Raw genomic sequence first — 56,325 nt, 5'->3', positions numbered from 1 at the left:
CTGCCCGACGGGTACGACACCCTCGTCGGCGAGCGCGGCTACCGCTTCTCGGGCGGCGAGAAGCAGCGCCTGGCGATCGCCCGCACCATCCTGCGCGACCCGCCCGTGCTGATCCTCGACGAGGCGACCAGCGCCCTGGACACCCGTACCGAACACGCCGTACAGCAGGCCATCGACGCCCTCTCCGCAGGACGCACCACCATCACGATCGCCCACCGGCTCTCCACCGTCCGGGACGCGGACCAGATCGTGGTCCTCGAAGCCGGCCGGATCGCCGAACGCGGCACGCACGAGGAGCTCGTCGAACGGGACGGGCGGTACGCGGCCCTGGTGCGCCGCGACGCACACACGAACGTTGTTCCTCAGAACGTGTGATCGTCCTCCCAGGGGGGATGCGGCGCCGCCGCATGCGGGCTCCGAGGTTTCGCGGGCGGGCCGGGTTAGCGTGCGCCCATGACGCACCGGACCTGGCAGCCCGAACACCGTCGCCGCCGCAACCGGCTCACCCGGCGCGGCCGGTTCGCCCTGCTGATCGGCGCGGCCCTCGCCGTGGCCGCGGCGATCATCGTCCCCCTGCTGCTCCTCGGCGAGGACGAGCCCGTCCCCGAGAAGCAGCGGACCCTGCTCATCCCCGAAGGCTGGCGGGCGGGCCAGGTGTACGCGGCCGTCGACCGCTCCCTCGGCCTCGCCCCAGGCACCACCCGCAGGGCCGCGAGCGCCCCGGCCACCGCCCTCGGCCTCCCGGCCGCCGCACAGGGCAACCCCGAGGGGTACCTCTTCCCGGCGACGTACCCCGTCGTGTCCACGACGACCCCCGAGGCACTGCTGCGCTACATGGTCCAGACGGCGGGCAAGCGCTTCGGCGCCGACCACATCACCGCGGGAGCCCAGCGCAACGGGGTGAGCGTGCATCAGACGGTGATCATCGCCAGCATCGTGCAGGCCGAGGCCGACACCGGCGAGGACATGGGCAAGGTCGCCCGGGTCGTCTACAACCGCCTCGCCCGGGGCATGGCGCTCCAGATGGACTCGACCCTGAACTACGCCCTGGGACGTTCCACCGTGGACACCACCCTCGCTGACACCAGGATCGACAGCCCGTTCAACACGTACGAGCGCCCGGGCCTGCCGCCCAGCCCGATCGGGAACCCGGGGGAGCAGGCGATGACGGCGTCGATCGCACCGGCCGAGGGCGACTGGCTGTACTTCGTGACCGTGAAGCCGGGGGACACCCGCTTCACCGCCGACTACGCCGAACACCAGGCGAACGTGGCGGAGTTCAACGAGAACCGCCGCGCGGCGAAGGCCGGCTGAGCTACGGGGTGGGTACGGGCTCCCGCTCAAGAAGGCGGCGGATCTCGGTGACGGCCGCGCGCCCCGCCCGGTTGGCGCCGATCGTCGAGGCCGACGGCCCGTACCCGACGAGATGGACGCGCTCGTCCCGTACCGCCCTCGTCCCCTCCACCCGGATGCCGCCGCCCGGCTCACGCAGCCTGAGCGGGGCGAGGTGGTCGATCGCGGCGCGGAAGCCGGTCGCCCAGAGGATCACGTCGGCGTCGACGGTCCGGCCGTCGGCCCACGCCACCCCGGTCGGCGTGATGCGGTCGAACATGGGGTTGCGGTCCAGGACACCGCGCTCGCGGGCGCTGCGGATCGCGTCGGTGAGCGGCAGCCCCGTGACGGAGACGACGCTCTGCGGCGGCAGCCCCTGCCGCACCCGCTCCTCGACCATCGCGACGGCCGCCCGGCCCTCCATCTCACCGAAGGGTCCCTCGCGGTAGACGGGCTCGCGCCGGGTCACCCAGGTCGTTTCCGCCGCGACCTCGGCGATCTCCATCAGGTGCTGCGTCCCGGAGGCGCCGCCACCCACGACGATCACGCGCCGCCCCGCGAAATCCTCGGGGCCCGGGTAGTTCGCGGTGTGCAGCTGGCGGCCGCGGAAGGTCTCCTGGCCCTGGTAGCGGGGCCAGAAGGGCCGGTCCCAGGTGCCGGTCGCGTTGATCAGGGCCCGCGTGGCGTACGTCCCCTCCGAGGTCTCGACGAGCAGCCGCCCGCCCTCGCCCTCCCGGACGGCGCTCACCTCCACGGGGCGGTGTACGCGCAGGTCGAAGCGGTGCTCGTACGCCGTGAAGTACGCGCCGATCACCTCGGACGAGGGCCGCCGGTCGTCGGCGCCGGTCAGCTCCATGCCCGGGAGTGCGTGCATGCCATGCACCTTGCCGTACGTGAGCGAGGGCCAGCGGAACTGCCAGGCGCCGCCGGGGCGCGGAGCGTGGTCGAGGACGACGAAGTCGCGGTCCGGCACGAGGCCCGTACGGCGCAGATGGTAGGCGGCGGAGAGCCCCGCCTGCCCGGCACCGATGACGACGACGTCCACATCTCGTACCCCGAAATCGTTCACGATTCCACTAACCGTGGCAGACGCGGGGATCTTCCCGAGGGCACGTGAGCGTGGACGCGCGATGGTGCGCCGCGAGCGGCAGGATGGCCCCCATGTCGACCTTCACCACCCGCGTGCTCACGCTCACCACCGGCACCACGGAGACGGTCACCGACCTGACCCGTGCCTGCACGGACTTCCTCACCGAAACGGCCCCCGACCGCGACGGCCTCCTCCATCTCTTCGTCCCCCACGCCACGGCCGGCCTGGCCATTCTCGAAACGGGCGCGGGCAGCGACACCGACCTCCTGACGGCGCTCCACCACCTCCTCCCGGCCGACGACCGCTGGCAACACCGCCACGGCTCCCCGGGCCACGGCCGCGACCACGTCCTCCCGGCCCTGGTCCCGCCCCACGCGACGGTGCCGGTGCTGGGCGGGCGACTGGAACTGGGGACCTGGCAGTCGATCTGCCTCGTCGACACGAACAAAGACAACCCGGAGCGTCACGTGCGGTTGAGTTTCCTGGGCTGACCACGGGGGCCAGGATCGTCCTGCGTGTGGCCGCCGAATGTCCTTACGCTCCGGCGAAATGGGAGAAGGGAGTCGTCTGTAGCGGTGAAGGCCGCGACGTCCTTGCCGGAGCGGCAGCGCGAGGACGGGCTGACCGCCGCCGCAGCCATTGGCGGGCACATCATCGCGTGGGTGGACGACTGGGAGGTGTCCGGGGCCACCGATCCGTTGACCCGCCCCAAGCTCGCGCCGTGGCTCCGCGACGAGCGGGGCACGTACCACGGGCTCGTGGCCGCCGCCGTCGACCGGCTCGGCCGCAACGTGGTCGACTGTTTGAACACCGGCTACAAGATGCGCGACGAGGGCAAGCTCCTCGTCTCCTACGGGCCAGAGGGCGTTTGGAACCTCGACGACCCGAACGACGAGAACCGCTTCACGATGGAGGCGAGGGGCGCGCAGATGGAGCTGCGCGCCATCCAGCGACGCAACCGCGACGCCACCAAGAAGATACGCGCCGCGGGCCGCCCGAAGGGCAAGCTGTCGTACGGCTTCCAGTACGTCCGCACCGTGCCGAACGGCCGGGTCGACCGCGTCGAGCTGCACCCGCATGCGGCCGAGGTCCTTCGGACCGTCGCCAGCCGCATCCTCGCCGACCCCGAGAGCGTGTCGGTGAGCAGCGAGACCGCTCGCCTGAACCGACTTGGCGAGCGGTCGCCGACCGACCACCTTGCCGTCATGTACGGGAAGGTGGCCCGTGGGCGACGCTCGCCAACTGGCCGGCCCACAGTCAGATTGGAGACAGCGCAGTGCCTGCGGGCCACGGCGGCCGACGGCAGTTCGAGTGTTCAGATGTGCGGGGGTGTGCGGATGACAGCCCCGGCCGAACGAGGAGGCGACAGTGCGGCCGGGTCGGCACAGGGCCGCAGTCCTGTCTCGGGCACACGGAGTTGAGGGATCCGCATCCCTTCGATGGCCTCGCGTTTGTACACGACGGCCACGTCGCTGCGCACCCGGGGCACGCAGGCCCGACAGCGATACCTGTAGTCGTTCGTCGGAGAGTCAGGGATCCGAGGATCAACCTGCGTTGGTGTCGGCGCCGACACCGTCGACAGCGGGCAGTTGCCCCGTGCACGTCGCGCGGCCGAACTCGCCTATCGCGGTGGCGCGCTGGACGTGCTTGCCGCGAATGGTCAGCGTGCACGACGCCTGGCCGTCCTTGCCGTCGAGAACGATGGCGGCGGTCCGGCCTTTGCCGAGGGGGACCTGGACCGACTTCTTCCAGGGAAGGGTGACACCTTTTTCGATCGTTGCCGTGCCGGATTCGCTGCGGGCGAGGTAGGAGATCTCGACGGTGGCCGTGCGAGGGGGCCGGCCCCTGGGTGACCACCGGCCTCAAGCGCCCGCCCGGCGGCGAACTCAACCCGACCCAGCGCACCGTCAACCACGCGCTCGCCCAGGCCCGCGCGCCGATCGAACGAGGCATGGCCCGGCTGAAGTCATGGCGGATCTTCAGCAGATCACGCATCAGCCCGAACCGGATGACGTCCATTGCGCGAGCCGTCCTCACCACCCTGGAGAGGCAACGCTGAAAACGCTCACTGTGACGCCACCGCCGTACGCACCGCCCCGACGGCACCCTCGCGTACGCCCTGCTTGACGGCATCGGCTCCACCCCATCCGTACGGTGCTGTACCGGGCCGCGGCCGTGCCCCTCGCCCGCACCGCCGCCCGCCGAGGCGACGCCGAGACGGCACTGCGCGATGTGTACGCCTGGTTCGCCGCCGAGCGCGCCGAACTCGACCCGTACACCCGGGACTACATGCGGAAGGCCTCCGCCAGCGTGGCAGTCACTGCCCCCGGCAAGCCCTTGATGGTCGCATGGTGCGGAGACTCCCGCGCCTACGTTCTGGTGTGCGGCACCAGCCGGTGCTTGACCAACGACCACAACCTCCGCCGCGTGTACCCGCCGCGCGGCTGGCACGACGCTGGCAACCGCCACCGCATCACCTCCTGCCGCAGCGACCAGGACGTGATGGACCCGTGCAACCCCCGGCGGTCGAGGCCGTGACCGTCCCGGCCGGGAACTGCCGCCTGCTCGCCTCCGACGGCGCGTACGAGCCGATCGAGGACAACGCCGCCCACCTGTCGACCTACCTATTCGGCGACCCGCACGAAGCGGTCCAGGACCTCGTGGAAACCGTCGTCAGCTGGGCCGGCGACCGCCCGGACAACGCGACCGCCCTCGTCGCCGACCTGCGCCCCTGGCCCCCTGTCCCGCCCAGTGTCCGGACTTGTCCGCCCCTGTCCGTGGAGGCGTCCGTCCTCGGTCCGGACTCTCTCCCGAACCACCGGCGGACCCCTGCAACCCCCCCGTGTCCGGACCCTGTCCGCCCCTGCCATCAGCACAGGCACCCACCGTGCGGGCGCGCCCCCACGCGCGTCCGCCCCTGCCCGGACACCCGCGCGGACACGTCCGGTGGCGTGTTGCCGAAGTGCGCACAAGGCAAAGAAGGGCCCCCTCTGCCAACTCGGCAAAGGGGGCCATGCTGCTACTTCTGCGGCTGCTCCTGGCGGCGGCATTGCCACCGCTTCCAGGCGAAAGCGACGCCGGCTCCTACTGCGCCGCCGAGGATCTGCGATGGCATGTTCGTGAGGAGCCCTTCGAGGGCGAGGTTCAGCAACTCGTGCATGTCAACTTCCCCTAAACCGTGGTGACTTGCTCTGCGAGACCAGGGTGCACGAGGCTGTGACCTGCTAGGACGTATGGAGACGGACAGCTACGGATTCCCACGAACCTGAACGTAGTAGGAAGCAATCCGACGGCGGCGTACGAGGTGAGATGCTGGTGGACGGTTCTGGACGGTTCTGGACGCAGGGGGGCGTGTTATGGGGAAGCCGGGTCTGTTCAAGAGGCCGGAGTTGCCAGAGGGGCCGCTGAAGGCTCTGAACGATGCGCTGCACACGCTCCACCTCTGGGCGGGGCGGCCGTCTCTGAGTGTGATGCTCCAGGCCATGGATGCGTCGACGCGGGCCTCGCGAAGCACACTCCACGCCGCGTTCACCAGCCCGGTACTGCCGAGCCGGGACGTCTTGGACTCACTTGTCGAGGTCTTGGGTGCGCGTGCCCGCAGGACCACTCCAGAGGAGCAGATCGATCGATTCGATGCGCTGTGGCAGGCGGCGGCGGTGGACGAAATCGCCGAACTCGTCTCAGACGTGCCGTCGCTCCCGGCGGAGCTTCAGGAGTCCGTAGCGGAGGCTATGCGGGGCGGGCTTGAGTATTGGAAGTTGCCAGGGGTGTTGCCTGAGGGGCCAATGGTGCCCACACAGCCCACTGTGCGGCCTGAGCATGGGAGTACGTCGCGCGACTTCCGAGAGCACCTTTGGGCATCGAGCCCCGACACCGTCGCTGACGTTCTCGTCCTCTTGAGGGACATTCGGGCGACCGAGCAGGATGATCCGCAAAGGGAAGGGGAATTGGTGCTGGCCAAACTGATGCTGGATCAGGGCCTCTTGGAGGACTTTTCCGGGATCATGGAGAACTTCCGAGACCAGCGCGAGTCCCTCGCCACGATCCGCGTGGACCCCTCCGACGTCGGGGTTGCGGAGACCGTAGACCAAGACGAACAGGCTCTCAATGCATACCGCGTCTCGCCATGGGAGCGCGACGTCATGCCCCCGGGCCAAGCCGGCTACGGAGGACATCCGCTCGCTTGACACGCAAAGGGCCCCTCCATCGCAGATCCGGATGATGCAGTGCGTGCCGGCGGCGGTCGGGTCGTGGGCCCCGGCCCGGGAGAGCCGGTGAGACCCGCAGCACGTGCCCGCTCGGGTCGGTGACGGCCTGGACGCTCACGCCGTGCCCGCGGTGCTTGACTGAGTAGTCGGCGCGGCTGTCGCCGACGCGGTCACACTCAGCGAGGGTCCCGTCCAGCAGCACGAACTCTGGATTGTTCTCCCGCAAGACCTTCAGCAGACCCGGCGCCCGGGCGGCAAGGAGGTCGACCACCGCCGTGGTGTACGCGTGGGCGGTTCCCACCGAGATGCCGAACCCCGCCGAGATCCGTGCGAGGGTGTCGTGCGTGCGCAGGTACGCCAGGGCGACCAACGCACGCTGGTGCGGGGCCCCTAATTCCAGTCCGACCCCGGCGACGCCCTGGTCCTGGCCAACATCCTCCGCACGGACATGCACGCCCACCGGCCCCTGCCAAACGATTCCGACCTGGCCCGCGCCGTCGCCGCCCTGGCGCGAGCCCAGCAGGACGCCACCTGGAACCGGCAGCAGATGTCCAACCAGCTCCGCTCTCTGCTCCGCGAGTAATATCCCGCCGCCCTGGCCGCCGCCGCGAACTGGCAGAACGGCCTGTGCCGGCCCGAGATCCGCGAACTCCTCAGGACCGCCCCGACCCCTGCCAAAGCGGGCCGGCTGACCAGGACACAGATCACCGCCGTCCTCAAGCGGGCGGGCCGCAAGCGCGGCATCGAGGCGGACACAGAGCGGCTCCGAGAGGCCATCCGCGCCGATTGGGCCCGTCAGCCACCGCTGGTCGAAGACGCCCTCGGCAAGCAGATGCTTGCCCTTCTCCTCCAGCTGGAAGCTGCCTGCACCGCCGCCGACAGCCTCGCCCAGTCGGTCGAGGAGACCTTCTCCCAGCACGAGGACGCCGAGATCATCCTCAGCTTCCCCGGACTCGGCAGTCAGCTCGTCGCCCGGGTCCTGGCCGAGATCGGCGATGACCGCCAACGGTTCGCCGACGCCCGCGGCCTGAAGGCTTGCCGGCTCCTCGCCCATCACCCGGGCCTCCGGGAAGAAGTCCGCGATCACCCGCAGGTGGGTCAAGAACGACCGCCTCAACCACACCGGATACCTCTGGGCGTTCGCCGCTCTCACTTCCTCACCCGGCGCCAAAGCGCACTACCGCTGGCGACGTGACGACCACGGAGGCTGGCATGCCTCTGCCCTGCGCAACCTCTTCAACCGCATGATCGGCCAGCTCCACCACTGCCTCCAGCACCACAAACTGTTCGACGAGCAGGAGGCCTTCCCCATCAGGCCAGTACCCGTTGAGAACGCGGCCTGACCTGCCAGGAAGGCTGGTCCGGGCCGGGCGGGAGCCTCGATGATCAGGGGATGAGACCAGAAGTCCTCACCTTCGTCGCCGACGGCCACTGCCCGACTGGGGCGCCGAGGAGGAAGAGATCGACCGGCGTGTCACCCAGCTCGAGGCGATCAGCAAGCCGGTGACAGGAGAGGAGGCGGCTGCCCTCGCTACCTACTTCGGCCCCGACGACTGCTACGGGGTCGCCTGGACACTCCTGCACCTCATCGAGACCGGCCCCAACCCGGTCCTCAAGACCAAGCCTGCCCCGGACGCCAACGAGTGGCACCACCGGCTCTACAACCGTGCCGTGTTCGACGAGCCCACCCCAACAACTTGACGCGTTAGAGACGTGAGGTGTCTATGTCTTTGGTCAAGGTGGTGGGTCAGGATGGCGGCATGACGATCTGGTTTCGGACCTACTACGAGGACGAAGATCTATGGCTGTATTTCGAGGCCGATGACGAGGGCTGGGCAGCGCGACAGGTTGAGGTCGGGGGGAAGGACCGGCGGGCGGTGACAGCGGCCTCCTTGGAAGAGGTGCTGAACTTGCGTGATCATGCCGATCTCCCGGCGATGAGCCGCTATGAACAGCAGTACGGCGTCCTCGCCGAAGGGCCCATGGACGGCTGGCAGGACCAGCCCGAGGCAGCCGAGATCCCCGCGGAGGAGTTCGAACGGCTGTAGACTGAAGCAAGGCGGGCTCTCGGCAATTCAGCCTAAGGGTTGTCCCGTAACTGATCTTTGGCAGCACGCGAGTGGCTGGCCGGGATCGCTTCCCAAGTCTCCCCTTCTTGGGGAGGCACCGACCTCGGTTCACCCCCGCCGCACTACACAGCAGCGGATAATCGGGGCCCTCCTCCCGGCAACGTGCGAACCTTCCCACCTGGGGAGATGAGCAGGGACCCTGCTATCGTGCGCCGATGTCAACGATCAAGCAGCTCCAGGTGACCATCGACTGCGCGGAACCCACGCGCCTCGCCGCATTCTGGTGCGAAGTCCTTGGGTACGTCGTACCTCCGGTCCCGGAGGGGTTCACCACCTGGGAGGAGTACGACCGTTCGCTGCCGACGGAGGAGCAGGTCGTCTACTTCGGGTGCAGCGATCCCTCGGGTGCCGGGCCCCGCGTGCTCTTCCAGCGCGTTCCCGAGGGGAAGGTGGTCAAGAACCGCGTGCATCTCGACGTGCGGGCCGGCCTGGGACTCGTGGGGGAGGAGCGCCTGTCCACGCTCGAGGCCGAATGCGCACGGCTTGTCGCGCTCGGCGCGACACATGTGCGCACGATGCGTGCCGACGGAGAGAACGAGTCCTGCATTGTGATGCAGGACATCGAGGGCAACGAGTTCTGCCTCGACTGAATCTCCTCCGAGACTGCGGTGCGGCGAGCCCTCTCCCCTGGACCCCTCAGGTCCCGCATGCGGCGGGAGTTATCCCGCGAGAGTGAGGTTGTGTAGGCGTGCAATGCCGTGCATCGCGTGGCGCACACCGTCTCCTCTCAGGCGGCAGTCGCGCAGGATCTTCCAGGTCTTCATACGGGCGAAGGCGTGCTCGACGCGAGCGCGGACCCGTTTGTGGCTCTTGTTGTGGGCCTGCTTCCAGTCGGGCAGTTCCTCGCCCTTGCGTCGGCGGTGCGGCATGATCAGCCCGGTGCCCAGGTAGCCACCGTCCGCGATCGTTGTAGTGCCGCCGACTGCCTGCTTGGCACCGGACTCGGCCCATGCCCGGCAGTCGTTGCGGTTCCCCGGCAGAGGCCGGCCGACCACCACAACCAAGCGTGTGTCGGCGTCGATGACCACCTGGTGGTTGGTCGAGTAGCGATAGTTCTTCGACTGCTCGGCGACCTTGTGGTCGCGTGTGGGTACCAGTGTCCCGTCCACAATCAGCACCGCGTCCTTAGCGAAGCGCCTGCGCGGAGCCAGCGCGAGCTTGGGGCCGAGGTGGCCGACGACGCGATCGGCGGTGGACTTCGACACCCCGAAGAGCGGGGTGAGTTGGCGCAGGGTCAAATTAGTGTACCAGTACGCGGCCACCAGTAGCACCCGGTCCTCCAGGGACAGCTTCCACGGCCGACCCCGGCCCGGCGCGTCGCCGTCCTCGCGGCGCAGTTGCGTCATCAACTTGCCGAAGGCGCGCGGGCTCAGTGCGGCGAACGGGGCTATCCAGGACGGCTCAGACGCCGTGATCACACCAGCCACGGCCCAAGATCATCCCACAGCAAGATCACTTACGGGACAACCCTTAGCCTGGCGGGTTGGGGTTCATAGAAGGCTCCGTCATGAAGCATCGCGAAGGGGACGTCAGCCCGGCGTCGAAGAAGGACCGCTTGAGCTGCTTGTTTCCCCGCCGGGAGGGCTGTTCGCCGCGGATCGAGGAGCCCGAGCTCCGGGTCGCCGGGGCGAGATCCGAGCGGGAACGCTAGGCGGTCACCGTCCACGGGAAGTTCGGCAGGTTTGCTGTGAACCACCCGTCAGCCAGCTCCAGCACCCGGTCAATATGCGCGGCATCGAAATACTCAGAGCCCATCACCGGTCGGATGCCCTGGCCGGCCAAGCAGTCCAGGACATGCCGCTCGATATCGCGAGCTGCGCCGACGGGCAGGTCAGTTATGAACCTGCGGACTTGACCCAGACCGTGCTGGCTGCGATGGGTATCAAGCCGCCCTCGTCCGTCACCCGAGGAGATTCCGGGCTTCACCATGGCCCCGTCGGTCACCACGTAGTACACGGTTGGTTCGGGGCGAACGCCCGCTCCGCTGCATCGGGCGCACAGCAACTCGCGCTTCAACCCGGTGTTGATGCCCACCGAAGTCAGGTGCCCGGCAATGCAGCACAGGCGCACAGTCTGGGCGATGCGGTTCGACATGACGTCCAGGATCATCACGTTCTGCTCGCGGGCGCGGCGCCTGAACTCAACGAGCTTGGGCGTCTGGGAGATGCCGAGACACGTAACGCAGGGGTCGCCGGCGCCGTCGAATCCTGTTGTGAATCCGTAGTCACCCCCCGGCACGCGCCCGGGGGTACGTGGATTCATCGCGGTGATGGTGAACTCATGCCCGTGTAGGCAGCGAACCTCTTTCGCCGGATACCCGTCAGGGGATGCGGCGTTGGCCAGGATTCGGAGATCGGTCTCGATGGCGTAGGCGGCGAACGACGCACGGGCGGCTTCCTCCCACCGCTTCCGCGCGCAGTGCTGGCACTCCTGTAGTGCCATGGGGAAAGCCCCCAGGGTCGTCATTCCCGTCGCCATGAGGAACGCGCCCCCTGCGGGTGCCCGGACGATCGTGCTGCCGAGCTCGGGGTGCAGCGCGGTCACGGGGGTTACCTGAGTCGAATGTCCCGCGTCGCAGGACAGCGTCACGTGGTCCAGGATGCCGCTCAGCTTGCTCCGTACCGTCCAGCCCAGTTCGTAGGCCCGCGTGGCGAAGACCGCCATGACGGCCGCCTCGGCACGGGCAAGCAGCCGGGCAGAGCGCAGCGAGTCCTCCGGCGAAGGCGCGGCGGTCCGTGTGTCGTCACTCATGTCGTCCTCCACCTCAACGGGCGCGCCGGCTGCGCGAGCGCTTGGACGAGGTTGAGGGTCGCATGGCGCACCGACAGCGGGCGCAGGTGCTCACCCGGTTGGTGGACGCGGCCGACGTACGGACCGCGTGCAGGGGCTCACCCTGGGTCGGCAAGGGGCTGTGGTCGACCTCCTCGCCGAGGTGACGACCCTGCGGCGGGCCCTATGCGTTTTGGTCAAGGTCAAAGACCAGTAGGTTCGCGTGGTCGAGGATGGGGCCGAGCCGCAAGGGTGTGCATGAGCGATAGCCAGGTCACGAGCAAGCTCACGAGTGACGAGGCACTGGTGCTGTCGCACTGGCTGGAGAAGCTCCAGATGACGGATCTCAGTCGGGTTGTCGATGATCCGGCGGTCTGGGTGCCGATCCATTGGATCGCCGGAACGCTCGACAAGGCGCTTCCTGAGCTGTTCGCATCCGACTATGACCAGCGGCTTGAGGCGGCTCGTCAGCGGCTTCGGGCGGCTGAACTCGGGCGACGCTGAGACGAACCGGAGCGTCAAGGCACTTGATCCCTACACCACGTCGCGGGACACGACCGAAGTCAGCGAGGCGAGACCAGCCATGGCCGACTTCTGCACGCCTCGCTGGTGCTCCAGCCCCGTGGTCATCCCGGAAGGGGATGTCCACGGCATCAGGCTGGTGCCCGTCGCAATCCGGATAGGCTGGGGTTGTCCTAACGGAGGTTGGTGGACACGAACAAGGACAACCCCGAGCCAGGTGCGGCTGTCGTTCCTCGGGTAGCGGGGGTGCGGCGCTCAAGAAGCGGTTCGACGAAGCGGATGGTCGGTCGCGGTCGCGGTCCCAGTGGCTGTTGCGGTTGCGGGCGATCCTGTTCACGGTTCCTGTAGGCCGGCCGCCTATTTCATCTGCCGTACATGGAAGGACGGTTCCGTGTCGCCTACTGTCGTGGTCATGGCAGCAGGAATCCTCACTGCGCGCCGCCACGTCGACCAAAGGCACGTGGCCAGCGCCCTGTGTACGGTCGCCCCGGCGCGCTGAACGCGCCCTCCCCCCACGGGATCCCCACCTGGCGCCCCCGCCTGACTCCCGTCTCTCCCCCTTCCGCACTGCGGCCGACGGCTTGACCCCTCGTCCGTTCGTCCGCTGTGCCCCCATGTGCAGACGCACCCAGGAGGAATGGACATCATGAGCGAGAACCGACGTCCGCCGGTGAGCCGAAGAGGCTTTCTCGGCGGCGCCGCCGCAGTGGCGGCCGCGACCGCCGTACCCGCCTTCGCGCAGGTCGCCGGAGCCGGCCCCGCCGCTGCCGCCGGTCGGCCGAACATTCTGCTGATCGTCACCGACGACCAGCCCAAGCACACCGAGTGGGCCCTGCCCAAGACCGTCGCCTGGCTCGCCGACCAGGGCGTGAAGTTCACCAACGGCCACGTCACCACCCCGCTGTGCGCGCCCTCGCGCTCCAGCGTGTTCTCCGGCCGCCACGCCCACAACCACGGCGTGCGCAACAACGGCGCCTCGCACGCGCTCGACCAGAGCACCACCGTGCAGAAGTACCTCAAGCAGGCGGGCTACCGCACCGGCCTGTTCGGCAAGTACCTCAACTCCTGGGCCCTGGCGGACAACCCGCCGCACTTCGAGGAGTTCGCACTCCTCCAGCCCGGATACGTCGATGCCCAGTGGAACGTCAACGGCACCGTCCAGACGATCAACGGCTACACCACCACCATCGTCAAGAACCGCACCCTGAACTTCCTCGACAAGGCTGCCACCGACCCCCGGCCCTGGTTCGCGGACGTCACGCCCTACGCGTCCCACGGCCCCCGCACCCCCGAGGCGCAGTACGCCGGCACCCCCGTCCCGGACTGGAACGGCCGCCCCTCCGTCCCCGAGAACGACCGCAGCGACAAGCCCGCCTACATCCGAAACGCCACCGGCACCCTCGCCGACGGCCAGACCATCCGTGCCGAGCAGCTGCGCACCCTGCTGTCTGTCGACGACGCCGTCCAGGCCTTCAAGGACAAGCTCCAGGCCCTCGGTCAGCTCGACAACACCCTCGTCATCTACATCGGCGACAACGGCTTCAGCTGGGGGGATCACGGCTGGACCGCGAAGTCGGTGCCCTACCGCCTGGCGCACGAGGTGCCGTTCTACCTCTCCTGGCCCGCCGGCGGGCGCGGAGCGGGGACCGTGGACAACCGCATCGTCGCCAACATCGACATCGCGCCGACCATCCTCGACGCGGCCGGCATCACCCCGAGCGCCCCGCAGGACCTGCTCTCCTCCTACAACCGTGACCACCTGCTGGTGGAGTGGTGGAAGCAGGGCACCGGCACCGGTGGGGCGCCCACCTGGTCCTCGTACGTGGCCAAGGACAAGGCAGTACACCGAGTACTACGACCTGACGACCGACGCCAACGGCGCCGTGACCGGCACCGGCCAGGTGAAGTTCCGCGAGTACTACGACCTGGTGAACGACCCCTACCAGCTGACCAACCAGCTGTACCAAGCCATACCAGCCCAGGAACAGGCCCTCGGCATCCCCGCCCTGGCCGCCCAGCTCGCCGCCGACCGCGTGGCCTGACCCGCACTCCGTACCGCCGGCCGGCACCCGTGTCGCGAGGCACGGGTGCCAGCCACCCATCGTTCCGATACGGAGCCGTTGTGAAGAACATGTGACGGCACCCGAACCGGACCGGACGGGGAGAGAACGCGCCATACGTTGTTCACACGGAGCCGGAATTCCCGGACTGGAGCCGCCGGTTGCGGCGAACATGACTCTCGGAGTAACGCTCGGCTCGACCGCCCGACAGCTCCCCATCGACAGCACCGTGCGGCTCGCGCGCGAGGCGCGGGACGCCGGTCTGCACTCCGCGTGGTTCGGCCAGTCCTTCGCGTACGACTCGCCCTCGCTTGCCGCGATCGTCGGGCGCGAGGTGCCGGGCCTGCACGTGGGGACGGCCGCGATCCCGATCTTCGGCCGCCATCCGCTGCTCGTCTCCAGCCAGGCCCAGACGGCCCAGGCCGCCACCGGCGGCCGCTACCACCGCGGGCTCGCCCTCGGCACCCGGCACCTCACCGAGACCGGATTCGGCCTGCCGTACCGGCGGCCCATCGGACTGCTCAGGGAGTTCCTCATCGCCCTGCGGCCCCTGCTCGAAACGGGCGAAGCCGACTTCCACGGGGAGCTGCTGACCGCGACGACGCCGTACTCGGCGGCGGTTCCGGGGACGCAACCGGCGGTACCCGTGCTGGTCGCCGCCATGGGGCCGCAGGCCCTGCGGGTCAGCGGTGAACTCGCCGACGGCATCCTGCCGTTCCTGGCCGGTCCGCGTGCGCTCGCCGAGCACATCGTCCCGGCCGTGACCGCCGCCGCGGAGGCGGCGGGCCGGCCCGCGCCCCGGATCGTGGCCCTCGTGCCCGGCGCGGTCACGTCCGACGTGGAGGGCGCGCGGCGGCGCGCGACCGAGGCGCTCGCGCTCTACGAGCGGGTGCCCTCCTACCAGCGCGTCATCGAGCTCTCCGGCGTCGACCGGGCCGCCGACGTGGCCGTCCTCGGCGACGAGGAGACCGTCGCCGCCGAGGTGCGGCGCTACCGCGAGGCCGGGGCGACCGAGGTGGTGTTCACCGCGACGGACCTGAGCGGTGAGGACGACCGGCGCCGTACCTGGAAGCTGCTCGGCGAGCTGTCGCGGGGCTGAGCCGGCCGCGTCGGACCTTCCGGCGGCTTCCGCGTGCGGCCTCCGGACTCGTGTCGGCCGGGCCCCGGCGGTCTCCACGGCGGCTTCCGGGGCGGCGGTGTCGTCCGGAGGTCCGGCGGACGGGCCTCGGCGGACCGAGCCGTAGGCACGCGGGAGCGGCACCGCCCCGTCAGGACTCCAGTACCTCCACATGGTCGCCGATCGCGACCACCAGGACCCGCGACCCCGGTTCGGTGGAGCGCCAGCGGTGCCGGACGCCGCCGGACAGCAGCAGCGTGTCCCCGCGGCCCAGCCGGTGGATCCGGCCGTCGGCCTCCACCTCCACCGCGCCGTCCGCCACGTACATCAACTCGTCGTTGCGGTGCTGGAACTCGCGGTCCGCCTCGTGCTCGCCGACGAACTCCAGCGCGTGCAGCTGATGGCGGCCGCGCACCACCGGCCGGACGCGCGCCTCCCGGTCGAGGCCGCTGTCGTCGCCGGCGCGCACCACGTCGATCGTGCGCGTCTCGTCGGAGGCCGCGAGCAGCTGTACCGCCGTGGTGCCGAGGGCGTCCGCGATCCGCTGCAGTGAACGCATGCTGGGGCGCGCCCGGTCGTTCTCGATCTGGCTGAGGAACGGGGAGGAGAGCCCGCTGCGCCGCGCCACCTCGGCGAGCGTCAGGTCGAGTGCCCGCCGTCGACGGCGTACGGCAGCGCCCACCCGCGGTGTGTTCGCGGCATCCACGGATCGTCCCGTCCTTCCCCGCCCCGCGGCGCCGTTCTCCCTGGTCGACGGCGCCTGACGGCACCTTACGCGGCCCGCGCTAGGAACCCGAAGACGGTTTCGTACTCCCGACACACGCCCGTCACGCAACGCCCCTACCGTCAAAGTCGGTTGTTCTCATCAAAGAAAGTTTGACGCGAGGAGCTCCGACGTGCCCCCGATCGACCAGAACTCACGCCGCCGACGTCCCACCGGCCTCATGGCCCTCGACGAGACGGCTGCGTACGACGGCTACACCCTCTACGCACCGCTCACCGGCACCGGGGAGGTCTACCTCATCGACCTCCACGGCCGAACCGTCCACCGCTGGGACCTGCCCTACCGCCCCGGCCGCCACGCCCGCATGCTCGCCGACGGAACCCTCGCCTACAACGGCGTACTCCCGGGAGAGAAGGCCCTCTTCCCGATGTGGCACAAGTACCGGGGCGGCATCATGCTCCGGGCGGCACCCGACGGAACCGTGCTGCGGGAGCACCGCGACTCTCTCCAGCACCACGACGCCCATCACCTCGATGACGGCCGCATCCTCTACACCGCCCTGGAACCCCTGTCCGGGGCGGAGGCCGCGGCGGTACGGGGCGGAGTGCCCGGCTCCGAAGCCGCGGGCGGCGTCGTCTGGGCCGACACCATCAGGGAAGTCGGCCCGGACGGCGAACTCCTGTGGTCCTGGCGGGCGGCGGAGCACCTGGACCGCGAGGCGTTCCCGCTGCACGAGGCGTACGCCCGCGAGCACTGGCCCCTGATCAACAGCGTCACGCCCCTGCGGGACGGCAACATCCTCGCCAGTCTGCGCAGCGTCTCGGCCGTCGTCGTCATCAGCCGCGACACGGGCGAGATCCTCTGGCGCAGCCGCCCCGGCACGGTCAGCCAGCAGCACGCGCCCACCGAACTGGACGACGGCCGGCTGCTGGTCTTCGACAACGGCGTCTTCCGGCCCGGCCACGACGTCCCCTACTCCCGTGTCATCGAGATCGACCGGGCCGGCGGGGACGTCGTGTGGGAGTACCACGACCCGGCCCGCGAGTTCTTCTTCGCGCCCTTCATGGGCTCCGCGCAGCGCCTGCCGAACGGCAACACGCTTGTCACCGACTCTCCGTCCGGGCGGCTGTTCGAGGTGACGAAGGACGGCTATCTGTGCTGGGAGTACGTCGTCCCGTACTTCGCCGGCTACGGCGAGAGCGAGGTACGGGGCCTGTTCCCGTCCGAGCCCAACGCCGTCTTCCGCGCCTACCGTTACGCCGCCGCCGACATCCCGTGGCTGGAGGCGACGGCATGACCACCACCCCGGCCCCGGCTGTCCCCCGCTCTGCCGACGCCGTCGACGCACGGGTGCCGTTGCGGCGACTCGTACCGCTGTCGGCCCAGCACGTCCTGGCGATGATCGCCGCCCCGGTCTCCACCGTCTTCCTCGTCGCCGGCACCCTGACGATGCCGCCCGGTGCGACGGCCTCGCTGCTCAGCGCCGTCCTGCTGCTGTGCGGAGCGGGCGCCCTGCTCCAGTCCCTCGGCGTGTGGCGGATCGGTGGCCGGCTTCCGTTCGTCATGCTGCCCGGCGGCACCGCGACCGCGCTGTTCCTCCAGATCGCCCAGGAACACAGCGCGCCGACGGCCGCCGGCGCCGTCCTCCTCGCGGCGGCGCTGCTCCTGGCCGTACCGCCGCTGTACGCCCGTGTCGTACGGCTCTTCCCGCCCCTGGTCATGGGCGTGACCGTGCTCCTCATCGGGATCGCGATGATCAGGGTCGCGTCCCGGCTCGTCACCGGCCCGGACGGCACGGGCGAGCCGCGTGCGGTGCTCCTCGCCGCGCTCACGGTCGCGGCGACCGTCGCCGCGTACGTGCTCCTGCGTGGCGTCTGGCGCCAGACTTCGGTCCTCATCGGGATGACGGCGGGCACCGTAGTGGCGGTGACGACCGGCCTGGGGGCTTTCATCCCTGCGGCCGGGAGCGGCTTCGCGCTGCCCGCGTTCCTGCCCTTCGGGACACCGCGGTTCGACCTGGTGGCCGCCCTTCCGCTGCTCGTGTTCAGCCTCACCACACTCGCCGAGATCACCGGACAGACCGTGCTCAACAGCGAGACCGTCGGGCGAACTCCCGCTCCCGAACGGGACGTTCCGCGCGTCGCCCGCGCCGACGCCTTCGTCTCCCTGGCCGGCGGACTGTTCGGCACGTCCCTCATGGTCACCAGCGCCGAGAACATCGGCATCGGCCGCCTCACCGGAGTCCGCAGCCGCTTCGTGACCGCCGGGGCCGGAGTGCTCCTGATCGCCCTCGGCCTGGCCACGCCCGTGTCCCGGGCGCTGGCCGGCATACCCGAAGCGGTCGTGGGCGGCTCGGCCCTCGTCGTCTACGCCGTCATCGCCGTGATGGGCGTCGAGATGCTCCGCCGCGCCGACCTGTCCGGTACGGGTACGGGCAACCTGACGGCCGCGCTCGCACTCACCGCGGGACTGCTGCCGCTGCTCAGCCCGGACCTGTACGCGGGGTTCCCCGGATGGGCCCGCACGATCCTGGGCAGCGGCGTCGTCGCCGGCACCCTCACGGCGGTCCTCCTCACCGCGCTGCTCGGCCGGTTCAGGCCCGGGGAACCGTCGCGCAGAGGATGACCGCGCCGAAAGCGGCGGCGCGGGTCACCCGTGAGGTGCCGCGCCGCGCCGGTTGAAGGGAAGCCGGCCTCTCGGAGCGGGCGCCGGAGGCGCACACCAGGAGCAGCGGTCCGCTCTCGGCGACGTGCCGCAGCTCCGCCAGACTGTCCTCGACGCGTTCGAGGGGAACGTTGACGGCGCCCGGCACGTGGCCGGAGGCGAACTCGCCGGGAGTACGGACGTCGACCACGTTCAGCTCGGGCAACCGTGGCTCTGCCTCGTCGACGCTGAGTACGCTGGAAACGCTCATGAGGAAACTGCCCTTGGCTGCGACGGGGGCCCCGCACCACCAGCGGCGGGGCCGTCCACGGGATGCTGGGCGGTGTCGGGCGGCAACGCCCGCAGGCTGTCAGGGCGGTCGGGGCCGCACGTACCACTCTGTACACGAGCTGCCGGCCGTGCGGCATGTGCAACGGTGCCCTCGTGCGCTCCGGGCTCGGCCGGGTGGTCAACGCCCTCTCCATCGACCAACTCGTCGAACTCAACCCGCAGTCGGGCGACTCGCCGACCGTGGCGCAGGACGGCCCGGCCCTGTTCGACGAGGCGCGCCTCCGACGCCTCCTACGGGTCAAGCTGAGGGGGCGCTCAGGCCTTCACCAGCAGGCCGCGGCGGCGGAGCACCGCGCGCTCCAGCGGGCTGAAGATCAGCAGGTCGATGGCGACGCCGACGAGCAGGATCAGGATGATCGCGAGGAAGATCCCCGGCATGTCGAAGTTGTTCCGCCCGTTCTCCAGGAGCTGGCCGAGGCCCAGGCCGAGATCGGGCGAGGACGCGATGATCTCCGCCGCCATCAGGGAGCGCCAGGAGAACGCCCAGCCCTGCTTCAGACCAGCCAAGTAGCCGGGCAGCGCGGCCGGCATCACGATGTGCCAGGCACCCTTCAGGCCGGTGGCGCCGAGCGTGCGACCGGCCCGCAGGAAGAGCGGCGGGACCTGGTCGACGCCGGCGACCAGGCCGTTGGCGATCGAGGGGACCGCGCCCAGCAGGATCACCGCGTACATCATGCTGTCGTTGAGGCCGATCCACAGCACGGCCGGGGCGACCCAGGCCACGGACGGCAGGGACTGCAGACCTGACAGGATCGGGCCGATCGCGGTGCGCACCACGCCCACCCGGGCGACGAGCAGGCCGAGCGGGGTGCCGATCGCGAGGGCGAGCAGGAAGCCGAGCAGGGCACGGGAGACGCTGGTCCACAGGATGCCGAGGAGCGTGCCCTCCACCCACATCGTGGCAAGGCTGTCCCAGACCGCGGACGGTGCGGGCAGCTTGCCCTCGTCGGTGACCTTCAGGGTCACGAGCAGCTGCCACCCCGCCACCACAAGCACGACGGCCGTGACCGGCGGCAGCACCTTCTTCAGCAGGACCTCGCGGACGGGTGTGCGGTTCACCTGTACCGCGTCGAGCGCGTCGAGGCCCGCTTCCAGACCGGCCAGGTCGTCGGTCTTCGTCTCAGTGCTGGCCATGACGGCGGATCTCCCCACGCAGTTCTTCGGTGATCTCGACGGACAGCTCCGCCACGTCGGCGTCCTCGATACGGCGCGGCTGCGGGATGTCGATGGTCCACTCCCGCGCGATCCGCCCCGGCCGGGACGACAGCAGCACCACGCGCTCGGCAAGGCGCACGGCCTCACGCACGTTGTGGGTCACGAACAGCACCGACAGGTTCGTCTCGCGCCAGATCCGGGTCAGCTCGTCGTGCAGCACGTCCCGGGTGATGGCGTCGAGCGCCGCGAACGGCTCGTCCATCAGCAGCAGGTCGCTGGCCTGGGCGAGCGCCCGGGCCAGGGCGACGCGCTGGCGCATGCCGCCGGACAGCTCGTGCACCCGCTTGCGGTACGAGCCGCCGAGCCGCACCAGGTCGAGCAGGCGCTCGGCCTCCGGGCGGCGCTCGGACTTCGGCACCCCGCGCAGCTTCAGCGCGAGTTCGATGTTCTTGCCCGCGGTGAGCCACGGGAAGAGGGCGTGCTCCTGGAACATCAGGGCAGGTCGGCCGCCGGGGGTCTCGATGGACCCCGCGGACGGCCGGTCGAGCCCGGCGACCAGGTTGAGCAGGGTGGACTTGCCACACCCCGAGGCCCCCAGGAGGGTGACGAACTCGCCCGGGGCGACATCGAGCGAGATGTCGTCGAGGACGAGCTGCCCGCCGGCGGGTCCGCCGAAGGACTTCGAGACATGCTCGATACGGGCGGCGGGGCCGGCCGCCTCGGTACGGTCTTCGGCCTTGGCGAGCGTTGCGGTCGTGGCCATGGTCGTCACCTCCTGGGAGTTCGGGCTGCTACGGGCTTACTTCGCGCCGAGTCCGGCGTCGGAGACCTCCGGCCGGCCCCCGGCCTTGAGTACCTTGTTGAGCAGCGTGAGGTCGTAGATGCCCGCCAGCTCGGGCTGCTTCAGCAGTCCGGCGTCCACCGCGTGTTCCGCCTGCGCCTGGAGGGTGGCGGCGAGCGGGTCGTCGGTGATGGTGATGGACGGCCAGGCCGCGTCGATGACCTTGGCCGACAGCGGCTTGCCGGTCTCCTTCTTCAGCGCCGCGTTCACCGATTCCTTGGCCTTGTCCGGGTTGGCGGTGATCCACTCGTTGGTCTTCACCGTGCCGCGCAGCACGGCCTCGACGACGTCCGGGTGCTCCTTGAGGAATGCCTGCCGCACGATGATGTTCGTGATCACGAACTTCTTCTCGGGCCACAGCTCGGACTCGTCGAGGAGGACCTTCGCCCCCTCGCTGACCAACTTCGACGCGGTCGGCTCCGGCACCCACGCCCCGTCGATGGAACCGGACTTGTAGGCGTCCGGGGTCACCTTGTTGTCCGTGCGCAGCACGGAGACGTCGCCCTTGCCACTCTGGGAGTCGACCTTCCAGCCCTTCTCGGCGACCCAGTGCAGGAACGCGACGTCCTGAGTGTTGCCGAGCTGCGGGGTCGCGATCCGCTTGCCCTTGACGTCGTCCAGCGTCTTGATCTTCGCCGGGTTGACCACCAGCTTCACCCCGCCCGAGGCGGAACCGGAGATGATCCTCAGGTTCTTGCCCTTGGACTTGGTGTAGCCGTTGATCGCGGGGGAGGGGCCGATGAAGCCGATGTCGATCGAGCCGGCGTTCAGCGCCTCGATCTCGGACGGCCCGGCGTTGAAGGTCGAGGGCTTGATCGTGGTGCCGCCGAGTTCCTTCTGGAGCAGACCCTCCTGGACACCCACGAGAGCGGTGGCGTGTGTCAGGTTCGGGAAGTAACCGATCCTCACCTCGCCGGCGGAGAGCTTTTTGGCGTCGGCCGCGACCTTGGGCTGCTCGTCGTCCTCGGTCGCCTGGGAGCCGTAGCCGCAGGCGGTGAGCAGGAAGGGAAGCGTCGCCGCTGCGGCGGCGATGGTGCGCAGGGCGGTGAGCGGTCTTGCGGCAGACAAGGGGTGTCCTTTCACGGAATGGGTTTCAGGGAGGTGCGGCGACATGCGACGCGATGCCCTCGCCAACCACCCCACGGCCCTCGCTGTGGGCCGACGTGGGGGTGTGAGTGCTGTTCGCCGAGGGTGGATGCCGGACCGCCGTGCATCGCCGGGCCGCGCCTCAAGCGGTTGACGCGTGCTCGGGCCGGGATGCGTACGGCGGTGGCGGTGTTCTGCGGGCGGGGAGACGGATCCGCTGAACGGCCTTAGAGAGGCAGACAGATGGCGCTGGACGTGCGGCCGAGGTCGATGTGCCGGCGGGAGGTGAGAAGGAGAGGCGAGTCGCCTGCGTGATTCAGCGTGCGCACAGCTACCACCTCCGGAATCCCTAGTTTTCCCACCTGGCTGGTAGGCATATTGGCAGAGGAGGGTTTCGGCCCCAAGAGGCTGTTCATATGATGGGCAATCTCGTCTTGTCATTCGAGACGCCGCAGGTCGGCGTCAGATATCCGCCCTTGCCATCGCCGGGCGCCCATTGAGGTAGTGGTCGCCGATGGCTCGCAGGCGGTGGGCGGCCGGGTGGTGGGCTGTCAGGGTGCGGGCGTTGCGCCAGAAGCGGTCCAGGCCGAGGGCGTCCGCGAGCTCCAGGACTCGGGTGGTGATGTGCAGGGCCGCCCTCGTCGTGACGGTCTCAGCCATGGCGACGAGGGCGTCGACGGCCGCCGGTTCCTCGGGGTCGAGGTCCGCTCCGGCGCTCAGCGCGAGCGTCATCGCGTCCGTCGCCCTCTCGACCACGGCGGCGGCCGTTTGGGCGGCGGAGGCGAGTTCGCCGTACGTGAGCAGCAGGTCGGGGTCGTCGCCGGGCCGTCGGGGGATGCGGGCGTTCCTGCCGAGGTCGCGGGCTTCGGTGAGGGCACCCTCGGCAATGCCGAGGCCGACGTGGCACAGGGCGAGGCGGAGCGCGGGCTCGGCGAGCGCGGTGAAGGGCGCGGTCGCCTCCTCGTCCTGCGGCCGGTGCCCCAGTACCTGCCGGGAGGTTACGGCGACCCCGTCCATGACGACCGCGCCCGCGCCGGCGAGGCGCTGGCCGAGACGGTCGTGGGCCGGTTCGGCGATCACTCCCGGGTCGTCGGCCGGGATCCGTACGACGAGCACGTCTCCCGTCACGGCGCTCACGGCGTCCACCATGAACTGGTCGGCGACGGTGACCGCGGTGTCCACCAGCCGGCGCCCGTTCAGTATGTAGCCCGTGTCGAGTGGCGTCAGGGTGAGGTCCGGTCCGCCGGTGTCGTGTGCCGACCCGGGGGAGCGGACCGTCCCGGCCCACAGCCACTGCTCGCGCACCGCCTCCTCTTCGAGGGCGGACGCACTGTCGTGCCATGCGTAGAAGCGGCCGCTCCAGGCGTGTGCGTAGTGGCGGGCGAGTACCTCGCCGAGGGAGCTGTCCGCCACGGCGACCTCCCGTATGACGGCGCACCCGGTGCGCCAGTCCGTCCCGCCGCCCGGCAGAGGCGGGGTGAGCGCCGCCAGCAGGCCGGCCTCGCGCAGCCGGGCCGTCTCGTCGACGGGCGGTTTCCCCGCCTGGTCGCGGATGATCGCGTCCGTGGCGAGGTCGTCCGCCACGTCGCGGGCGGTACGCAGGAGCGAGCGCCGCCGCTCGTCGGCGGACGGGGGGAGGGTCGTGGTCGGTGTCGTCGGCATGGCGCTCACCGGCAGGCCGCGGCGCAGGAGCGCGGCCCGGGGGCCGGGCGGACGGTGGCGCCACGCTGGTGGGCGGTGGTGGTCATGTGCGCTACTCCCGAGGTGTGTTGAGGACGTCGGGGCGCTCTTCGCGCCGCATCCGCGTTCAAATTCCTAGTTTTCCCATCGAGTTGATAGGAATACTGGGCGGAAGGGTGCTTGCCTGACAAGAGGGTGACCGAACAGTGGACGACTTCGTCTCGGGTGCAGAGACGATGGCGAGGCGGAGCCTCGCGTGTCGTTTCAGGGATTGGTCCAGGCGGCCGGATCCTGCGCCAGGGAGTGCACGAAGTCGGGGAGCTCGCCCGAGGCGATGTCCGCCAGCGAAACGCCTTCCAGGATCTGGCGGACGTTCGCGCGCAGGGCGACCCACAGCGGCAGCAGCGACTTCGCGGGGCCGCTGTACGAAAGCTCCGGCGGGCGCACGCCGCGCACGGAGACCAGCGGGCCCTCGACCGCCCGCACGACATCGGCGACGGAGATGTCCTCGGCGGCCCTGGCCAGCCGGTAGCCGCCGTTGGCGCCGCGCTGGCTGACCACAAGTCCGCCCCGCCGCATGTCGTTGAGGATGCCTTCGAGGAACTTGTGCGAGATCTCCTGCGCCTCGGCGATGGCCTCCGCCTTCAGGGGGCCGGCCTCGCCGGCGCCGGCGAGGAGGAGGGCTGCCCGTACCGCATAGTCCGCCCTGGCTGAGATCCGCATGAGGTCATTATCCCGCACGTCGCGTCGCTGATCGCGGCGGGTCGCGCGGGGCGCGTAGTCCCCGCCCGATCCCCGTCACCCCATCCATCGGTGCCGCCGCGGCCATCCGTTTCGCGGCCGAAGGAGCGACCGTGATCGCCACCGACATCGACAAGGAGGCCGGAAGCGGTGTCGTCGAGCGCATCACGGCGGCGGGTGGTGCGGCCGCGTTCATGGCCCACGATGTCACGAGCGAGGAGGAGTGGATCGCGGTGACCGACCAGGCCCGTGCCGTCCACGACCGTAACGTCGGCTGACGCCGGACCCGCGACGTCTAACGCGCGAGCGAGCCGGCACGCTGCTGCCGCAGGAACGCGCGCAGTGGTTCCACGTGCCGGTCGGGGCGGCGCCAGCGGGCGAGCAGGTCTTCCAGCAGGTGCTGTTCGGCGATGGGTTCCTGGTGGCGGTAGCAGCGGATCACCGGATGCAGGAAGGCTGATTCGGCGGCGTGTTCGGGCTGGGGGCGGCGCTGGATCGCGAAGACGTCGGCGTGATCCCGGCGGCCCCAGCGCAGCCCGAGGGTGTAGAAGTGGCGGCGGTCGCCGAAGCGCTCCACGGCGTAGTCCTCGGGCAGGTCCTCGTAGTGCAGGATCCGGCCGTGGTCCTCGTCGAGCACGAAGACGTCGACCAGGTACTCGAACTGGCTCCACAGCGCGGACGACCAGTTGACCCGGTCCAGCATCGCGTCGGCCAGGACCGTCGGATCGTACGGCAGCGTGTGGTGGTACAGGGGGAGGCCGTCGTAGCGCTCGGCCAGGAGCCGCGACAGGGTGCGCAGGTTGTAGCGGAAGCCGTCGATGAACGGCGACGAGGCGTGCCGGCTGTCGCGGGCCTGCGCCAGCGTGCCCGCGACGTACATCCCGTCGACGTCCACGGACTGCCAGTCGGGGCCGGTCGCGGGAAAGCGGCCGCCCCGGTCGAGCCGGGGGCGGCAGTCGGCGGCGAACACGCTGTCGTCCATGCGGAAACCGGTGCAGCGGATCACCGTGTCGTAGACGAGCACGTCCCGCTCCCCGTCAGCGAGCGTGTAGGCGATCGACACCTCGAAGGCGTCTCCGGCCGGCCGGATCTCCTCGATCTCGCACTCCAGAACCCCGTGCAGGGTCTTGAACCAGTAGCCGTCAAGGAGTGCCCCGTACTGCCCGCGCACATCACCAGGGTGCTTGCTGTGCCAGGCCAGGCGCGTCGGCCGCGGCGAAGCGAGATGGACCAGTGCGGCGTGGTCGAGCAGGGGCGTCGCGCACTCGAACGCCGAATTGCCCTTGCCGATGAACAGCACCCGCTTGCCGCGGTACGCCTCCGGGGCGACCGGCGCGTCCTCGTAGCCGACCGCGTGCTCGATGCCGGGGATGTCGGGCACGTACGGGCCGCCCCAGCCGGTCGCCACGATCAGGCAGTCACAGGTGAAGACGCGTCCGTCGGCGGCACACAGCCGAAAGCCGGAGCCCGAGCCCGAGCCGGATCCCGCAGGCGTGATCTCGCGGATGTCCGTGCCGAAACGGACCGCCGGCACATGCGCCCGCTGGTAGTCCGCGAGATACGCGACCATCGCGTCCGCGTGGGGGAACCACTCCGTGCTGTAGTCCGCGAAGACCGGCCTGGAGGTCGGGGAGAGCAGCGAGTTCCAGTCCCAGCGCAGCCGGATCTCCGGATCCGGGTCGAGGGTGTGCACCTTGTTGAGCGAGATGAGCCTGCGGTGGCGCGGAAAGCGGCGGAAGAAGCCCCCCGGCGTGCTCTCCCGCTCCAGGACGACATGATCGCGCCCGGCGGCCTGAAGGAAGCAGCCGAGCTGCAGTCCCGCCGGGCCCGCGCCGAGGATCACGTAACGATGGTGCTCCGTCGCCGCGTTCGCGTTCGTGCCCATGTCCGTGCTCGCCGTCACGCCTGATCCGACACGGTCTGCTCGACGAGATGGCGTACGGCGTCGTCGAGCTGCCCGCCGCGGGCCGCGGCGCGCTGCCGGGCCGCCCCGCAGCCTTGACCGACGAGCCGCCGCACACCCGAGGTGACCAGGGTGGCGTCGCCGTACGCTTCGAGGGCGGGCAGGGCGTGCGTCACCATGCGCTCGGCCAACAGGGCGGCGGGCACCGCCCTCTGGGTGATCACGTCGAGTCCCATGCCCTCCAGGCCGTCGCGCGCGCTCCGCCAGTAGGCGGCGCGCAGCACCTCGGCGGAGGGCGCGGGCGCGGGCTCGCCCCGCTCGGCCTCCTCCAGGGACACGGCGACCAGGGCGCGGATCAGCGCGGCGAGGACGGCGGACTCTCCGGCGGTGGTGGTCATGTCCGCGACCCGCACCTCCAGGGTGGGCAGCCGCGGAGCGGGGCGTACGTCCCAGAAGACCGTGCCGGGGTCCACCAGGGCGCCTGACTCGCCCAGTACGGCAAGCACATCCTCGTAGTGTGCCGGTGAACGGAAGTACGGGGGCGGCCCCGCCACGGGCCACCGCCCCCAGGCGAGCGCACGCCAGCTCGCGTATCCGGTGTCGCGCCCCGCGAAGTACGGCGAGTTGGCGGACAGGGCGAGCAGGACCGGGAGCCAGGGGCGCAGGCGGTTGGAGACGTCCAGGGCGGAGGCCAGGTCGGGGATGTCGATGTGCACCTGGAACGCGCACATCGACATCTCGTCGTGGAGCGCCCGGTACGTGTCCATGCCGTGGGCGTACCGGTCGCCCTCGGTGATCGGCGGCGGTACGACAGCGCCGAGCACCGGGAGCCCGGAGGCGACCACCCGCATGCCCTCGCGCTCGGCGCATCGAGCCGCCATGCGCCGCAACGCGACGAGCTCGTCCCGCAGTTCACCCGTGTGGAGGTGCGGGATGCTCTTCGTCTCCACCTGGAGCGTCGTGATCTCGGCGGAGACCCGGTCCGGTGCCTCGGCCGCGCACCGCTTGAGCACCGCCGCCGCGCCGGGGGTGGCGTGCAGCGTGGCGGCGTCGACGAGGAGCAGTTCCTCCTCCACGCCCATGGCCAGGGTGCCAGGAAGGGAACGGGTCATCGAACGCGGCTCCTCGTGAACGGACTTGAGAGGCTTGGGGATGGACGTCACTGCGTGGCCGGCGGTGGCGAGCTTCCCGATCTGACCAAGCGTCGCACATCAGCTACAGAAAGTAGCGACCGTCCCGGCGCGTCATCCAGGGCTCCCGCCCGTCGGAGTGCAGTGCGTGTGGCGGTCGAATCTCCCGACGGGGCGAGCTACGCCGTGCCGCTCGGCACCAGCAGGCGCTCGACGAACCAGAGCAGGGCGATGACGCCGACGACGGCGGCCGCGGCGGTGTGGGCGACGGTCGCCCAGGAGTAGCGGCGCGCCAGCAGGAGCAGCGGGAACACCAGCAGGACGATCGCGAGCTGACCCAGCTCGATGCCGAGGTTGAAGCTCAGGAGGGAGACGAGCGTCCGGCCGTCGACGCCGTCGGTGAAGCTCAGCGCCCCGGCGAAGCCCAGCCCGTGCAGCAGGCCGAAGCCGAAGACGACGAAGGCCCGGTGCCGTGACTCGCCGCGCACGATGTTCTCCACCGCGATGTACACAATGGACGCGGCGATCAGCGGTTCGACGATCGCGGACGGGACCTCGACCCACCCGAGCGCGGCCAGGGCGAGTGTGACGCTGTGCGCCACGGTGAAGCCGGTCGCGAGCCGGACGACGCTGCGCCATCCCTGCGCGCCGAGCAGCAGGAGCACCAGGAAGAGCACGTGGTCGATGCCGAGCAGGATGTGTTCGAGGCCCATGGACACGAACCGGCCCGCCGACGACAGGACGCCCGTCTCGTCGGCGCGCGACGCGCGTGTGCCGGCGGCGCTGTGACCGACCCGCAGTTCACGATGTCCGGTGTCGAAGACGTCACTCCCGCCGGAGCCGCCGAGTTCGTAGTCGACGATGTTGGTGTGCTCGGCTCCGATGGCCTGTGTGTCGGAGAACACCTGGTAGCGCACGGTGAACTCGCCGCTCGCCGAGCCCGGGCAGCGGAAGACCAGGAGCATGCGGGCGTAGAGGAAGTTCTGGCGCTTCGTGATCCCCGTGCTCTCGAGCTCGGCGGGGCAGGGGGCGCCGTCGAGGGCGAGGGTCAGCCGGTCGGCCAGGTAGGACGCGAGCCGCGCGCGGTGCGACACGAGAAAGGCTTCGTGCTCGGTGTCCTTCGCGTTCCGGGGGAGGCTGCCGAGACCGACGGCCTTCGTGAGCGTGTCGTAGTCCAGCTCCAGCTCGTAGCGCACTACTGACCCGTCCTGGCGGATCGTGGACGTGCCGTCCGTCGTCGGGACGTGCGCCGAGGCCGGCGAACCCGTCAGCGACACCAGGACCGCCGCGAGAACCACGGCGCCCAGTGCGACCCGAAGCATGCCGAACATGCGGCCAGGGGTGCCTCGGAAGCCCGGCGGCGGAGTCCACTTCGTCACGCGGAGGAGTGCAGCGGTCCGAAGGGGGCACCGCGTATCCCGCTCGTGTACCGCAAGCGATTCCCAGGTGAACTCTCGGCCTTCCGTGCCCGGGGGCGCCGTGCCAGCTGATGGAGCGTCAACTTACTTATCAGGTACCGAAGGACATCATCTGCCGCACCCCGAACGTTCACTGTCCCGCTGTAGCCCTGGCTCACAGCGGATCCCTAGGTTCCCCTTCGCCTCTCGTACGGGGCAACAGCCTTCACCTCAGAAGGGATCACGTGATGGGCTCCCGCCACATCCGAAGAGCATCGTTCGCGGGCACGGCAGCACTCGCCGTGTCCACCGCCATCGCCACCGTCGCGGCTCTGCTCGCGACCGCTCCCGCGGCCGTCGCGGCCACGACCACCTTCACCGCGGTCGCCGACACCTACGCGCAGGACACCACGCCCTCGACGAACTACGGCACCTCGTCGCAGTTCACGGTGGACAACTCGCCGGTGCGCCAGTCGTTCGTGAAGTTCACCGTCAGCGGCCTCACCGCCGCCGTCACCAGCGCCAAGCTGCGGATCCGCGTCACCAGCAGCGGCAACAGCACCAACGGCGGCACCTGGAAGTCGATGACCGACACCACGTGGTCCGAGACCGCGGTCACGTGGAACAACAAGCCGCTCATCGACGGCGCCACGCTCGCGTCGCTCGGTTCGGTCGCCAACGACCAGTGGGTCGAGATCGACGTGACCTCGGTGGTGACCGGCAACGGCACGTTCAGCTTCGGCGGCTCGTCCACCAGCACCAACGGCGCGTACTACGACGCCCGCGAATCCGGCGCCGACGCTCCGCAGCTGGTGGTCGACACCGGCACCGCTCCGTCCCCCACGGCCACGACGTCGTCGCCGCCGCCGTCGTCCGGTGACCCGGTCCTGGTCGGCGCCGGCGACATCGCCAACTGCGGCACGGCGGGCGACGAGGCCACCGCCAAGCTCCTGGACGGCATCACCGGCACGGTCATGGCCATCGGGGACACCGCCTACCCGGACGGCACGGCCGCCGACTACACGAACTGCTACCAGCCGTCGTGGGGCAGGCACAAGGCCCGGACCCGCCCGGCCACCGGCAACCACGAGTACCACACGTCGGGTGCGGCCGGATACTTCAATTACTACGGCGCCTCCGCGGGAGACCCGACCAAGGGCTACTACTCCTTCGACGTGGGCAACTGGCACGTCGTGGCGCTGAACTCCAACTGCTCGATCGTCTCCTGCTCGACCGGCTCTGCGCAGGAGCAGTGGCTGCGGGCCGACCTGGCGGCCAGCACCAAGCCGTGCACCGTCGCCTACTGGCACCACCCGCGCTACACCTCCGGCTCCAGCCACGGCCCGAACACCTCGGTCAAGCCCCTGTACCAGGCGCTGTACGACAACAACGCCGAGGTCGTCGTGACCGGACACAACCACCAGTACGAGCGGTTCGCCCCGATGGACGCCAACGGCGGTGCTGACGCCTCCCGCGGCATCCGGCAGTTCGTGGCCGGCATGGGCGGCACCGGCCTGGGCGGCTTCGGCACCATCCAGCCCAACAGCGAGGCGCGCAACAGCAGCACCTGGGGCGTGCTGAAGCTGACGCTGCACTCCAACAGCTACGACTGGCAGTTCGTCCCCGAGGCGGGCAAGACCTTCACCGACAGCGGCACCAACAGCTGTCACTGAACGGCACTCCGGATCACGGGTGCCCTCCCCGCCAGGGAGGGCGCCCCCGCTCCCGGCCGAGTCTCCCCTCCGGTCTCCCGCCCGAAAGGCCCGCCCGCATGTATCTGTCCTCGATCGACCGGCCCTCGGCCGACGATCCGCCCTCGGCCGGGCGCTCCCGTCTGCGCGGGGTCACGGTCGTCGGCGGCAACGTGTTCGCGCTCGGCACGGTCAGCCTGCTGACCGACGTCTCCGCAGAGATGGTCACCGCGATCCTGCCGGTGTACCTGGTGTTCGGGCTGTCCATGAGCCCGCTGGCCTATGGCATGATCGACGGGCTCTACACCGGAGCCACCGCGCTGCTGCGGCTCGTCGGCGGATACATCGCGGACCGGATCCGCAAGCCCAAGGCGGTGGCGGGCATCGGATACGCGATGTCGGCGCTGGCAAAGCTCGGGCTGCTCATGGCGGGGCGATCGGCCGGCGCGATCGGCCTGGTCCTCGCCGTCGACCGGGCCGGAAAGGGACTCCGTACCGCGCCGCGGGACGCTCTGATCACCCTGTCCGCCCCGCCGCAGGCGCTGGGGCGCGCGTTCGGCGTGCACCGCGCGATGGACGGTTTCGGCGCGTTCCTCGGCCCGATCGTCGCCCTCGCCGTCCTGGCGGCCGCGGGCCAGGCCATCGACGCCGTCCTGGTCACCAGCTTCTGCATCGCCGCGCTCGGCGTGCTCGTCCTCGTGCTCTTCGTCCGGGACCGGCACGACGAACGCCCGCCCGCCGCCCGGGTCTCCCGCCGGGAGGCGCTGACCCTGCTGAGGGCCGCGCCGGTGCGCCGGCTGCTCGCCGCGGCGTGTCTGCTCGGCTTCGCCGTCATCGGCGACGGCTTCGTCCACCTGCTCCTGCAACGCCGCGAGGAGGTGTCCATCGGCAGCTTCCCCCTGCTCGCGGCCGGTACCAGCCTGGCCTATCTCCTGCTGGCGATCCCCGTCGGAGCGCTGGCCGACCGGGTCGGCCGACTGCCCGTGGTGCTCGCCGGCTACACGGTCCTGGTCGTCGTCTACCTGCTCCTGTTCGGCCCCCTGCACGGCTGGCCGCTCCTGGCGCTGGTGCTGCTCCTCCACGGCTTCTTCTACGCGGCGACCGACGGCGTCCTGATGGCGCTGGCCGGTCCGGTGCTGCCCGAGCATCTGCGCACCACCGGCTTCGCGCTGATCCAGACCGGACAGGCCCTCGCCTACCTCGCCTCCTCCGTCCTCTTCGGACTCGCCTGGCAGCTGTGGGGCCCGGTCACCGCCAGCCGGTGCGCCGCTGCCGTCGCCGCACTGGCCGTCGTGGCCACGGCATTCCTGCTGATCAACCGATCCACCACCACCACTTCCACCGACACCGAGGTGACCGTATGAGCGAGCAGTCCACGACCGAGACCGAGACCGAGACCGACGCCGAGCCGCAGCCGGTCCCGGCGCCCGCGCCGCGTCGCCGGTTCGGGCGCACGGCCCGTGTCACCACCACGGTGGTCGCCGCCCTCGCGCTCACCGCCGTCGCGATCGGATACGTCCGGCTCAGCGCGTCGGCGAAGGCCCCCGAGGCGCCCGCCACGGCCCAGAAGGTGTCGCTCGGTCCCGGCCCGCGGCTGCTCACGGTGATGAGCACCGGGCAGGTGACCACGGTCGAGAAGGCCGATCCGGACGGCGCCCGCGCGGTGTCGACGACGAAGTGCGATCGGGTCTACGCCGCCGCGGGAACCGTTGCCTGCCTCTACGCCGACGGGGTGCTCGGCACCGTCTCGATGCGCGTCCTCGACGCGGACCTTCAGGAGCGGAAGGCCATCCCGGTCAGTGGCATCCCCAACCGGGTCCGCGTCTCGGCCAGTGGCCGCATGGTCTCCTGGACCGCCTTCGTCGGCGGCGACAGCTACGCCACCCTCGACTTCGCCACTCGCACCGGAATCTACGACACCAGGACGGGCACCCTGTTCAAGACGCTGGAGACCTTCGCCGTCACCAAGGACGGCAAGCCGTATCAGTCGGTGGACGTCAACTTCTGGGGGGTGACGTTCACCAAGGACGACAACACCTTCTACGCGACCATGTACACCAAGGGCCACCGCTACCTGGTCCAGGGCGACTTCGCCGCGCGCACCGTACGCACCCTGCGCGACCGGGTCGAATGTCCTTCGCTCTCGCCCGACGGGACCAGGATCGCCTTCAAGTCGCCCATCGACGGGGACTCGGCCAAGGGCTGGCGGCTCTCCGTGCTCGACCTGGCCACCGGCCGCGTCACGCGCACGGCCGAGACCCGCAGCGTGGACGATCAGGCGGCCTGGCTGGACGGCTCCACCCTCGCGTACGTCCAGCAGCACGACGACGGCACCAAGGACCTCTGGACCGTACGCGCCGACGGCTCCGGCAAGCCGAAGCTGCTGCTGCGCGACGCCCACTCGCCCGCCCCGCTCGGCTGATCACCACCGCCGGGCAACGACGTACGCGATGTCGTCATCCGCAGGTGAGCCGGAAGTCCCTGAAGTCGGCCGTGTACGAGGCGTCGACCAGGTCCCGCGCGTGGATGCCGACCATCGATCCGGTGAAGCGGAGTCCGGATCCGTGGTCGTCCGAGAGCCGGCTGAAGTCCAGCGGGGGCCCCACCGGCGTGCGTACGCCGTCGTGGAGGTACCAGAACCGCGCCTCGGCGCCGTCGACGGTCACGCCCAGCGTGAGCTGTTCGTCCCCGTCGACGTCCACGATCGCCGCCTGCCGGGTGTCACCCGCGTCGCGTTCCACGAGGCTCAGCACCGTACGGCCCTCGCCCCGCCATTGCTGGCCGTGCTGACCCTCGCCCGCGGGCTCCGCCCAGGTGAGGTCGAGGCTGAGGTAGGCATCTGCGCCGTACCAGAGGACCAGCCCCGCGGCCTGGGTGAACGTACGCGGCCGTGCCTCGACGGTGACCTCGGCCTCCGCCCGGTGCTCGGTGATCCGCTGGGCCAGCAGGCTGTGCGCCCACAGCGACTCCGGGCCGTGCCGGCCGCGGAGGCGGATCCAGCCCGGCCGGGAGTCCGTGTCGGCCCAGGACGGGTCCGGCGCGGCACGCAGGGTGCTCCAGGGCCAGCCCAGAGGGCCGTCCGTCGGGGGTCGAGCCCCTTCGGCACCGGGAGGTGTCGGTACGTCGACCTCGACCGCCGGGTGCCAACCCCCGTGACGCAGCCTCGGCCAGCCTTCCTCGTCCCAGGCCAGCGCCTGGACCGCCGTCTCGCGGCCGAGGGGGCAGCGCGGGCCCTGTGGTGTACGCAGCGGGCGGGCCGTCAGATGGCTCATGACCCACTCGCCGCCCGGCGTCTCCACCAGCTCCGCGTGGCCGGCCTTCTGCAACGGCAGCGAAGGATCGTCCCGCGTCGTCAGCAAGGGCTCGCTGTCCAGCTCGTACGGGCCGGTCAGCGCGCGGCTGCGCGCCACAAGCACCCCGTGCTCGAAGCCCGTGCCGCCCTCCGCGAGCACCAGGTAGAACCAGCTGTCGCGCCTCAGCAGCTTCGGCCCCTCGACGAGCCGTTCGTGCTGGAGGAGCAGGTGTGTGCCGCCGACGGGACGCAGCGACTCGCGGTCCAGCTCGGTCAGGACGATTCCGGCGAAGCGCTGTCCGCCCGGCCGGTGGTCGCTCTGCATGTTGAGCAGCCACAGCCGTCCTTCGTGGTGGAAGAGCGCCGGGTCGAAACCATGGCTCGGAACCCGGCGCGGCGTCTCCCACGTGCCGGCCACGTCGGTGGCCGTGGTGACGTAGGTGTCCAGGTTGAAGTAGGGCGTGCCGACCGAGCGCACGACGGTGTACGTCATCCAGAACTGTTCGCCGTCCCAGCTGAGCGACGGCGCCCACACGCCGCCCGAGTCGGGCACCCCCGCCAGCGAGTCCCCGGGGACCGCGCCCCGCACGTGGCCCGCGTACTCCCAGTGCGCGAGGTCCCGGGAGCGGTGGATCGGGATCGTGGGGAACCACTGGAAGGAACTGGTCGCCACGTAGTACCAGTCGCCCACCCGCACCAGCGACGGGTCCGGGGCGAAGCCGCGGATGACCGGATTACGCAGCAACGTCACTTGAGGGCCCCCAGCGTCACGCCGGTGCGCCAGTAGCGGCGCATGGCGACCATCATGATCGCCATCGGGACGATGGACAGCAGAGCGCCGGTCAGTACCAGGCTGGTCAGGTCCACGCCGGACTCCAGTCGCTTCCCGGACCAGTTGTAGAGGCCCAGGTTGAGGGTCCAGTTCTCCTCGCCGCGGAGCACGGTCAGCGGGAGGAAGAAGGCGTTCCAGGTGTTCACGAAGGCCAGCAGGAACACCGTCGCTCCGCCCGTCGTCATCATGCGCAACACGATGCTGAAGAAGATCCGCAGCTCGCCGGCGCCGTCGATGCGGGCCGCCTCCAGGAGTTCGAAGGGGATCGACGCCTCGGTGTACACCTTGGCCAGGTACACGCTGAACGGGTTGATCAGGCAGGGGATCAGCATCGCCCACGGGGTGTCGACCAGGCCGATGGCCGAGAACAGCAGGTAGAGCGGCAGGGTGAGCAGGGCGATCGGGATCAGGAACGAGCCGACCACGCATGCGAACACCAGATTGCGCCCGGGGAAGTCGAACCGCGCCAGGCCGTAGCCCGTCGCGAGGGCGACCAGGGTGCCGCCCAGGGAGCCGAGGCCCGCGTACAGCAGCGAGTTGGCCGTCCAGCGAAGGAAGATGCCGTCCTCGTAGGTGAACAGCTGGTGCAGGTTGTCCCACAGGTGCCAGCCGGAGAACCACAGGCCGTTGCTCTGGTACAGCCCGGTGCGGTCCTTGGTGGCGGCGACGATCAGCCACCACACCGGGAACAGGCTGTAGACACTCGCCAGGACAAGCCCGACCAGCAGGAACCGCTGGCCGCCCCGTCCGCGCGAGGCCGGGTCCGGGCGCTCCAGGCGCCGGACGGTGCGCACGGGGCGACGCGCCTCGCGGCGCTCGGTGCCGGAGTCGGTCGTCAGCATCAGTCGACCTCCTTCGAAGTCAGCTTGTAGAAGAGGAAGGAGGCGACACCGAGGATGAGCGCGAGGAGCACCGACAGGGTCGCGGCGTAGTGGTAGTTGCCGGCGTTGAACGCCTGGTTGTAGATGATCATGATCGGGGTGAAGGTGTCGCTGACCGTCTGCGGCGTGACGTTCCTGAACAGCGCCGGCTCGTTGAAGATCTGCAGCATCTGGATGACCGACAGCATGCCGGTCAGCACCAGCGCCCCGCGCACGTAGGGGATCTTGATGCTGCGCGCGATCCGCCACTCGGAGGCGCCGTCGAGGCGCGCGGCCTCGAACAGCTCACGGGGCACGCCCTGGAGCGCCGAGTAGATGATCACCATGTTGTAGCCGACACCGTGCCAGGTGAGCAGATTGCCGATGGACGGCCACACCATCGAGGGCGAGAAGAAGTTCCAGTCGAGGCCGAACAGCCTGCCCAGCGGCGTGAGCGGACCGACCTCGGGACTGTAGAGGTTGATCCACACGAGGGCGGCGACCACACCGGGGATCATGTACGGCACGAGCAGCACGATCCGGAAGCGGCCGGCCACCTTCGAGGTGAGCGCGTCGAGGAGCAGGGCCAGGACGAGGCTGATCAGCAGCATCACCGGGATCTGTACGCAGGCGAACAGCACCACCCGCAGCACGGACCCCATGAAGGCCGAGTCGGTCAGGCCCTGGGCGTAGTTGTCGAAACCGGCGAACTGCTCGGTGGCGCCTCCGAGCCCGAGTCCGGACTGCTGTTCCCGGTAGAGCGACTGGTAGACCGCGTAACCGATCGGGAGCAGGTAGAGAAAGACGAAGCCGAGCTGGAAGGGCACCGTGAAGGCGGCGCCCTTCCAGCGCTGGGAGCGAATCATCGGTGGGTGCCTCAGCCCTTGACGCTGATACCGCGGGACTTCAGGTCCTTGACCGTCCACTCCTGCATGTGGGCAAGGAGGTCGGTGACCGTCTGTTCCTTGTTGACGACCTTGGCCCAGCCGGCCTGCAGCTCCGAGAACATCGCGGTCCAGTTCGGACCGTACGTCCAGTCGGTGGTGACCGTGCCCATGCTGTCCTTCACGATCTGCTGGGCCGGGGCGTAGTTCTTGCCGAGCAGCTTCTCGGAGATGGCCTCGGGGATGTACGTGTCGCTGTCGGCCAGCGCCGGCATGACGCCGTTGCCGGTCTCCGGGCTGGCCATGGTCTTGACGGCACCGGGGTTCGTGGACATCCACAGCGCCGCCTGGGCGGCCTGCTTCTGGTGCTTGCACTGCTTGGTCACCAGGGTGACGCTGCCGGTCAGGTTGGTGCCCGCCGGCGTCTTCGGCGCCTCACCGGCGTACGTGGGCCAGGGGGCCAGGGCCCACTTGCCGAAGGACTTGGTGAAGTTCTTCACCATGCCGGCGGTCTGCCAGGTGGAGATCTGCCGGGTCGCGGTGCCGCCGTCGTCGTAGTTGCGCTGCACGGCCGCGTAGTCGGCGAAGGAGAGCGTGGAGTTGAGGTCGTTGTCGATGACTTCCTGGATGACCTTCGCGGCCTTGAGGGTGCCCGCGTCCTGGAAGTCCACCTTCCAGGAGTCGCCCTCGACGGCGTACCAGTGTGCCCCGGCCTGCATGGCCAGCACCTCCAGGGTGCTCGGGTCCTCACCGGCGTAGTTGGTGATCTTGACGCCGTGCTTCTTCAGCTCCTTCCCCGCGGCTATGAACTCGTCCCAGGTCGCGGGAGCCTTGAGGTGGTGCTTCTCGAAGACATCGGTGCGGTAGATGGTGAAGTTCGGCGACGAGCTGGTGGGGACGCCGTAGAGCTTGCCCTGCACCTGGGCGCTCGCCCAGGAGCCGGCGTTGAACCTGCTCTTCTCGCCCTCCACGTACGGGGTGATGTCGGCGAGCGCGTCCTGCGAGACCCAGCTGGTCACGTACTCGGCGGTGTTCTGCACCAGGCAGGGGGCGTTGCCGGCCTTGACCGCGTTGGTCAGCTGCTTCTGCATGGTCAGCTGGTCGGTGACCTTGGTGTACTCGAGCTTGATGTCCGGGTGGGCGGCGTTGAACGCCTTGACGACCAGATCCTGACCGTTGGCCCAGCCCCAGAAGGGGAGGGTGACCGGTCCGGACGAGGTGGTGTCGCCCGTGTCCGACCCACCGCATGCGGTGAGCAGACCTGTCAGCGCGATTCCCGCGACGGCGGCGGAAGCGAACCTTCTCCGGGGGCTGGTGAAGTTCATCTGACCGTGTTCCTTCGGGATGTCGGGGCCCTCTCGGAGCGAGAGGCAGGGGGCTTGATGCAGGCCGGGAACGGCGGCCGGGATCCGGCGGCGCGCGGTGGGAGGATCGGCCCGAGCGGAAGCTGTAGAAACCGGTTGCTGGGACGTTAGGCCGAGTGGTCTGCCCAGAGCAAGAGGTCTACACAGGATTGTTTCGGAAAACGGTTACGAAACACCGACTGCGAGCCTGCGTCATCTGCCTGTCACGTGCGCAGGGCGGGCGGGCGCACCGAGTTACGTACGACGACATGGGTGCCGAGCACCACGTGCTCGCCGTCGGTGCGGCGGCCGGAGCTGCCCTCGCGACGGTCGGCCACCGCACGCAGGGCGGCGCGCCCCATCTCCTCGTACGGCACGTGCACGGTGGTCAGTTGCGGTGTGAGCTGGGATGCGAGGGGGATGTCGTCGTAGCCGACGATCGAGACGTCCTCGGGCACCCTGAGCCCGGCCGCCCGCAGGGCCTGCATGGCTCCGGCGGCGACCACGTCGGTGCCGGCGAGCACCGCTGTGAAGGCCGCCCCCTCGCGCAGGCTCTCCTGGACCGCGCCGTAGCCGTGCTCGTAGTCGTACGGGCCGTGCCGGACCATTCCGGGGTCGAAGGGCACGCCGTACGCCTCGAAGGCCCGTCGGGCGCCCTCCAGGCGGCCCTGCGCGGTGGTGAGTTCGGCATGCCCGGGCAGTACCAGCACCTTGCGGTGGCCGGCGGACAGCAGGTGGCTGGCCATCGCGTAGGCGCCGCCCTCGTTGTCGTAGTCGACCGTGGTGGCCGGTACGTCGCCCTCCAGAGGAGGCCTGCCCACCAGGACCAGGTGGGAGCCCGCCGCGTCGAGCGAGCGGGCGAAGCGGGCCATGCGCAGTTGGTACTCGTCGTAGTCGTAGGCGCCGCCGAGCAGCACCACCGCGGCGACGCCCTGCTGGCGCATGAGGTTGACCAGCGCGAGTTCCCGCTCGGGGTCGTCCCCGGTGGTGCCGACCAACGACAGCCAGCCGCGCAGCGTGGCCGCGCTCTCGACGCCCTTGGCCACGTGGGCGAACGCGGCTCCGGTGATGTTGTTGATGAGGATGGCCACCGTGGGCGTGCCACCGCCCGCCAGGGAGCGGGCGTGCGCGTTCGTGACGTAGTCCAGGTCCCGGACCACCTTCATCACCCGGCGCCGCAGCTCCTCCGAGACCGGGTAGTTGCCGGACAGGACGCGCGACACACTCGCGACGGAGACGCCCGCCCGCTCCGCCACGTCGCGGATGGTGGCCCGACCCGTGTCTCCGGACGCCTTGCGCTGACTCACCTGTGCGGCTCCTTCTCCTGCGCGGCTTCCTTGCGGAAACCGTATCCCATGGTTTCCACCAGGGGACGGCGTAGTTCGGAGACGGTTTCAGGCGACACGGGCCAGGTCCGCGTGGTGCACCTCATGGGCCGGGGGCAGGCCCGCGACCAGGCGTTCCAGCTCCTCGACGACGATGCGGCCGAGCCGCTCCAGTTCGTTGCCGAGTGAGCCGGCGATGTGCGGGGTGAGGAAGACGTTGGGCAGGTCGTACAGCGGGGATCCGGCAGGCAGCGGCTCGGGTTCGGTGACGTCCAGGACCGCGTGCAGCCGGCCGGAGAGGAGTTCGTCGGTGAGGGCGTCGTGGTCCACGAGGGCACCGCGGGAGGTGTTGATCAGGACGCCGCCGTCGCGGATGAGGGCCAGCCGCTCGCGGTCGAGCATGCGGTAGGTCTCGGGGATGTCGGGGGCGTGCAGGCTGACGATGTCGCTGACGCGCAGCAGCTCGTCCAGCGGCACCGGACGGGCGCCGAGGGCGGCGGCCTCGGCGGGGCCGACGTACGGGTCGTGCAGGAGGACCTCGAGGTCGAACGGCCGCAGCAGCTCCAGGAGTCGGCGGCCCACCCGTGAGGCGCCGATGACACCGATCCGACGGCCGACGTTGCCCGTGTGCGCGGTCTCGGCGTGGGTCGGGTAGGCATGGTCGACGCGGAAACGCTCGCGGTGGGTGAAGGTGTCCTTCCCGGCGAGCAGGATCATGCCGAGCGTGTACTCGGCGACCGGGAGCGCGTTGCCGGTCACCGCGCTGCAGACGGTGATCCCGCGTTCCCACAGGGCATCGCCGACGAGCGAGCGGACGGATCCCGCGGCGTGCAGGACGGTACGCAGCCGGGGCGCGGTCGCGAGGACGCCGGCGTCGAGCGCGGGGCAGCCCCAGCCGGTGATCAGCACCTCGGCGCGGGACAGGGCCTCGGCCGCGGCCGGATCGGAGAAGTCCCGCACGACGAGTGCGGGGTCGAGGTCGCACGCCCGACTCAGCCGGGTCATGAGCGGCGGGGGGAAGAGCAGGGGGAGGTGCACCGGATCCATCGCGAACACGGCCCTGGGCAGCTGGGCGCTGGGCATGGCTCTCCTGACAGGCTGAAGGTGACAGGTCGCAGAAACATTTTCTGAAAGCGTCTTCTACGGTATGTCCGGCAGGAACGGGCGGTCAATCGCTTCCCGTGGACAGCGGCCCCAGCTGGCCCGTTGTCACTGGTCGTTGAGCCGATGAAGGGTCCTGGGCGCTCGTCCTCCTGGAGCGTCGAAGGCATCGAAGTGCGTCACAACTCTTGACGTGCCGTCCTCGCGGGAACAAGCTCCTCTCCGATCGATAGAAAGCGGTTCCCGAAACACACATCCCGTGTCGGCCGGTCTTGCCTGTCGCTCCCCTCCCCCTCGCAAGGAGTCGCACATGAACCCGTCCCTGTCCCGCCGTACCGCCCTCCAGGCGGCGGGCGCCACCGTGCTCACCGCCGGCCTGTCGGGCCTGACGGCCACGGCGGCCCAGGCGGAGGAGATCCCCGCCGAGCCCGCGCTGGTGACCTACCCGGTGCCGGCCGGGGTCCCGGTCAAGACGGACAGCTTCACCGTGAAGGTCCGTACGCCTGGCGGCAGCTGGCAGACGCTCGGGATCCACCGACCCACCCTCGCCGAGATCAACCCGGCCACCGGAAGCAAGCGGCAGTTCAACTCGTCCCTCGCCTACTTCGACTTCTCCGGCCAGGTCGAGGTCGAGGTCACGTACATCAAGGGCGGGGTGCAGAAGGTCCGGGTGCGGCCGGACTCGTACGGCATCAAGCCGGAAGTCCTCGCCGACACGCTCCGGTTCACCCTGGACCGGCCGCGCAACGTCGTCGTCCAGATCAACGACGACCTCTTCGACTGCCTGCACCTGTTCGCCCGCGAGATCGAGAAGAGCCGGCCCAAGGCGGGCGATCCGGACGTCCTCTACTTCGGCCCCGGTGTCCACACCACCGCCGACGGCTTCCTGAACGTCCCGTCCGGCACGACCGTGTACGTGGACGGCGGCGCGGTGCTCAGGGCGACCGTCGTCTTCAGGGACGTGCGGGACGCCCGGCTCACCGGCCGAGGCATACTCGCCGGGACGAAGGGGGGCGGGGCCCACATCGTCGGCTCGACGGACATCTCCATCGGCGGCGTCACCATGCTCAACCCCAACGGCTACGCCGTCACCGTCGGCAACTCCACCGACGTCTCCATCCGTGGCATGGCCTCGTTCAGCTCCAAGGGCTGGGGCGACGGCATCGACGTGTTCTCCAGCACCGACGTCACCATCGACGGCGTCTTCATGCGCAACTCCGACGACTGCATCGCGCTCTACACCCACCGCTGGGAGTACTACGGCGACACCAGGAACATCACCGTCCGCAACTCCACCCTCTGGGCGGATGTCGCCCACCCCATCAACGTCGGCACGCACGGCAACACCGACGCCCCCGAGGTCATGGAGAACCTCGTCTTCGAGAACATCGACATCTGCGACCACCGCGAACCCCAGATGGGTTACCAGGGCTGCATCGCGCTCAACGCGGGCGACAGCAACCTGATCAGGAACGTCCGTGTCGACGGCGTCCGCGTCGAGGACTTCCGCTGGGGCCAGCTGATCCATATGCGGGTCATGTACAACAGGAAGTACAACACCTCGGTCGGCCGCGGCATCGAGAAGGTCTACATCAAGGACCTCACCTACACCGGCAAGCCGCTTGCCACGTGCATGCTGCTCGGCTACGACGCCGACCACCCGGTCAAGGACGTCACCTTCGAGAACCTCGTCCTCAACGGCACCGTCATCGCCGACTCGATGCGGAAGCCGGGCTGGTACCTCACCACCGACTTCGTCCCCCTGCACGCCAACGAGCACGTGACGAACCTCAGGTTCCTCACCACCGCCGAGGCGCAGGCGGTGGCCGCGTCGTGACCGCCCCCGCACCGAGCCGCCGGGGCTTCCTCGGCGGCGCGGCCGTCCTGCTGCTGTCGTCGGGCGCGAGCGGTCTGCTCGCGTCGGGCGCGGCCCAGGCGGCCACCGACCACGCGGCCACCAGGGCCTTCACCCACCCGGGGCTGCTGCACACCGCGGACGACCTCGCCCGCATGAGGGCCGCGGTCGCCGCCCAGGAATCCCCGATCCACGACGGCTACCTGGCGTTCGCGGCCCACGCGCGGTCGAAGGCCACCTACACGATCCAGAACACCGGCCAGATCACCTCCTGGGGCCGGGGCCCCACCAACTTCCAGAACCAGGCCGTCGCCGACTCCGCCGCCGCGTACCAGAACGCCCTGATGTGGTGCGTGACAGGCGACCGAGCCCACGCGGACAAGGCCCGGGACATCCTCAACGCCTGGTCGACGTCCCTGACGACGGTCACCGGAGCGGACGGTCCGCTCGGTGCCGGTCTCCAGGTCTTCAAGTTCGTCAACGCGGCCGAGCTGCTCCGGTACAGCGACTACGACGGGTGGGCGGAGGCGGACATATCGCGCTGCGAGCGGTCCTTCCTGGACGTCTGGTACCCGGCGATCTCCGGCTACATGCTGTACGCCAACGGCAACTGGGATCTGACGGCCGTCCAGTCCATCCTGGCCATCGGCGTCTTCTGCGAGGAGCGCACGCTCTTCGAGGACGCGCTGCGCTTCGCCGCGGCCGGCGCCGGAAACGGCAGCGTCCGAGGCCGTATCGTCACCGACACGGGCCAGGGGCAGGAGAGCGGCCGCGACCAGGGCCACGAGCAGCTCGCCGTCGGCCTCATGGGGGATGCCGCGCAGATCGCCTGGAACCAGGGTGTCGACCTGTGGGGTCACGACGGCGACCGCATCCTCGCCAACGCCGAGTACGCCGCACGCTACAACCTCGGCGGCGACGTCCCGTTCACCGCCGACCTGGACCGCACCGGCAAGTACATCAAGACGACCGTCTCCGCGAAGGTCCGCGGCAGTCTGCCGCCGGTGTACGAGATGTACTACGCGCACTACGCGGGCGTCCGCGGCCTCGACACCCCGTACACGAAGGCGGCCGTCTTCCGTGGCACGGGCGGAGCCCGCTTCCTGGAGGGCAGCAACGACGACCTCCCCGGCTTCGGCACCCTCACGTTCGCGGGGACGAAGGCCCCCGCACCGACCGCGCCGACGGCCCCGGCGGGCCTGACGACGGTGGGCGGCGACGGAGAGGTCAGCCTGGCCTGGCTCCCGTCCGCGTGGGCCGGCACCTACACCGTCCGCCGCGCCACCCGTCCGGACGGCCCGTACGAGGAGGTCGCGACCACCGGTACGCCGGCGTACACGGACACCGCCGTCCGGGCGGGACGGACGTACTACTACACCGTCGCCGCCACCGGAGCCCACGGCGGCAGCGCCGAGTCGAGCCCGGCCGCCGCCACCGCCGGACTCCCCGAACCCTGGTCCACCCGGGACCTCGGGGAGGTGAAGATCCCAGGCGCCGCCGCCTTCGACGGCGAGCGGTTCGTCCTCGAGGCGTCCGGCACCGCCGACACCTACCGCCTGGCGCACCTTCCGCTGTCCGGCGACGGTGAGGTCACCGCGCGGATCGTGTTCCCGCTCAGCTCGCAGTACTCCAAGATCGGCGTCACCCTCCGCGACTCCCTCGACGCGGGCGCCGCGCACGCCTCGATGCTGATCCAGGGGCTGCCGCTGCACACCTGGAGCGGGGTGTGGAGCGTGCGGGCGTCGGCCGGTGCGGAGATCTCCGCCACCGGCAGCACCCCCGTGCCGCCCACCCAGCAGCAGTCCCTCACCACCTCCGCCGCCTTCCCGATCTCCGACCTCGGCGCCGTGCCCGAGTCGGCGACCCCCCTGGAGGCCCCGTACGTGGAGGCCGCGGGCGACGGCTACCGGCTGCGGGCACCGTACTGGGTGCGGGTCGTCCGGAAGGGCCGCCGCTGCACCGGCGCGATCTCCCCGGACGGCATCCGGTGGACCGAAGTCGGCTCCACCGAGGTCCGGTTGGGGCACACCGTGCACGCGGGACTCGTCCTCACCTCCTGCCTCGGCGTCGACGAGGAGTACGCGGAGACCGGCACCGGCGCTTTCGACAACGTGAGCGTGACCTCCTCCTCGGCCGGCGAGGTCTGGTGCGTGCCCCGCCCCACCCGCGCGGCCACCGGACTGCGGGCGATCACCGGCGCGGACGCCGTGGAGCTGGCCTGGACCGACCCCGACCTCTCCGCGCGGTACAAGGTGCTTCGTGCCACCGCCGCCGACGGCCCTTACACGACGATCGTGACAGGCGTCGGCCCGGTCGGGTTCGGCACCCGGATCCGGTTCGCGGACGCGACCGGGACACCCGGAGTGACGTACCACTACGCGGTCGCGAAGACGAACCACGGCGGCCGAGGACCGAACTCGGATGCCGTCGCGGCCCGCATGCCACAGCCCTCGGGAATACCGCAACTCACCTCCGCGGGCGTCGCGTTCGCCAACCAGGGCGTCCCCTTCCGGCATCTGCTGCGCGGCACGCACGAGCCGGTACGGTTCGCCGCCGCCGGACTGCCCGACGGCCTGCGCGTGGACCAGCGCACCGGCCTGATCTCCGGAACGCCCACCGGGACCGGAGAGTTCAGGGTCACCTGCGGCGCGGGGAACGCGGCAGGTGACGGCACCGGAACCCTCACTCTCACGGTCGGCACACCCCCGCCCATCCCCTGGACGTACGGCGACCTCGGCGACGTCATCCTCGACGACCGTGCCTTCGGGACGCTCGGCGTGGTCGCCGTCCGCACCCCCGGCAGCACCGCCTACGAGGACGGAACCTTCGTCGTACGAGGCGCGGGCACCGACCTCTCCGTCAACAACCAGGGAATGACCGGGCAGTTCGTACGGCAGCCCGTCACCGGCGACTGCGAGTTCACCGCCCGGCTGATCTCCCGCACCGGAGCCCCCGCCGACCGGGTGGGCCTGCTGATGGCCAAGTCCCTGTCACCCTTCGACCAGGCGGCCGGACTGATCGTCACCGGCGGGGCCACCGCGCAGCTGATGCTGCGCACCACCGTGGCCGGGAGGTCGGCCTTCACGGGGAACGCGACGGCCACCCCGACCTGCCTGCTGCGCCTGAAGCGCACCGGGACCGTCTTCGCCGCGGCCATCTCCACCGACGACGGCGTCACCTGGACCTCCCTCGCCTCCGGTGAGCTCCCCGGGTTCGGCGACGCCCCCTACTACGTGGGTCTCGTGGTGTGCTCCCGCAGCCCCCTGGTCCACAGCACCGCGCGATTCAGCGACGTCAGCATCACCCCCACCCAGATCCGCACAGGATTGGAGATGCGCGAGCAATGAACCTTCCTTCCCCCCACAGCCACCGCAGGCCATCGGCGGTGAGCCGCCGCGGCCTGCTGAAGGCCGCCGGCGGCGCCACCGCCGCCCTCGCCGTCGGCGCCTCGGCCGCGGCCCTCACCGGCAACACGGCCCAGGGTGCGCCCGTCACCTTCACCCACCCCGGCATGCTGCACGCCTACGGCGAACTCAACCGCGCCAAGGTGCGGGTCGCCGCGGGCGACGACCCGTGGCTGTCCGGCTGGAACCGCCTGACAGGCAACCCCCACTCCGCCGCCACCTGGACCCCCCGCCCGCAGGCCACGATCATCCGCGGCGGAACCGGTCAGAACTACACCCTGCTGTACAACGACATCCACGCCGCCTACCAGAACGCGCTGCGCTGGAAGATCACCGGCAGCGCCGCCCACGGCGACTGCGCCGTCCGTATCCTCAACGCCTGGTCGTCCACCCTCACCACCGTCACCGGCAACGCGGACCGCTTCCTCGCCGCCGGCATCTACGGCTACCAGTTCGCGAACGTCGCCGAACTCATGCGGGGCTACAGCGGCTTCGACCTCGACCGCTTCAAGGCGATGATGCTGGGCGTCTTCTACCCGCTCAACAACCAGTTCCTCACCGGCCACAACGACGCCTGCATCACCAACTACTGGGCGAACTGGGACCTGTGCACCATGAACTCGATCCTCGCGATCGGGATCCTGTGCGACGACGGCGCGAAGTACGACCAGGCGGTGAACTACTTCAAGAACGGCGCCGGAAACGGCTCGATCAGGAACGCCGTCCCCTTCTTGTACGACAACGTCGACGGCTACGCCCTCGGCCAGTGGCAGGAGTCCGGCCGCGACCAGGGACACACGGTCATGGGCATGGGCCTGATGGGCGCCTTCTGCGAGACGGCCTGGAACCAGGGCGACGACCTGTACGGCTACGACGGCAACCGGTTCATGAAGGCCGCCCAGTACGTCGCCAAGTACAACCTGGGCCAGGACGTCCCGTACACCACGTACACCTGGGGGAGCGGCCAGAACTGCGCCCGGCAGTCGCAGACCGTGATCTCCGACGTGGCCCGCGGCCAGCTCAGGCCCGTGTGGGACCTCATCTGGTACCACTACGGCCGCCGGCGCGGCCTCGACGTCCCGTACATCCGGGCCATGGCCGAGAAGGTCCGCCCGGAGGGCGGCGGCGGTGACTACGGCCCCAACAGCGGCGGCTACGACCAACTGGGCTTCGGCACGCTGATGTACGCCAAGTAGCCGGGAAGGACCCCACCGATGATCGAGAGCTGGGGCGGAGACGCCCTCACCCTCCACTTCGCCGCCCACGACCCGGAGGGACCGCCCCGGCTGCTCGGTTTGAACACGGCCCGCGCGGGCAGGTCGGCCCTGCCGCTCGTGGAGATCGAGGCCGCCGGGCACGGCCGCAGCGGCACCTCCGGCAAACGGCACGTCGACGGCCTGGTGTCGCGGCGGCTGCGGTACGAGAGCCACGAGGCGGGGGACGAGCTGCTCACCGTACGGATGCGGGACCCGGAGACGGACCTGCGGGTCGCCGCGCACTTCCGGCTCACCCCGGGCCTGCCCGTCGTGACCGCCTGGGCCGAACTCGCTGCCGGGGAACGGGAGATACGGATCGAGCAGGTCTCCTCCTTCGCCCTGGCGGGGCTCGCCGGAGCGCTCGGCACTGCGGGGAGCTGGGAGCGGGACGTCAGGCTGTGGTCCGCGGACAACCCGTGGAGCGGTGAGTACCGCTGGAACGGCGTGCCGCTGGGTGCGGCCGGACTCGTCGACGTGGGCATGACCCGTTTCGGCCAGACCGGATCGAAGAACCGCGTCGCGCTGACCAGCACCGGTGCCTGGCCGTCCTCGGAGAAACTTCCGATGGGCTGGCTGGAGGGACCTTCCGGCGTCCTGGCCTGGCAGATCGAGCACAACGGCTCCTGGCACGCCGAGGTCGCCGACCGCCACGACGAGCTGTATCTGCTCCTTTCGGGGCCGGGGCAGCGCGAGCACCAGTGGTCGGTGCTCCTCGCTCCCGGCGAGCGGTTCACCACCGTTCCCGCGACCGTGGCGCTCGCCGAGGACCGGGACGGGGCGATCGCCGCGCTGACCGCACACCGTCGCGCGACCCGCAGGCCGCACACCGACACGGATGAACTCCCCATCGTCTTCAACGACTTCATGAACTGCCTGATGGGCGACCCGACCACCGAGAAGCTCCTTCCACTGATCCGGGCAGCGGCCACGGCCGGCGCCGAGTACTTCTGCGTCGACGCCGGCTGGCATGACGAGGAACGCGGCGACGAGGGCGTGGGCGGCGTGCCCGGCTGGTGGGACACGGTGGGGGAGTGGGCACCGTCCCGCAGCCGGTTTCCCGGCGGGCTCGCGGCGGTCGCCGACGCGATCAGGGCGGCCGGCATGGTCCCCGGTCTGTGGCTGGAGCCCGAGGTCGTCGGCGTGCGCAGCCCGATCGCCCGCGCCTTTCCCGACGAGGCGTTCTTCCGGCGCGACGGCGTGCGGATCACCGAATGGGGCCGCCATCACCTGGACCTGACCCACCCGGCCGCTGTCGCCCATCTCGACGCGACCGTCGACCGGCTCGTCGCCGAGTTCGGCCTCGGCTACCTCAAGCTCGACCACAACATCGACATCGGCGCCGGCACGGATGCCGCCCCGCACGGACCCGGCCACGGACTGCTGGCCCACAACCGCGCGTACCTGGCCTGGCTGGAGTCCGTACTCGACCGGCACCCCGGCCTTGTGATCGAGGGCTGCGCGGCGGGCGGTATGCGAATCGACCACGCCACCCTCGCCCGCGTAGCCGTACAGTCGCTCACCGACCAGCAGGACGCGCGGCTCATCGCGGCGGTCGCCGCCGCGGCCCCGACAGCGGTACCGCCCGAGCAGGGTGCGGTGTGGGCGTACCCCCACGCCGGTATGTCCGACGCGGAGATCGCGTTCACCATGGTGTCGGCGATGCTCGGCCGCGTTCATCTCAGTGGCCGGATCGACCTCCTGGACGGCCGGCGGCTGGGCCTCGTCACCGAGGCTCTCGACACCTACCGGACCTACCGGCGCGACCTGGCCGGAGCCCGGCCGTCCTGGCCGCTGGGTCTGCCCGGGTGGCACGACGACTGGCTCGCCCTCGCACTCGACACGGGCGCAAGAACCCTGCTGGCGGTCTGGCGCAGGGGCGGCGAGACCGCGCAGTGCGACATTCCGCTGCCGGCGGGACGGGCCCGGGACGCGCGCCGGCTCTATCCGGCCGCGCTGGGAGGCGCGGCCCCCGGTCTCGAACCGATAGCGGGGGGACTACGGGTCACCCTCCCCGAGCCGATGTCAGCCGTACTCCTCACCTGTTCTCAGTTGGTTCCGGGTTCGTAGTTCGTCAGGACGCATCCGGCGACGCCGGCCTTCTCCAGGCGGTAGCCCGCCGGGGCGGAGAAGCCCGGCTCGCAGTTCAGGTAGAGGAACTGAAGCTGGTACAGGCCGTGGCGGATGGACGGGTCGTTCGTTTCGACCGCGATGTTCTGGCCTACGAGCAGCTTGCTCGCCGTGGCCCGGACGCGGCCGTCGTCCTTCAGGTCCTCCTGCTGGGCGGCCTTGGCACGCTCCTGAAGCATCGTCATGTCATCGACGACATCGAGCCAGTTCAGGTTGTGCGCGCGCTGCGCCCCGCCCGGGTCGCCGCAGATGGCCCGCGCGTCGACGCCCCACGCGCGGTGGTCGCCGGTGACGACCGGCTGGTAGTCGATCGACTCGGCCGCCAGCGCGGCCGGGTCGGTCGAGTAGTTCGTACAGTCGACATGGTTCGGGTGAAGCATCGCCTTCAACTCCGCCAGGCTCCCCGCGCGCGGCAGGCCGAGGCTGCCCTCTGTCGGCTGCCCCGGCTTCTCGGACGCCGAGTCGCCCGCGGCCGGATCCCGCGGCGTCTCGAAGTTCGGGCTGCCCTCGCCGTCCTCGCTCGCCACGAAGTCGCTCAGCACGCACCCCTCGACCAGCGCCTTCTCCCGCTTGTAACCCTCAGGTACGGAAGCCGTCGGATTGCAGGTGAGGATGCGCAGCTCCGAGCGGGACAGCTTGAGCGCCGTCTTGGTCTCCGTCGGTGTGACGGCGAAGTTCCTGCCCACGAGGACACGGCTGAAGAGGCCGTACGTGGCGTTCCCGGCGGCGATCTTCGCCATCACGCGCTGCTTGTAGCCCTCCTGGAACGCCTTCATGTCGGAGGTCATGTAGAAGATGATCTCGCCGTTCTCGACGCGGTCGCTGCACACACCCCGCTCGGTCACCGACCACTTCCCGACGGTCGTGAGATCGACGAGCGGCAGTCGGCTGTCCTTCGGGTCCGTGCCCATCCGCTCGCACGAGGCGTGGCGCTGGACGTACGCCTGTGCCTCCTCCAGAGAGGAGACGTCAGCTCCCTTGTCAGCGCCGGAAGTCGGGCCGGTGACCGTGGTCGTACGGTCGGCGTCGCCATCCTCGCAGGCCGTGAGTGCGGTGAGGGCGGCGATGGTCGCGGTGGCAGTGAGTATCCGCTTGAAGTGCAATGGTTCGCTTCCGTCGGGGCTCTTCCGATGCCTGATCATGGCGTGCACATGCTAGGTGATCACCTCCAAGGGGCGTCTGTCTCCCGGGGTTCGACGCTCTGTCAGCCGATGGTGAGCCGCAGGCTGTCGAGCAAGGCGCGGGCGATCCGCTCGGCCACGGCCTCGTCGCTGTCGCGGGTGAGGTCGATCGTCAGTTCGCCCGCACCGACCGACTCGTGGCGCACGCTCGTGCGGGGGGCTTCCAGGCGTACGAGCGCGGCAGGGGCGAGGGCCTCGAAGAGGGCCAGGGCGCGGCGGGTGATGGGCTCGATCCGGTGGCGGTGGTCCGGGGGAACGTCGATGTCGATCGCCAGGCGATCGATGCGCAGGTCGAGGCCGGCGGTCATGGCGGACCGGTTCCGTCGATAGCGTCCCGGGCGATCTCGGCCCAGTGCGGGCCGAAATCGCCCGGCACGGCCACCCTCCCCAGCTTCTCCAGTTCGCGGCGCAGCCCGGCGAGCAGGCTGACCGTGCCGATGGGGCGCGAGGCGGCCGCCGACTGATACGCCGCGTGCAGGACGGCGCCGCGGATGCTGCCCCCGGAGAGGGGAAAGGAGCCGAGCAGCGCCCAGTCGACGTCGGGATCCACCGGCGCGCCGGCCGGCATCTGGACACGCCAGATGCGCTGCCGCTCGGCCGGTCCCGGGAAGGGGAACTTCACCGAGAAGGCGAGCCGCCGCAGGAAGGCCTCGTCGAGATGACGCTCCAGGTTGGTGGCGAGCACGACCACGCCGTCGTGCGCCTCGATGCGGGCGAGCAGGTAGCTGATCTCGATGTTGGCGTAGCGGTCGTGGGCGTCCTTGACTTCGCTGCGCTTGCCGAAGAGGGCGTCCGCCTCGTCGAAGAAGAGCAGTCCGTTGGTGCCGGCCGCGGCGGCGAAGACACGGCTGAGGTTCTTCTCCGTCTCCCCGATGTACTTGCTCACCGCCGCGGCCAGGTCGACGGCGAACAGGTCGAGACCGAGCTGCGAGGCGATGATCTCGGCGGCGAGGGTCTTTCCGGTGCCAGGCGGTCCGCTGAACAGGGCCGCGATGCCCCGACCGCGCGGGTTGCGGGCGCCGAAGCCCCACTCCGACAGCACCCGGTCCCGGCTTCGGACGGCACTGGCCAGTTCCCTGAGCTGGCGCTGTTGTTCGGCGGGCAGTACGAGGTCGTCCCAGGTCATCACCGACCGCACCCGCCGGGCGGTGGCGCCGAGGGCGGAGCCCGAGCCGTCCCGGGCGACCGCCTCGACGGCCGCGAGGTCCGCGGGCCGGCCGAGAAGCCGCGCTGTCGCCGACGCACCGGCGACGACCCCGGCGACCCCCGCGGGGCCCACCCGGAAGCGGGAGGCGAGGGACGAGGCGTCGGCGCGGTCCACGGCGATCCCCGCGGCCTCGAGTTCGGCCGACCAGCGACGGGCCACGTCGCCGGGGTCGGCCTCCGGCACGGCCAGATTCACCCAAGGGGTGAGGGTTCCGGCCGGCGGTGCGACCGGATGGGGCGCGGCGACCAGGGTGAGCCAGCCGCTGCCGTCGAGTACGGCGGCCAGCTCGCGGACCGTCGCGTCGAGGCCCGCGTCGGGCCGCTCTCCGCCCTCGGGCGTTCCCGGAGTCCCGGCGAGCGGCAGCAGGATGAGCAGCAGCGCCGGCTCCAGGCGTGCGGTGAGCACGCCCTCCCGCACCGCGTCGGCCAGGGTGGACACCGTGCGGTCGACGGCTCCCGCTTCGAGGACGACCAGTCCTGTCCCCAGGCGGGACGCGACCCGGTGCGCGGTGTCGCACAACTCGGCGGGAGGTGCCCCGTGCAGACAGGCCACGAGCCGTGTCCCGGCCGGGTCGGCAGCCCAGGACCCGTCGCGCATCAGGCTGTCGGCCGCGCGGGCGAGCCGCTCGACGACCGGCCTCAGAGTGCGGGGCTCCTCGGCGTCGCCGGGCGCTCGGCCCGGCGCCGCGAGGCGGAGCCACGGTCGCTCCGTTCCCCGCGGACTCCCGAGCAGCAGCGTCCGTACCTGGTCGGTGAGCGCGAGGAGGTGCGACGGCCCCCCGCGCGGGTCCGGGAGCACGCGCAGGACTCCGGCCTCGAACAGTGCGCCGCCCGGTTCCAGGGCGGCGCGCCCGGCGGCCCGCTCGTGCAGCCCGCCCCCGAGCAGGTCGAGCGCGAGCAGGGTGCCGGGACGGCTGTGCGCGTGATCCCCCTGGAGCAGGCCACAGAGCCGGGTGTAACGCCCATCGAGCTCGACGCCGAGGCAGAGGACGACGAGCGTCACCTCCCAGGGGGTGAGCCCCGCCGCGGCGGCCAGCCGGGCCAGCGGCAGCCGGACCGGCGCCGGTGTGGCCGCCACCCGCCGGTCGAGTGCGGCCCGCAGCTCGGCCAGGGCACCGGGCGGATCGTCTGCGGCAAGGGCATGGGTGTCGGCATCCGCATCGGCCTCGGTCTCGGCGTCGTTCTCGGCCCGCCCGGAGCGGTGTTCGTCGGCGAGGGCGGGCCGGGTGCGCCGGGCGACCTCGCGCAGGGCGTGGTCGAGCAGCGCGAACTCCGCCCGCAGGTGCTCCCAGTGGTCGGCGAACCCCCTGGCTGGGGTGTCCGCCCCGTGCTGCGGGACCCCCGATTCGTCCCACAGGCCGGTCACGCGTGTACCCGCAGGAGGTCGGAGCGGAAGCCGTCGACGATCAACCCGACCGTGTGCTCGCCCGGCGCCAGGGGGCGCGGGAACTGACGGGTCACCGTTGCCGGATCGGTGTGGAGGCCGAGCGCGTACTCCGCCTCGTCGACACTCAGCCGCACGTCGTGGCCGTCCAGCCGGGCGCCCCGCAGGGTGAGCCTGCGGTCGGCGGCGTCGTACTCCGAGCCGCCCGGTGCCCCGGTGACCGGGTGCAGTACCGGGCCGACGAGGAGCGGGCGGGGGTTGGTGAGTGCCCCGGAAGCGAGGCGGACACGCAGGTCGTAGCGGCCGTTGGGGACAGAGCCGGGTGCGAGATTGGCGGGTGTCGCCGCGGGCAGGACGGCCGTCGCGGTGCCGTCGTCCGTTGCGGCGGCGTCGACGGCGGCGCTGAAGCGTGGGGCGCCGGTCGAGTCGGTGGCGATGATCTCGGCGGCGGTGGCCAGGCCGCTCCCGGTGACGGCGACGGTCGTCGGGCCGCCCAGCGTCGTACGGACCGGGGTGGCCGCGGCGGCCCAGGGGTCGACGCTGAACACGAGCGCGGCGCCTCCCGGACCGCCGTCGAGAACGACCCGCACCTCGGTCTCCGGCCCGGCGGGCAGCGTACGGGGCAGCTCCACGGTGAGGGCATCGGCGGCTGCGGGGCCGACCAGGCGCGCCGGTACTCCGGCGATCGTGACGGTGGGTGTCCGGCCGAGCCCTGACAGGTCCGTCCCCTCCACGCGGACGCGCCCGGTGACGAGGGCGCCGCCGCTCAGGGTGGCCGCGGGTCCGCGTGCGGGTACGAGGGCGGTGAGCCGCGGGGCCGCGTGTGTGCCGAGCGTGACCTGAGGCCGGGTGGCGGGCGGCACGACGGGCCCCGGGCCGGCGCCGCGCAGCTGTACCAGCGAAACTTGGTAGGCGGCCGAGAGCCGGTAGGGCTTGCCGATCGTGCTCCAGATCCGCGACAGGTCCTCCACCGAGAGGGGGTGGAGCCGGACCCGGACGTCCTCGAAGGAGTCGCGCAGGACCGCGGCCAGTTCGGTGTCGGCGTCGAAGTCCGGACGGTGCACCCGGTTCAGGATCGGTTCGTCGTGCAGGGCGAGCATCGCCTCACCGAGCGCCGCGTGCGCCTCGTCGGTCTCGTCGTCCGAGCCAGGGGTGGGCCCGAACGGCGTGAGCAGGTACGACAGTTCGAGGGAGAGGACGGGTAGGTCGCGGGGCGGCGCCCCGGCGCGGTCGCCCGGATAGGACTGGTTCCTGGCGTAGGGGCTCTCGCCGACCTGGTACAGGTAGAGGTTGACTCCGCTGCCGGTGACGGGTGGGTCCTCGCCCGGAGGCAGCAGGGTGACCGAACGGCCGGGCGACAGCGAGGACTTCAGGAAGACGCGCAGCGCCCTGGTGGCGGCGGCGATGGCCTGGGCACTCATGTCAGCGGCCCAGCCGGGCGCGGTCGAACGGGGACATCCCGAGCCCGGGCCGGGCCTCGCGGTCCCGGCCGCCGCTTCCCCGCGCGGGAGCCGCCCCGGTCGGTGCGGGCTGCGCTGCCGGGCGGTGGACGACGGTCAACTCGATACGCCCGATGGCCACGGTCACGCGCGGCGTCTGCCGGGCGTCCGTGGCCGGCGGGACGGCGGAATCGCCCGCGAAACCGCCAGGACCGGGAAGCGCCGATGCGGGGCCGAGCGCGGTGCCGTCGGGACCGGGCGCGTCCGACTCCCCGCGCCCGGTCGGCCGTGCGGGCGAGCCGTCGCGATCCGCGGCCGTGGCGGCGGGGCCGTGCCCGTCGGCGCGCGCGGTGCGGGCCGTGCCGTCGTCGTCGCGGGAGGACGCACGGCCGTTTACGGAGATGCCGTCGGCGACGCGGCGTACGAAGACGGGTACGGCGGTCGGTTCGGCCGGGAACGGTCCGGTACTGGTCCGGTGCTGTACCGAAGGCGCGGGATCCGGGTGGGCCGGCAGGCCGGCCCTCGTGGGCAGGGGCCCGGGTGTGCCGGTGGACCGGCCGCCGGGGGCGAGGTCCTCGGGACCGCCCGTGCCGTCGGCCGGAGCGGGCGGTACGGAGGGCGCCGGGGGCAGGGCGCCGCGGCCGGACGCCCGCGCGGTGGACAGCCGGTCCGGGCCACGGAGAGCGGGGTCCTCCGGACGTGTTGGCGTGGGCGGCGGTGGCCCGGCGGGCGCACCCGGTGGCGGCGGCGTGGACGGCTCGGGCGGCCGCCCGGCCGATTGCCGGTGCGTTGCGCGGGCGGCGGGCGCCTCGGTGTCACGGCGCGGCCCGTCGGGAGCGGGACCTGAAGGGAACGGGCGAGGGCCGCCGTCCCGGCCGTCGCCGGTTCCCCGGGCGCTGCCGACAGACCTGCCCGAGCCGTCGAAGGCACCGAAGGCGTGGGGACCTTCGGGACCTTCGGGGCCGTCCGAGGCGGAGGTGGGGTGCGGGGCGTCCGCGTACGCCCCGTCCGGGGCGGGCCCTGCGCGGTGTCCGCCCCGCACGCCCCCCGGGCGGCCGCTGGGCGCGGCTGCCCGTGGGCTCCGGGCGCCCGGCAGGAGTGCCCGGCCGGCCTGCGAACCGTCGGCCCGCTCGGTCCCTGCCGTCCCCGTCGCCGGATCGACGTCGGGGACGGCCGCGGCACCGAGGCCCCCGGACCGGGCGACGCGGGCCGCGGCGCTCTGGCGCATCTCCGGTGCGGTCCGCCAGGAGCGGGCACCCGCGGCCGCCGACCGCTCCAGGTATCCGCTCACACGCGCTCCTGTGCCCGGCGCAGATCCTGCGCGACAAGTGCGGCGAGCGCCCGCCGGCGCGGGCTCGGCAGGCTCATGATGGCGTGTTCGCTCCAGTGGTAGGCGCTCGCGAGCAGGTGCACGTCGCGCAGCACGGTGCCGGTGGGGACGACGAATTCGTCCAGGACGTACCCGGCGAGGTCGAGGTCCGCCTCGAAGCCGACCCCGCACTCCGGGCAGGTGAGGTCCATCGCGAGCTCCACCTTGGCGCTCGCGTCGTCGACCGCGGCCGCGAACGCGTCGCGGGTCTGTGCCGTTAGCCGATCCCAGCCCTCCGCTCCGCCCGGCCCGTCGGCGACGCCCACCAGACATCGCTGAAGCAGCAGTTCGACCGGCTCGGTGGGATCGCCTGCCGCGCGCGCGAGGGCGACGGCCTCCTGGTCCCGTCCCCGCGGCGGCCGCAGGGCGACTCCGATCGTGCCGCCCCGGCCGTCCGGCAGTTCGCTGACCAGGGGCGCGGGCGGTGTCCGGCGCGCCTGGGTGGGGATGTCGGCCGCGGCGAACGAGACATCCATGGGCTGCGCACACGACGAGCACGACAGGACGACATCGAAACGGTGGCCGTACGTGGAGGTGCGGACGGACAACAGCAGCAGGTCACGGTCGGCGATCGCGAGGTCGAGGAGCACCTCAGGTGGTGGGGGTGCCCACGGACCGAGGCGTACGACGGTACGGGTGAGCAGGCCGGTGACGACCTCCGCACCGGCGAGAGCGGTGGGCTGAGCGGCGAGCCACTCCTCGTCCTCACCGTCCAGGGGGCGTACCCAGGCGGTCGTGACGAGACCGCCGTCGTCGGTGACGAGGCCGGCGAGCAGGGTCACCGGCCGGTGGGTGTGGTGGTCGGGCGGGGGGGGGGGGGGGGGGGGGGGGGGGGGGGGGGGGGGGGGGGGGGGGGGGGGGGGGGGGGGGGGGGGGGGGGGGGGGGGGGGGGGGGGGG

At 70.9% G+C, this 56,325-nt stretch carries 50 protein-coding genes and 5 pseudogenes (1 of these 55 only partly in view); 26 read left to right on the top strand and 29 right to left on the bottom strand.

The window, feature by feature from the left end:
- A protein-coding gene (locus ACZ4VI_RS26435; RefSeq protein WP_468003076.1) for an ABC transporter ATP-binding protein crosses the window boundary here: on the top strand, positions 1–375 show its 3' end. The gene continues 1,452 nt to the left of window position 1, outside the view; 375 of the gene's 1,827 nt are visible here — the last part of the coding sequence; the start codon falls outside the window, past its left edge; the stop codon is at positions 373–375.
- Between the two features lie 78 nt (positions 376–453).
- Entirely contained in the window at positions 454–1,314 is an 861-nt protein-coding gene (gene mltG, locus ACZ4VI_RS26430) for an endolytic transglycosylase MltG (RefSeq protein ID WP_468003074.1), read from the top strand.
- A 1-nt stretch (position 1,315) separates the two neighbouring features.
- Here the strand turns inward: mltG and ACZ4VI_RS26425 are convergent, their stop codons facing one another.
- The gene (locus tag ACZ4VI_RS26425) at positions 1,316–2,401 is read right to left on the bottom strand and encodes an NAD(P)-binding domain-containing protein (RefSeq protein ID WP_468003073.1); all 1,086 of its coding nucleotides are present in this window, start codon (positions 2,399–2,401) and stop codon (positions 1,316–1,318) included.
- A gap of 92 nt (positions 2,402–2,493) precedes the next feature.
- Here ACZ4VI_RS26425 and ACZ4VI_RS26420 point away from each other — a divergent pair, with 92 nt between their 5' ends.
- The 4 genes and pseudogenes from ACZ4VI_RS26420 (at position 2,494) to ACZ4VI_RS26405 (ending at position 4,960) form a co-directional block, all read left to right on the top strand.
- Positions 2,494–2,913, top strand: a complete 420-nt coding sequence (locus ACZ4VI_RS26420) for a secondary thiamine-phosphate synthase enzyme YjbQ (RefSeq protein ID WP_468003071.1) — start codon at positions 2,494–2,496, stop codon at positions 2,911–2,913.
- 84 nt (positions 2,914–2,997) lie between these two features.
- Positions 2,998–3,843 carry a recombinase family protein gene (locus ACZ4VI_RS26415; protein ID WP_468003069.1) on the top strand — a complete coding sequence of 282 codons (846 nt, stop codon included), beginning with the start codon at positions 2,998–3,000 and terminating at the stop codon, positions 3,841–3,843.
- A gap of 410 nt (positions 3,844–4,253) precedes the next feature.
- A pseudogene (locus ACZ4VI_RS26410) lies at positions 4,254–4,481 on the top strand (transposase family protein); the annotation flags it as partial.
- A 95-nt stretch (positions 4,482–4,576) separates the two neighbouring features.
- A complete protein-coding gene (locus ACZ4VI_RS26405; RefSeq protein WP_468003067.1) occupies positions 4,577–4,960 on the top strand; it encodes a hypothetical protein in 384 nt (127 codons plus the stop codon).
- 481 nt (positions 4,961–5,441) lie between these two features.
- Here ACZ4VI_RS26405 and ACZ4VI_RS26400 read toward each other — a convergent pair whose 3' ends face one another.
- Positions 5,442–5,582 (bottom strand): hypothetical protein, encoded by a 141-nt coding sequence (locus ACZ4VI_RS26400; protein WP_468003066.1) that lies wholly within the window; start codon positions 5,580–5,582, stop codon positions 5,442–5,444.
- Between the two features lie 196 nt (positions 5,583–5,778).
- On the opposite strand from ACZ4VI_RS26400, the gene ACZ4VI_RS26395 reads away from it, so the two are divergent.
- Complete coding sequence (locus ACZ4VI_RS26395) at positions 5,779–6,609, top strand: hypothetical protein (protein ID WP_468003317.1); 831 nt, start codon at positions 5,779–5,781, stop codon at positions 6,607–6,609.
- 18 nt (positions 6,610–6,627) lie between these two features.
- Here the strand turns inward: ACZ4VI_RS26395 and ACZ4VI_RS26390 are convergent.
- Positions 6,628–7,015: pseudogene (locus tag ACZ4VI_RS26390) on the bottom strand (helix-turn-helix domain-containing protein); the annotation flags it as partial.
- A gap of 12 nt (positions 7,016–7,027) precedes the next feature.
- On the opposite strand from ACZ4VI_RS26390, the pseudogene ACZ4VI_RS26385 reads away from it, so the two are divergent.
- The 4 genes and pseudogenes from ACZ4VI_RS26385 to ACZ4VI_RS26370 form a co-directional block, all read left to right on the top strand.
- Positions 7,028–7,973, top strand: a pseudogene (locus ACZ4VI_RS26385) (transposase); the annotation flags it as partial.
- 160 nt (positions 7,974–8,133) lie between these two features.
- Positions 8,134–8,331: a hypothetical protein gene (locus ACZ4VI_RS26380; protein ID WP_468003064.1), complete on the top strand. Its 198-nt coding sequence runs from the start codon at positions 8,134–8,136 to the stop codon at positions 8,329–8,331.
- 23 nt (positions 8,332–8,354) lie between these two features.
- Complete coding sequence (locus tag ACZ4VI_RS26375; RefSeq protein WP_468003063.1) at positions 8,355–8,678, top strand: hypothetical protein; 324 nt, start codon at positions 8,355–8,357, stop codon at positions 8,676–8,678.
- Between the two features lie 236 nt (positions 8,679–8,914).
- Positions 8,915–9,349 (top strand): VOC family protein, encoded by a 435-nt coding sequence (locus ACZ4VI_RS26370; protein WP_468003061.1) that lies wholly within the window; start codon positions 8,915–8,917, stop codon positions 9,347–9,349.
- Positions 9,350–9,418: 69 nt separating this feature from the next.
- Here the strand turns inward: ACZ4VI_RS26370 and ACZ4VI_RS26365 are convergent, their stop codons facing one another.
- The 3 genes and pseudogenes from ACZ4VI_RS26365 to ACZ4VI_RS26355 all read right to left on the bottom strand — a co-directional run bounded on the left by ACZ4VI_RS26365 (position 9,419) and on the right by ACZ4VI_RS26355 (position 11,510).
- Positions 9,419–10,186, bottom strand: coding sequence for a transposase (locus ACZ4VI_RS26365; protein WP_468003059.1), 768 nt, complete (start codon positions 10,184–10,186; stop codon positions 9,419–9,421).
- Between the two features lie 29 nt (positions 10,187–10,215).
- Positions 10,216–10,391: pseudogene (locus tag ACZ4VI_RS26360) on the bottom strand (transposase); the annotation flags it as partial.
- A 15-nt stretch (positions 10,392–10,406) separates the two neighbouring features.
- Positions 10,407–11,510: a hypothetical protein gene (locus ACZ4VI_RS26355; protein ID WP_468003058.1), complete on the bottom strand. Its 1,104-nt coding sequence runs from the start codon at positions 11,508–11,510 to the stop codon at positions 10,407–10,409.
- Positions 11,511–11,572: 62 nt separating this feature from the next.
- Here ACZ4VI_RS26355 and ACZ4VI_RS26350 point away from each other — a divergent pair, with 62 nt between their 5' ends.
- The 4 genes from ACZ4VI_RS26350 to ACZ4VI_RS26335 all read left to right on the top strand — a co-directional run bounded on the left by ACZ4VI_RS26350 (position 11,573) and on the right by ACZ4VI_RS26335 (position 15,209).
- Positions 11,573–11,695: a hypothetical protein gene (locus tag ACZ4VI_RS26350; RefSeq protein WP_468003056.1), complete on the top strand. Its 123-nt coding sequence runs from the start codon at positions 11,573–11,575 to the stop codon at positions 11,693–11,695.
- 91 nt (positions 11,696–11,786) lie between these two features.
- Positions 11,787–12,032, top strand: coding sequence for a hypothetical protein (locus ACZ4VI_RS26345; protein WP_468003055.1), 246 nt, complete (start codon positions 11,787–11,789; stop codon positions 12,030–12,032).
- Positions 12,033–12,696: 664 nt separating this feature from the next.
- Positions 12,697–14,187: a sulfatase family protein gene (locus ACZ4VI_RS26340; RefSeq protein WP_468003053.1), complete on the top strand. Its 1,491-nt coding sequence runs from the start codon at positions 12,697–12,699 to the stop codon at positions 14,185–14,187.
- A 95-nt stretch (positions 14,188–14,282) separates the two neighbouring features.
- Positions 14,283–15,209 (top strand): LLM class F420-dependent oxidoreductase, encoded by a 927-nt coding sequence (locus tag ACZ4VI_RS26335; RefSeq protein ID WP_468003051.1) that lies wholly within the window; start codon positions 14,283–14,285, stop codon positions 15,207–15,209.
- Positions 15,210–15,378: 169 nt separating this feature from the next.
- On the opposite strand, the gene ACZ4VI_RS26330 is transcribed toward ACZ4VI_RS26335, so the two are convergent.
- Entirely contained in the window at positions 15,379–15,933 is a 555-nt protein-coding gene (locus ACZ4VI_RS26330) for a helix-turn-helix domain-containing protein (protein WP_468003050.1), read from the bottom strand.
- Positions 15,934–16,123: 190 nt separating this feature from the next.
- Here ACZ4VI_RS26330 and ACZ4VI_RS26325 point away from each other — a divergent pair, with 190 nt between their 5' ends.
- A complete protein-coding gene (locus tag ACZ4VI_RS26325; protein ID WP_468003048.1) occupies positions 16,124–17,248 on the top strand; it encodes an aryl-sulfate sulfotransferase in 1,125 nt (374 codons plus the stop codon).
- The gene (locus ACZ4VI_RS26320) at positions 17,245–18,576 is read left to right on the top strand and encodes a uracil-xanthine permease family protein (RefSeq protein ID WP_468003046.1); all 1,332 of its coding nucleotides are present in this window, start codon (positions 17,245–17,247) and stop codon (positions 18,574–18,576) included. Before ACZ4VI_RS26325 ends, ACZ4VI_RS26320 begins: the two co-directional genes overlap by 4 nt.
- On the opposite strand, the gene ACZ4VI_RS26315 is transcribed toward ACZ4VI_RS26320, so the two are convergent.
- Positions 18,545–18,865, bottom strand: a complete 321-nt coding sequence (locus ACZ4VI_RS26315) for a rhodanese-like domain-containing protein (protein WP_468003044.1) — start codon at positions 18,863–18,865, stop codon at positions 18,545–18,547. The two genes, ACZ4VI_RS26320 and ACZ4VI_RS26315, sit on opposite strands and share 32 nt — an antisense overlap.
- 113 nt (positions 18,866–18,978) lie before the next feature.
- Between ACZ4VI_RS26315 and ACZ4VI_RS26310 the strand changes: the two are divergent.
- A pseudogene (locus tag ACZ4VI_RS26310) lies at positions 18,979–19,164 on the top strand (deaminase); the annotation flags it as partial.
- 36 nt (positions 19,165–19,200) lie between these two features.
- Here ACZ4VI_RS26310 and ACZ4VI_RS26305 read toward each other — a convergent pair.
- The 6 genes from ACZ4VI_RS26305 to ACZ4VI_RS26280 form a co-directional block, all read right to left on the bottom strand.
- Positions 19,201–20,079, bottom strand: coding sequence for an ABC transporter permease (locus ACZ4VI_RS26305; protein ID WP_468003042.1), 879 nt, complete (start codon positions 20,077–20,079; stop codon positions 19,201–19,203).
- Positions 20,066–20,863 carry an ABC transporter ATP-binding protein gene (locus tag ACZ4VI_RS26300; RefSeq protein ID WP_468003041.1) on the bottom strand — a complete coding sequence of 266 codons (798 nt, stop codon included), beginning with the start codon at positions 20,861–20,863 and terminating at the stop codon, positions 20,066–20,068. Before ACZ4VI_RS26300 ends, ACZ4VI_RS26305 begins: the two co-directional genes overlap by 14 nt.
- Before the next feature lie 36 nt (positions 20,864–20,899).
- Positions 20,900–22,009, bottom strand: coding sequence for an aliphatic sulfonate ABC transporter substrate-binding protein (locus ACZ4VI_RS26295; RefSeq protein WP_468003039.1), 1,110 nt, complete (start codon positions 22,007–22,009; stop codon positions 20,900–20,902).
- Positions 22,010–22,254: 245 nt separating this feature from the next.
- Positions 22,255–22,404 (bottom strand): putative leader peptide, encoded by a 150-nt coding sequence (locus ACZ4VI_RS26290; RefSeq protein ID WP_468003037.1) that lies wholly within the window; start codon positions 22,402–22,404, stop codon positions 22,255–22,257.
- 85 nt (positions 22,405–22,489) lie between these two features.
- Entirely contained in the window at positions 22,490–23,689 is a 1,200-nt protein-coding gene (locus ACZ4VI_RS26285) for an acyl-CoA dehydrogenase family protein (RefSeq protein ID WP_468003036.1), read from the bottom strand.
- Between the two features lie 282 nt (positions 23,690–23,971).
- Positions 23,972–24,430 carry an RrF2 family transcriptional regulator gene (locus tag ACZ4VI_RS26280; RefSeq protein WP_468003034.1) on the bottom strand — a complete coding sequence of 153 codons (459 nt, stop codon included), beginning with the start codon at positions 24,428–24,430 and terminating at the stop codon, positions 23,972–23,974.
- A gap of 68 nt (positions 24,431–24,498) precedes the next feature.
- On the opposite strand from ACZ4VI_RS26280, the gene ACZ4VI_RS26275 reads away from it, so the two are divergent.
- Entirely contained in the window at positions 24,499–24,726 is a 228-nt protein-coding gene (locus ACZ4VI_RS26275) for an SDR family oxidoreductase (RefSeq protein WP_468003299.1), read from the top strand.
- Between the two features lie 17 nt (positions 24,727–24,743).
- Here the strand turns inward: ACZ4VI_RS26275 and ACZ4VI_RS26270 are convergent, their stop codons facing one another.
- From ACZ4VI_RS26270 to ACZ4VI_RS26260, 3 genes are all read right to left on the bottom strand, one after another.
- Positions 24,744–26,351, bottom strand: coding sequence for an NAD(P)-binding domain-containing protein (locus ACZ4VI_RS26270; RefSeq protein WP_468003032.1), 1,608 nt, complete (start codon positions 26,349–26,351; stop codon positions 24,744–24,746).
- On the bottom strand, positions 26,348–27,463 hold the full coding sequence (locus tag ACZ4VI_RS26265; RefSeq protein WP_468003030.1) for a carboxylate-amine ligase: 1,116 nt from the start codon (positions 27,461–27,463) through the stop codon (positions 26,348–26,350). Before ACZ4VI_RS26265 ends, ACZ4VI_RS26270 begins: the two co-directional genes overlap by 4 nt.
- A gap of 197 nt (positions 27,464–27,660) precedes the next feature.
- A complete protein-coding gene (locus tag ACZ4VI_RS26260) occupies positions 27,661–28,812 on the bottom strand; it encodes a HupE/UreJ family protein (protein WP_468003028.1) in 1,152 nt (383 codons plus the stop codon).
- A gap of 314 nt (positions 28,813–29,126) precedes the next feature.
- On the opposite strand from ACZ4VI_RS26260, the gene ACZ4VI_RS26255 reads away from it, so the two are divergent.
- From ACZ4VI_RS26255 to ACZ4VI_RS26245, 3 genes are all read left to right on the top strand, one after another.
- Positions 29,127–30,551, top strand: a complete 1,425-nt coding sequence (locus ACZ4VI_RS26255) for a CBM96 family carbohydrate-binding protein (protein WP_468003026.1) — start codon at positions 29,127–29,129, stop codon at positions 30,549–30,551.
- 98 nt (positions 30,552–30,649) lie between these two features.
- Positions 30,650–31,933, top strand: a complete 1,284-nt coding sequence (locus ACZ4VI_RS26250; protein ID WP_468003024.1) for an MFS transporter — start codon at positions 30,650–30,652, stop codon at positions 31,931–31,933.
- On the top strand, positions 31,930–32,991 hold the full coding sequence (locus ACZ4VI_RS26245; RefSeq protein WP_468003022.1) for a TolB family protein: 1,062 nt from the start codon (positions 31,930–31,932) through the stop codon (positions 32,989–32,991). Before ACZ4VI_RS26250 ends, ACZ4VI_RS26245 begins: the two co-directional genes overlap by 4 nt.
- Positions 32,992–33,025: 34 nt before the next feature.
- Here ACZ4VI_RS26245 and ACZ4VI_RS26240 read toward each other — a convergent pair whose 3' ends face one another.
- The 6 genes from ACZ4VI_RS26240 to ACZ4VI_RS26215 all read right to left on the bottom strand — a co-directional run bounded on the left by ACZ4VI_RS26240 (position 33,026) and on the right by ACZ4VI_RS26215 (position 40,188).
- The gene (locus tag ACZ4VI_RS26240; RefSeq protein WP_468003020.1) at positions 33,026–34,612 is read right to left on the bottom strand and encodes a glycoside hydrolase family 43 protein; all 1,587 of its coding nucleotides are present in this window, start codon (positions 34,610–34,612) and stop codon (positions 33,026–33,028) included.
- Entirely contained in the window at positions 34,609–35,535 is a 927-nt protein-coding gene (locus ACZ4VI_RS26235) for a carbohydrate ABC transporter permease (protein ID WP_468003018.1), read from the bottom strand. The genes ACZ4VI_RS26240 and ACZ4VI_RS26235 overlap by 4 nt, the downstream gene beginning before the upstream one ends.
- Positions 35,535–36,419, bottom strand: a complete 885-nt coding sequence (locus ACZ4VI_RS26230) for a carbohydrate ABC transporter permease (protein ID WP_468003016.1) — start codon at positions 36,417–36,419, stop codon at positions 35,535–35,537. The genes ACZ4VI_RS26235 and ACZ4VI_RS26230 overlap by 1 nt, the downstream gene beginning before the upstream one ends.
- Before the next feature lie 11 nt (positions 36,420–36,430).
- Complete coding sequence (locus ACZ4VI_RS26225) at positions 36,431–37,762, bottom strand: ABC transporter substrate-binding protein (protein ID WP_468003014.1); 1,332 nt, start codon at positions 37,760–37,762, stop codon at positions 36,431–36,433.
- A 242-nt stretch (positions 37,763–38,004) separates the two neighbouring features.
- The gene (locus tag ACZ4VI_RS26220) at positions 38,005–39,087 is read right to left on the bottom strand and encodes a LacI family DNA-binding transcriptional regulator (RefSeq protein WP_468003012.1); all 1,083 of its coding nucleotides are present in this window, start codon (positions 39,085–39,087) and stop codon (positions 38,005–38,007) included.
- Positions 39,088–39,174: 87 nt separating this feature from the next.
- Entirely contained in the window at positions 39,175–40,188 is a 1,014-nt protein-coding gene (locus ACZ4VI_RS26215; RefSeq protein ID WP_468003010.1) for a hydroxyacid dehydrogenase, read from the bottom strand.
- Between the two features lie 328 nt (positions 40,189–40,516).
- Between ACZ4VI_RS26215 and ACZ4VI_RS26210 the strand changes: the two genes are divergently transcribed.
- From ACZ4VI_RS26210 to ACZ4VI_RS26195, 4 genes are read left to right on the top strand one after another with little or no spacing between them, the layout of a single operon-like run.
- Positions 40,517–42,043: a glycosyl hydrolase family 28 protein gene (locus tag ACZ4VI_RS26210; RefSeq protein WP_468003008.1), complete on the top strand. Its 1,527-nt coding sequence runs from the start codon at positions 40,517–40,519 to the stop codon at positions 42,041–42,043.
- A complete protein-coding gene (locus tag ACZ4VI_RS26205) occupies positions 42,040–45,408 on the top strand; it encodes an alginate lyase family protein (protein WP_468003006.1) in 3,369 nt (1,122 codons plus the stop codon). Before ACZ4VI_RS26210 ends, ACZ4VI_RS26205 begins: the two co-directional genes overlap by 4 nt.
- Positions 45,405–46,661, top strand: a complete 1,257-nt coding sequence (locus ACZ4VI_RS26200) for an alginate lyase family protein (RefSeq protein WP_468003004.1) — start codon at positions 45,405–45,407, stop codon at positions 46,659–46,661. Before ACZ4VI_RS26205 ends, ACZ4VI_RS26200 begins: the two co-directional genes overlap by 4 nt.
- A gap of 18 nt (positions 46,662–46,679) precedes the next feature.
- Positions 46,680–48,788, top strand: a complete 2,109-nt coding sequence (locus tag ACZ4VI_RS26195) for an alpha-galactosidase (RefSeq protein WP_468003002.1) — start codon at positions 46,680–46,682, stop codon at positions 48,786–48,788.
- Here the strand turns inward: ACZ4VI_RS26195 and ACZ4VI_RS26190 are convergent.
- The 6 genes from ACZ4VI_RS26190 to ACZ4VI_RS26165 all read right to left on the bottom strand — a co-directional run bounded on the left by ACZ4VI_RS26190 (position 48,767) and on the right by ACZ4VI_RS26165 (position 56,209).
- A complete protein-coding gene (locus ACZ4VI_RS26190; RefSeq protein ID WP_468003000.1) occupies positions 48,767–49,990 on the bottom strand; it encodes a hypothetical protein in 1,224 nt (407 codons plus the stop codon). The genes ACZ4VI_RS26195 and ACZ4VI_RS26190 overlap by 22 nt on opposite strands.
- Before the next feature lie 62 nt (positions 49,991–50,052).
- Positions 50,053–50,337 carry a hypothetical protein gene (locus tag ACZ4VI_RS26185; RefSeq protein ID WP_468002998.1) on the bottom strand — a complete coding sequence of 95 codons (285 nt, stop codon included), beginning with the start codon at positions 50,335–50,337 and terminating at the stop codon, positions 50,053–50,055.
- Positions 50,334–52,601 carry an ATP-binding protein gene (locus tag ACZ4VI_RS26180; protein WP_468002996.1) on the bottom strand — a complete coding sequence of 756 codons (2,268 nt, stop codon included), beginning with the start codon at positions 52,599–52,601 and terminating at the stop codon, positions 50,334–50,336. Before ACZ4VI_RS26180 ends, ACZ4VI_RS26185 begins: the two co-directional genes overlap by 4 nt.
- A complete protein-coding gene (locus ACZ4VI_RS26175) occupies positions 52,598–54,040 on the bottom strand; it encodes a Pvc16 family protein (protein WP_468002995.1) in 1,443 nt (480 codons plus the stop codon). The genes ACZ4VI_RS26180 and ACZ4VI_RS26175 overlap by 4 nt, the downstream gene beginning before the upstream one ends.
- 1 nt (position 54,041) lies before the next feature.
- Entirely contained in the window at positions 54,042–55,349 is a 1,308-nt protein-coding gene (locus tag ACZ4VI_RS26170; protein WP_468002993.1) for a hypothetical protein, read from the bottom strand.
- Entirely contained in the window at positions 55,346–56,209 is an 864-nt protein-coding gene (locus ACZ4VI_RS26165; RefSeq protein ID WP_468002991.1) for a T4 family baseplate hub assembly chaperone, read from the bottom strand. The genes ACZ4VI_RS26170 and ACZ4VI_RS26165 overlap by 4 nt, the downstream gene beginning before the upstream one ends.
- Between the last annotated feature and the right edge of the window lie 116 nt (positions 56,210–56,325).

This window comes from Streptomyces sp. NPDC029169, assembly GCF_055563935.1.
Note: the sequence above shows the minus strand (reverse complement) of the source record. Positions and strands in the feature narration are given on the sequence as shown.

What these genes read in the sequence shown, in the direction of transcription:
- ACZ4VI_RS26300 (WP_468003041.1), bottom strand. Translation starts at nt 20,863, where the DNA reads ATGGCCACGACCGCAACGCTCGCCAAGGCCGAAGACCGTACCGAGGCG.
- ACZ4VI_RS26375 (WP_468003063.1), top strand. Translation starts at nt 8,355, where the DNA reads ATGTCTTTGGTCAAGGTGGTGGGTCAGGATGGCGGCATGACGATCTGG.
- ACZ4VI_RS26200 (WP_468003004.1), top strand. Translation starts at nt 45,405, where the DNA reads ATGAACCTTCCTTCCCCCCACAGCCACCGCAGGCCATCGGCGGTGAGC.
- ACZ4VI_RS26395 (WP_468003317.1), top strand. Translation starts at nt 5,779, where the DNA reads ATGGGGAAGCCGGGTCTGTTCAAGAGGCCGGAGTTGCCAGAGGGGCCG.
- ACZ4VI_RS26265 (WP_468003030.1), bottom strand. Translation starts at nt 27,463, where the DNA reads ATGACCCGTTCCCTTCCTGGCACCCTGGCCATGGGCGTGGAGGAGGAA.
- ACZ4VI_RS26230 (WP_468003016.1), bottom strand. Translation starts at nt 36,419, where the DNA reads ATGATTCGCTCCCAGCGCTGGAAGGGCGCCGCCTTCACGGTGCCCTTC.
- ACZ4VI_RS26285 (WP_468003036.1), bottom strand. Translation starts at nt 23,689, where the DNA reads ATGCCGACGACACCGACCACGACCCTCCCCCCGTCCGCCGACGAGCGG.
- ACZ4VI_RS26195 (WP_468003002.1), top strand. Translation starts at nt 46,680, where the DNA reads ATGATCGAGAGCTGGGGCGGAGACGCCCTCACCCTCCACTTCGCCGCC.
- ACZ4VI_RS26370 (WP_468003061.1), top strand. Translation starts at nt 8,915, where the DNA reads ATGTCAACGATCAAGCAGCTCCAGGTGACCATCGACTGCGCGGAACCC.
- ACZ4VI_RS26255 (WP_468003026.1), top strand. Translation starts at nt 29,127, where the DNA reads ATGGGCTCCCGCCACATCCGAAGAGCATCGTTCGCGGGCACGGCAGCA.
- ACZ4VI_RS26235 (WP_468003018.1), bottom strand. Translation starts at nt 35,535, where the DNA reads ATGCTGACGACCGACTCCGGCACCGAGCGCCGCGAGGCGCGTCGCCCC.
- ACZ4VI_RS26225 (WP_468003014.1), bottom strand. Translation starts at nt 37,762, where the DNA reads ATGAACTTCACCAGCCCCCGGAGAAGGTTCGCTTCCGCCGCCGTCGCG.
- ACZ4VI_RS26315 (WP_468003044.1), bottom strand. Translation starts at nt 18,865, where the DNA reads ATGAGCGTTTCCAGCGTACTCAGCGTCGACGAGGCAGAGCCACGGTTG.
- ACZ4VI_RS26355 (WP_468003058.1), bottom strand. Translation starts at nt 11,510, where the DNA reads ATGAGTGACGACACACGGACCGCCGCGCCTTCGCCGGAGGACTCGCTG.
- ACZ4VI_RS26290 (WP_468003037.1), bottom strand. Translation starts at nt 22,404, where the DNA reads ATGCCTACCAGCCAGGTGGGAAAACTAGGGATTCCGGAGGTGGTAGCT.
- ACZ4VI_RS26260 (WP_468003028.1), bottom strand. Translation starts at nt 28,812, where the DNA reads ATGTTCGGCATGCTTCGGGTCGCACTGGGCGCCGTGGTTCTCGCGGCG.
- mltG (WP_468003074.1), top strand. Translation starts at nt 454, where the DNA reads ATGACGCACCGGACCTGGCAGCCCGAACACCGTCGCCGCCGCAACCGG.
- ACZ4VI_RS26305 (WP_468003042.1), bottom strand. Translation starts at nt 20,079, where the DNA reads ATGGCCAGCACTGAGACGAAGACCGACGACCTGGCCGGTCTGGAAGCG.
- ACZ4VI_RS26190 (WP_468003000.1), bottom strand. Translation starts at nt 49,990, where the DNA reads ATGATCAGGCATCGGAAGAGCCCCGACGGAAGCGAACCATTGCACTTC.
- ACZ4VI_RS26350 (WP_468003056.1), top strand. Translation starts at nt 11,573, where the DNA reads ATGGCGCACCGACAGCGGGCGCAGGTGCTCACCCGGTTGGTGGACGCG.
- ACZ4VI_RS26320 (WP_468003046.1), top strand. Translation starts at nt 17,245, where the DNA reads ATGACCACCACCCCGGCCCCGGCTGTCCCCCGCTCTGCCGACGCCGTC.
- ACZ4VI_RS26210 (WP_468003008.1), top strand. Translation starts at nt 40,517, where the DNA reads ATGAACCCGTCCCTGTCCCGCCGTACCGCCCTCCAGGCGGCGGGCGCC.
- ACZ4VI_RS26250 (WP_468003024.1), top strand. Translation starts at nt 30,650, where the DNA reads ATGTATCTGTCCTCGATCGACCGGCCCTCGGCCGACGATCCGCCCTCG.
- ACZ4VI_RS26340 (WP_468003053.1), top strand. Translation starts at nt 12,697, where the DNA reads ATGAGCGAGAACCGACGTCCGCCGGTGAGCCGAAGAGGCTTTCTCGGC.
- ACZ4VI_RS26335 (WP_468003051.1), top strand. Translation starts at nt 14,283, where the DNA reads ATGACTCTCGGAGTAACGCTCGGCTCGACCGCCCGACAGCTCCCCATC.
- ACZ4VI_RS26215 (WP_468003010.1), bottom strand. Translation starts at nt 40,188, where the DNA reads ATGCCCAGCGCCCAGCTGCCCAGGGCCGTGTTCGCGATGGATCCGGTG.
- ACZ4VI_RS26400 (WP_468003066.1), bottom strand. Translation starts at nt 5,582, where the DNA reads ATGCACGAGTTGCTGAACCTCGCCCTCGAAGGGCTCCTCACGAACATG.
- ACZ4VI_RS26345 (WP_468003055.1), top strand. Translation starts at nt 11,787, where the DNA reads ATGAGCGATAGCCAGGTCACGAGCAAGCTCACGAGTGACGAGGCACTG.
- ACZ4VI_RS26245 (WP_468003022.1), top strand. Translation starts at nt 31,930, where the DNA reads ATGAGCGAGCAGTCCACGACCGAGACCGAGACCGAGACCGACGCCGAG.
- ACZ4VI_RS26280 (WP_468003034.1), bottom strand. Translation starts at nt 24,430, where the DNA reads ATGCGGATCTCAGCCAGGGCGGACTATGCGGTACGGGCAGCCCTCCTC.
- ACZ4VI_RS26175 (WP_468002995.1), bottom strand. Translation starts at nt 54,040, where the DNA reads ATGAGTGCCCAGGCCATCGCCGCCGCCACCAGGGCGCTGCGCGTCTTC.
- ACZ4VI_RS26420 (WP_468003071.1), top strand. Translation starts at nt 2,494, where the DNA reads ATGTCGACCTTCACCACCCGCGTGCTCACGCTCACCACCGGCACCACG.
- ACZ4VI_RS26185 (WP_468002998.1), bottom strand. Translation starts at nt 50,337, where the DNA reads ATGACCGCCGGCCTCGACCTGCGCATCGATCGCCTGGCGATCGACATC.